General features: G+C 49.1%; 50 protein-coding genes, 1 rRNA gene and 2 riboswitches. Of the genes, 34 read left to right on the forward strand and 17 right to left on the reverse strand.

Annotation, left to right across the window (positions count from 1 at the left end; translation table 11 throughout):
- From M3630_RS24305 to M3630_RS24335, 7 genes are all read left to right on the forward strand, one after another.
- Positions 1-89: ribosomal RNA gene (locus M3630_RS24305) — 23S ribosomal RNA — on the forward strand; the annotation flags it as partial.
- A 260-nt stretch (positions 90-349) separates the two neighbouring features.
- Entirely contained in the window at positions 350-1,024 is a 675-nt protein-coding gene (locus M3630_RS24310; protein ID WP_173611803.1) for a response regulator transcription factor, read from the forward strand.
- Positions 1,021-2,316: a sensor histidine kinase gene (locus M3630_RS24315; protein ID WP_173611804.1), complete on the forward strand. Its 1,296-nt coding sequence runs from the start codon at positions 1,021-1,023 to the stop codon at positions 2,314-2,316. The genes M3630_RS24310 and M3630_RS24315 overlap by 4 nt, the downstream gene beginning before the upstream one ends.
- 141 nt (positions 2,317-2,457) lie before the next feature.
- A complete protein-coding gene (locus tag M3630_RS24320; protein WP_087345803.1) occupies positions 2,458-2,745 on the forward strand; it encodes a HesB/YadR/YfhF family protein in 288 nt (95 codons plus the stop codon).
- Positions 2,746-3,240: 495 nt separating this feature from the next.
- Positions 3,241-4,206 carry a peptidyl-prolyl cis-trans isomerase gene (locus M3630_RS24325; protein WP_251253818.1) on the forward strand — a complete coding sequence of 322 codons (966 nt, stop codon included), beginning with the start codon at positions 3,241-3,243 and terminating at the stop codon, positions 4,204-4,206.
- 40 nt (positions 4,207-4,246) lie between these two features.
- A complete protein-coding gene (locus tag M3630_RS24330) occupies positions 4,247-4,981 on the forward strand; it encodes an N-acetylmuramoyl-L-alanine amidase family protein (RefSeq protein WP_251253819.1) in 735 nt (244 codons plus the stop codon).
- Positions 4,982-5,244: 263 nt separating this feature from the next.
- Complete coding sequence (locus M3630_RS24335) at positions 5,245-6,156, forward strand: hypothetical protein (protein ID WP_251253820.1); 912 nt, start codon at positions 5,245-5,247, stop codon at positions 6,154-6,156.
- A 75-nt stretch (positions 6,157-6,231) separates the two neighbouring features.
- On the opposite strand, the gene menC is transcribed toward M3630_RS24335, so the two are convergent.
- The 4 genes from menC to M3630_RS24355 form a co-directional block, all read right to left on the reverse strand.
- Complete coding sequence (menC, locus tag M3630_RS24340) at positions 6,232-7,380, reverse strand: o-succinylbenzoate synthase (protein ID WP_251253821.1); 1,149 nt, start codon at positions 7,378-7,380, stop codon at positions 6,232-6,234.
- 20 nt (positions 7,381-7,400) lie between these two features.
- Positions 7,401-8,540 carry a M20 peptidase aminoacylase family protein gene (locus M3630_RS24345; RefSeq protein WP_251253822.1) on the reverse strand — a complete coding sequence of 380 codons (1,140 nt, stop codon included), beginning with the start codon at positions 8,538-8,540 and terminating at the stop codon, positions 7,401-7,403.
- Between the two features lie 95 nt (positions 8,541-8,635).
- Positions 8,636-10,045 carry a YfcC family protein gene (locus tag M3630_RS24350; protein ID WP_173611810.1) on the reverse strand — a complete coding sequence of 470 codons (1,410 nt, stop codon included), beginning with the start codon at positions 10,043-10,045 and terminating at the stop codon, positions 8,636-8,638.
- Between the two features lie 179 nt (positions 10,046-10,224).
- A complete protein-coding gene (locus M3630_RS24355) occupies positions 10,225-12,249 on the reverse strand; it encodes a sigma 54-interacting transcriptional regulator (RefSeq protein ID WP_251253823.1) in 2,025 nt (674 codons plus the stop codon).
- Positions 12,250-12,442: 193 nt separating this feature from the next.
- On the opposite strand from M3630_RS24355, the gene M3630_RS24360 reads away from it, so the two are divergent.
- Entirely contained in the window at positions 12,443-13,114 is a 672-nt protein-coding gene (locus tag M3630_RS24360; protein ID WP_173611812.1) for a LytTR family DNA-binding domain-containing protein, read from the forward strand.
- A 141-nt stretch (positions 13,115-13,255) separates the two neighbouring features.
- Complete coding sequence (locus M3630_RS24365) at positions 13,256-14,767, forward strand: succinyl-CoA:acetate CoA-transferase ScpC (protein ID WP_251253888.1); 1,512 nt, start codon at positions 13,256-13,258, stop codon at positions 14,765-14,767.
- 86 nt (positions 14,768-14,853) lie between these two features.
- On the opposite strand, the gene M3630_RS24370 is transcribed toward M3630_RS24365, so the two are convergent.
- Complete coding sequence (locus tag M3630_RS24370) at positions 14,854-16,020, reverse strand: MFS transporter (protein ID WP_251253824.1); 1,167 nt, start codon at positions 16,018-16,020, stop codon at positions 14,854-14,856.
- 157 nt (positions 16,021-16,177) lie between these two features.
- Here M3630_RS24370 and M3630_RS24375 point away from each other — a divergent pair, with 157 nt between their 5' ends.
- Entirely contained in the window at positions 16,178-16,618 is a 441-nt protein-coding gene (locus M3630_RS24375) for an Lrp/AsnC family transcriptional regulator (protein WP_483298474.1), read from the forward strand.
- A 79-nt stretch (positions 16,619-16,697) separates the two neighbouring features.
- Here the strand turns inward: M3630_RS24375 and M3630_RS24380 are convergent, their stop codons facing one another.
- The 6 genes from M3630_RS24380 to M3630_RS24405 form a co-directional block, all read right to left on the reverse strand.
- Complete coding sequence (locus M3630_RS24380) at positions 16,698-17,729, reverse strand: cytochrome d ubiquinol oxidase subunit II (protein WP_251253825.1); 1,032 nt, start codon at positions 17,727-17,729, stop codon at positions 16,698-16,700.
- Positions 17,726-19,060, reverse strand: a complete 1,335-nt coding sequence (locus M3630_RS24385; protein ID WP_285862199.1) for a cytochrome ubiquinol oxidase subunit I — start codon at positions 19,058-19,060, stop codon at positions 17,726-17,728. The genes M3630_RS24380 and M3630_RS24385 overlap by 4 nt, the downstream gene beginning before the upstream one ends.
- 163 nt (positions 19,061-19,223) lie before the next feature.
- Complete coding sequence (locus M3630_RS24390) at positions 19,224-19,997, reverse strand: pirin family protein (protein WP_237899829.1); 774 nt, start codon at positions 19,995-19,997, stop codon at positions 19,224-19,226.
- A 54-nt stretch (positions 19,998-20,051) separates the two neighbouring features.
- The gene (locus M3630_RS24395; protein ID WP_221866690.1) at positions 20,052-20,438 is read right to left on the reverse strand and encodes a DoxX family protein; all 387 of its coding nucleotides are present in this window, start codon (positions 20,436-20,438) and stop codon (positions 20,052-20,054) included.
- Positions 20,439-20,513: 75 nt separating this feature from the next.
- The gene (locus tag M3630_RS24400; RefSeq protein WP_173606188.1) at positions 20,514-21,140 is read right to left on the reverse strand and encodes an FMN-dependent NADH-azoreductase; all 627 of its coding nucleotides are present in this window, start codon (positions 21,138-21,140) and stop codon (positions 20,514-20,516) included.
- A 134-nt stretch (positions 21,141-21,274) separates the two neighbouring features.
- Positions 21,275-21,721, reverse strand: coding sequence for a MarR family winged helix-turn-helix transcriptional regulator (locus M3630_RS24405; RefSeq protein WP_012684120.1), 447 nt, complete (start codon positions 21,719-21,721; stop codon positions 21,275-21,277).
- A gap of 188 nt (positions 21,722-21,909) precedes the next feature.
- Here M3630_RS24405 and M3630_RS24410 point away from each other — a divergent pair, with 188 nt between their 5' ends.
- Entirely contained in the window at positions 21,910-23,010 is a 1,101-nt protein-coding gene (locus M3630_RS24410) for a carbohydrate kinase (RefSeq protein ID WP_064203385.1), read from the forward strand.
- A gap of 3 nt (positions 23,011-23,013) precedes the next feature.
- A complete protein-coding gene (locus tag M3630_RS24415) occupies positions 23,014-23,940 on the forward strand; it encodes a pseudouridine-5'-phosphate glycosidase (RefSeq protein WP_251253827.1) in 927 nt (308 codons plus the stop codon).
- Positions 23,941-24,017: 77 nt separating this feature from the next.
- Here M3630_RS24415 and M3630_RS24420 read toward each other — a convergent pair whose 3' ends face one another.
- On the reverse strand, positions 24,018-24,929 hold the full coding sequence (locus tag M3630_RS24420) for a VanZ family protein (protein ID WP_251253828.1): 912 nt from the start codon (positions 24,927-24,929) through the stop codon (positions 24,018-24,020).
- Positions 24,930-25,177: 248 nt separating this feature from the next.
- Here M3630_RS24420 and M3630_RS24425 point away from each other — a divergent pair, with 248 nt between their 5' ends.
- The 6 genes from M3630_RS24425 (at position 25,178) to M3630_RS24450 (ending at position 32,568) form a co-directional block, all read left to right on the forward strand.
- On the forward strand, positions 25,178-27,598 hold the full coding sequence (locus M3630_RS24425; RefSeq protein WP_251253829.1) for a heavy metal translocating P-type ATPase: 2,421 nt from the start codon (positions 25,178-25,180) through the stop codon (positions 27,596-27,598).
- A 64-nt stretch (positions 27,599-27,662) separates the two neighbouring features.
- Positions 27,663-27,863: a copper ion binding protein gene (locus tag M3630_RS24430; RefSeq protein WP_251253830.1), complete on the forward strand. Its 201-nt coding sequence runs from the start codon at positions 27,663-27,665 to the stop codon at positions 27,861-27,863.
- A 753-nt stretch (positions 27,864-28,616) separates the two neighbouring features.
- Positions 28,617-28,763: riboswitch (cyclic di-AMP (ydaO/yuaA leader) on the forward strand.
- Between the two features lie 393 nt (positions 28,764-29,156).
- Positions 29,157-30,383, forward strand: coding sequence for a quaternary amine ABC transporter ATP-binding protein (locus tag M3630_RS24435; protein ID WP_251253831.1), 1,227 nt, complete (start codon positions 29,157-29,159; stop codon positions 30,381-30,383).
- Positions 30,367-31,206 (forward strand): ABC transporter permease, encoded by an 840-nt coding sequence (locus M3630_RS24440; RefSeq protein WP_251253832.1) that lies wholly within the window; start codon positions 30,367-30,369, stop codon positions 31,204-31,206. The genes M3630_RS24435 and M3630_RS24440 overlap by 17 nt, the downstream gene beginning before the upstream one ends.
- Positions 31,203-32,138: a glycine betaine ABC transporter substrate-binding protein gene (locus M3630_RS24445; RefSeq protein WP_251253833.1), complete on the forward strand. Its 936-nt coding sequence runs from the start codon at positions 31,203-31,205 to the stop codon at positions 32,136-32,138. Before M3630_RS24440 ends, M3630_RS24445 begins: the two co-directional genes overlap by 4 nt.
- Before the next feature lie 19 nt (positions 32,139-32,157).
- The gene (locus M3630_RS24450; protein WP_251253834.1) at positions 32,158-32,568 is read left to right on the forward strand and encodes a hypothetical protein; all 411 of its coding nucleotides are present in this window, start codon (positions 32,158-32,160) and stop codon (positions 32,566-32,568) included.
- 58 nt (positions 32,569-32,626) lie between these two features.
- Here the strand turns inward: M3630_RS24450 and M3630_RS24455 are convergent, their stop codons facing one another.
- Positions 32,627-32,995 (reverse strand): Na-translocating system protein MpsC family protein, encoded by a 369-nt coding sequence (locus tag M3630_RS24455; RefSeq protein WP_064202541.1) that lies wholly within the window; start codon positions 32,993-32,995, stop codon positions 32,627-32,629.
- A 240-nt stretch (positions 32,996-33,235) separates the two neighbouring features.
- Positions 33,236-33,382: riboswitch (cyclic di-AMP (ydaO/yuaA leader) on the forward strand.
- Positions 33,383-34,268: 886 nt separating this feature from the next.
- Here M3630_RS24455 and kdpA point away from each other — a divergent pair.
- From kdpA to M3630_RS24505, 10 genes are all read left to right on the forward strand, one after another.
- Positions 34,269-35,942: a potassium-transporting ATPase subunit KdpA gene (kdpA, locus tag M3630_RS24460; protein WP_221866678.1), complete on the forward strand. Its 1,674-nt coding sequence runs from the start codon at positions 34,269-34,271 to the stop codon at positions 35,940-35,942.
- A 75-nt stretch (positions 35,943-36,017) separates the two neighbouring features.
- Positions 36,018-38,057, forward strand: a complete 2,040-nt coding sequence (gene kdpB / locus M3630_RS24465) for a potassium-transporting ATPase subunit KdpB (RefSeq protein ID WP_251253835.1) — start codon at positions 36,018-36,020, stop codon at positions 38,055-38,057.
- 35 nt (positions 38,058-38,092) lie between these two features.
- A complete protein-coding gene (gene kdpC, locus M3630_RS24470; RefSeq protein WP_251253836.1) occupies positions 38,093-38,656 on the forward strand; it encodes a potassium-transporting ATPase subunit KdpC in 564 nt (187 codons plus the stop codon).
- A 21-nt stretch (positions 38,657-38,677) separates the two neighbouring features.
- Positions 38,678-41,008 carry a histidine kinase gene (locus M3630_RS24475; RefSeq protein WP_251253837.1) on the forward strand — a complete coding sequence of 777 codons (2,331 nt, stop codon included), beginning with the start codon at positions 38,678-38,680 and terminating at the stop codon, positions 41,006-41,008.
- 12 nt (positions 41,009-41,020) lie between these two features.
- Positions 41,021-41,746, forward strand: a complete 726-nt coding sequence (locus tag M3630_RS24480; protein WP_353057263.1) for a hypothetical protein — start codon at positions 41,021-41,023, stop codon at positions 41,744-41,746.
- 61 nt (positions 41,747-41,807) lie between these two features.
- A complete protein-coding gene (locus M3630_RS24485) occupies positions 41,808-42,650 on the forward strand; it encodes an arginase family protein (RefSeq protein WP_251253839.1) in 843 nt (280 codons plus the stop codon).
- A 524-nt stretch (positions 42,651-43,174) separates the two neighbouring features.
- Positions 43,175-43,741, forward strand: coding sequence for an RNA polymerase sigma factor (locus tag M3630_RS24490; RefSeq protein WP_106834885.1), 567 nt, complete (start codon positions 43,175-43,177; stop codon positions 43,739-43,741).
- Entirely contained in the window at positions 43,722-45,374 is a 1,653-nt protein-coding gene (locus M3630_RS24495) for a DUF4179 domain-containing protein (RefSeq protein WP_251253840.1), read from the forward strand. The genes M3630_RS24490 and M3630_RS24495 overlap by 20 nt, the downstream gene beginning before the upstream one ends.
- A 189-nt stretch (positions 45,375-45,563) precedes the next feature.
- Positions 45,564-46,130 carry an RNA polymerase sigma factor gene (locus tag M3630_RS24500; RefSeq protein ID WP_173611836.1) on the forward strand — a complete coding sequence of 189 codons (567 nt, stop codon included), beginning with the start codon at positions 45,564-45,566 and terminating at the stop codon, positions 46,128-46,130.
- The gene (locus M3630_RS24505) at positions 46,111-47,775 is read left to right on the forward strand and encodes a DUF4179 domain-containing protein (protein WP_251253841.1); all 1,665 of its coding nucleotides are present in this window, start codon (positions 46,111-46,113) and stop codon (positions 47,773-47,775) included. Before M3630_RS24500 ends, M3630_RS24505 begins: the two co-directional genes overlap by 20 nt.
- 59 nt (positions 47,776-47,834) lie before the next feature.
- Here M3630_RS24505 and M3630_RS24510 read toward each other — a convergent pair whose 3' ends face one another.
- Both M3630_RS24510 and M3630_RS24515 read right to left on the reverse strand, forming a co-directional pair.
- Entirely contained in the window at positions 47,835-48,464 is a 630-nt protein-coding gene (locus tag M3630_RS24510) for an HXXEE domain-containing protein (RefSeq protein ID WP_251253842.1), read from the reverse strand.
- A 12-nt stretch (positions 48,465-48,476) separates the two neighbouring features.
- Positions 48,477-49,067 carry a TetR/AcrR family transcriptional regulator gene (locus M3630_RS24515; RefSeq protein WP_173611839.1) on the reverse strand — a complete coding sequence of 197 codons (591 nt, stop codon included), beginning with the start codon at positions 49,065-49,067 and terminating at the stop codon, positions 48,477-48,479.
- A gap of 199 nt (positions 49,068-49,266) precedes the next feature.
- Between M3630_RS24515 and ytaF the strand changes: the two genes are divergently transcribed.
- The 4 genes from ytaF (at position 49,267) to M3630_RS24535 (ending at position 54,690) form a co-directional block, all read left to right on the forward strand.
- A complete protein-coding gene (ytaF, locus tag M3630_RS24520) occupies positions 49,267-49,944 on the forward strand; it encodes a sporulation membrane protein YtaF (RefSeq protein ID WP_251253843.1) in 678 nt (225 codons plus the stop codon).
- Positions 49,945-50,051: 107 nt separating this feature from the next.
- Positions 50,052-52,856 (forward strand): calcium-translocating P-type ATPase, SERCA-type, encoded by a 2,805-nt coding sequence (locus M3630_RS24525; RefSeq protein WP_251253844.1) that lies wholly within the window; start codon positions 50,052-50,054, stop codon positions 52,854-52,856.
- Positions 52,857-52,886: 30 nt separating this feature from the next.
- Entirely contained in the window at positions 52,887-53,588 is a 702-nt protein-coding gene (yunB, locus tag M3630_RS24530) for a sporulation protein YunB (RefSeq protein WP_173611842.1), read from the forward strand.
- A gap of 127 nt (positions 53,589-53,715) precedes the next feature.
- Positions 53,716-54,690, forward strand: coding sequence for a copper amine oxidase N-terminal domain-containing protein (locus M3630_RS24535; RefSeq protein WP_237899843.1), 975 nt, complete (start codon positions 53,716-53,718; stop codon positions 54,688-54,690).
- Positions 54,691-54,731: 41 nt separating this feature from the next.
- On the opposite strand, the gene M3630_RS24540 is transcribed toward M3630_RS24535, so the two are convergent.
- The gene (locus M3630_RS24540; RefSeq protein ID WP_251253845.1) at positions 54,732-55,253 is read right to left on the reverse strand and encodes a GNAT family N-acetyltransferase; all 522 of its coding nucleotides are present in this window, start codon (positions 55,251-55,253) and stop codon (positions 54,732-54,734) included.
- A 159-nt stretch (positions 55,254-55,412) separates the two neighbouring features.
- On the opposite strand from M3630_RS24540, the gene M3630_RS24545 reads away from it, so the two are divergent.
- Both M3630_RS24545 and M3630_RS24550 read left to right on the forward strand, forming a co-directional pair.
- Positions 55,413-56,483, forward strand: coding sequence for a PAS domain-containing sensor histidine kinase (locus M3630_RS24545; RefSeq protein ID WP_229087904.1), 1,071 nt, complete (start codon positions 55,413-55,415; stop codon positions 56,481-56,483).
- Positions 56,458-57,114 (forward strand): response regulator transcription factor, encoded by a 657-nt coding sequence (locus M3630_RS24550; RefSeq protein ID WP_285862150.1) that lies wholly within the window; start codon positions 56,458-56,460, stop codon positions 57,112-57,114. The genes M3630_RS24545 and M3630_RS24550 overlap by 26 nt, the downstream gene beginning before the upstream one ends.
- Positions 57,115-57,298: 184 nt before the next feature.
- On the opposite strand, the gene M3630_RS24555 is transcribed toward M3630_RS24550, so the two are convergent.
- Positions 57,299-57,418: a putative holin-like toxin gene (locus M3630_RS24555; protein ID WP_228088406.1), complete on the reverse strand. Its 120-nt coding sequence runs from the start codon at positions 57,416-57,418 to the stop codon at positions 57,299-57,301.
- Positions 57,419-57,671: the final 253 nt, after the last annotated feature.

Consider the following 57,671-nt stretch of genomic DNA (forward strand, 5'->3'; position numbering starts at 1 on the left):
CCTCATAGACGATGAGGTTGATAGGTTCGGTGTGGAAGCGCGGTAACGCGTGGAGCTGACGAATACTAATCGGTCGAGGACTTATCCACACACTCTTAGCAATCATGCGTATTCAGTTTTGAAGGAATGAGATGAAAAGCTGTATTCCCGATTACTTGTAAAAGTAATGGAGAATGCAGCTTTTTTTGTATTTCCGCCAGCACCTACAAATCTGATTCAAAAAAATACGTGCTCTAATAAAAGGAGCGTGTGCACAGCCAAGATCGGCGAGCGTGGTCATTATTGTGATTCCAGTCGATTATGCTATGCTGGATGACATACAGCTTTTTCAAATGAAAGAGGGATCAATATGCTTATTCTTGCAGTGGAGGATGAAAAAGCGCTGCTTCAGACAATTGCAGGAGTCCTGAGTGATGAAGGATATCAGGTGGATACGGCAGACCGTGGAGATGATGGTTTATTATTGGCGGAACGCGGCATCTACGATTTGTTGGTCCTGGACATTATGATGCCAGGAATGGATGGTCTTTCATTGGTGAGAACGCTGCGTGCAAAAGGTATAATGACGCCGGTTTTATTTTTAACGGCAAAAGATAGTGTAGAGTCAAGAGTCGAGGGATTGGATGCCGGAGCAGATGATTATTTGGTCAAGCCTTTTGCAGCCGAAGAACTGACGGCGAGAGTGAGAGCTCTCTTGCGCCGACAAGGGAAACAGAACACAGAAGGAGAGCTGGCGTATGGTCCTCTGTCGCTGAAGATAAATGAATATGACGGCTTTGTTGATGATGAGCCGATGAAGCTCACCACGAAGGAGTACGAGCTGCTTAAGTACTTCCTGCAAAATCGGGAGCAAATTTTGACGCGCCAACAAATTTTTGACCGCGTATGGGGAATTGATTCAGAAGCAAATTACGGAGTAGTCGATTTGTATGTCCATTACCTGCGCAAGAAGCTGGGTGCTTACGAAGGCTTCATCCGAACGATCCGTAATGTGGGCTACATTTTGAAAAAGGAAGACAAATGATGTTTCGAAAAACGAGGATTCGGCTCGTCACGTTGAACGTAGTAGTGGTGCTTCTCTTGTTGAACGGGCTGGGGAGTGCAGTCTACTACACGATGAAGTACCGTCTCTATTCGCAGGTGGACAGAGAAATGACCAAAGTCAGTCAAAGGCTGGCAGTTGATGCTTTGCCTCGACTCCACCGAATTGAAGACGATCCTTTTCCATACAACCGTCAGGAGAGGAAAAAGTTTAATGATCTGGATCGCCGATATGTTTTGCTCGTTTGGGATAGCTTTGGTCGTGTCATCGGGACTGCATTTGGTGACAGGCTAGAGCCAGAGGAGTATGCAAAATTCCAGCATAACGGAAAAGCAGACGGTATTGAAACGGAAACAGTGAATGGACAAGTCTACCGCGTGCAGACAGTTACTGTTCCGAAAAAAGTTGTTGTAGGCAATCGTATACAGACCGCTTACCAGTTTCAACTGATTTACAATCTGGCACCTGAGCAAAACATGCTGGACAGCTTGCTGTACGTTGTCGTGATCGGCGACATTATCAGTATTGTCATTGCGATCGTGGCTGGGTGGTTTTTGGCGAGAAGGGCACTAATCCCGATCCAAGTCTCGTGGGAGAAACAGCAGCAGTTTATTGCTGATGCTTCCCATGAGCTGAGGACGCCGCTCACGGCCATCATGGTCAATCTGGAGAGGCTTTTCAGACACCCGGATCATACAATTGAGCAGGAAAGCGAAAAAATCATGATTGGGATGCAGGAGGCCAAGCGCTTGAGCAGGCTCGTGTCGGATTTGCTCACACTGGCTCGCAGTGATTCGAACGAGTTGCAGATCATGAATCAGACGTTGCGCTTAGACGAAGTAGCGATCAAATGCACCCAGGTTTTTGCGCAACTTGCCATCGCACGGGAAATTCGTCTCGAAACAGACATCCAGCAACCCATTGAGATGGTGGGGGACCAAGAACGTCTGCATCAGCTCATGGTCATCTTGCTGGATAATGCCTTGAAGTATACCAACGAAGATGGCCAGATTTATGTTTCTTGCAAAAAGGAAGGCGGCCGCGTTTCGATTCTCGTAAAAGACAGTGGGGTCGGGATTTCCAAAGAGGATATTCCGTATTTGTTTGATCGCTTCTTTCGAGTGGATAAAATGCGCTCTCGAGCGACAGAAGGAACCGGCTTGGGACTTTCCATTGCCAAATGGATCGTGGATGCGCATCACGGAAAAATTCAGGTCAGCAGTGAGGTAGGTATCGGAACGAGTTTTTTGGTTACACTTCCAATAAAGCCGTAAAAAGATGGAAAGGACCGTTTTCCTAAGCGTAGGGAATCGGTTCTTTTTTCAAATAGTGGAGCAATTCCATTTAACATACTTTTATGTTTCAAATATCTCTAAATTAAGGTAAACTATAAGCAGAGAGGAGTGGTTGTACGAATGAACATGACGATCACTAAAGCAGCGGTAGCATGGTTTCGCGAAGAATGGGGATGCAAAGAAGGAGACAGCATTCGTTTTTTTGTCCGATACGGAGGCGTTAGTACGGTTCAGGATTCATTCTCGATGGGGATTGCCAAAGAGTTGCCGAATGAAATCGGCATTTCGACAGTAGAGGATGGCATCACTTTTTATATGGAAAAAGATGAGCTGTGGTATATGAATGGAAGAGGATTGATTGTTGATTATCGGCCGGAGACTGACGAAGTAGATTTTAAGCTGGATTGAGCAAAGAAAATGGTAGAACATATCCCGTAGGCCAGATGGGGCCATAATAAGGGTGCTGCTTCGAGAATTTAGAATGGCTCACAAAAAGGGGCTGTCTCATAAGTCGATTTTTCGGCTTAGAGACGCCCCTTTTCCCATTTCACAAACGTTGATATATCCATGTTCCTGATGTTGAAATTTCAGCGGATTTGCCCTTTTGGGACAGCCCCCTCTTATTTGGCTGGCTAACCATTGTTCACTCCGCCAAAGGTATCGTTGTCCTCTTGGATGACTGCGGCTTGTGGTGTGAAAGGACCATCGTTGTTGACAACAATCGACGAAAATCACTTCCTAAGACCTAAGGAAAAATCAGGGAAAATAGCACTAAAACATGTAGATATATTTATATTTTGGAAATATATTCAATATAGTAATATTATCTTCCAAAGTATCTAGTAAATTCTGGCTGGATATCTACTTTGCCTCATCTGGTTTATGAGAGGATGGCTTGATCACATGAAAAAACGAAGAACATGGCTTTATTTATTTGTACCGATTGGTTTCCTGGGAGTCATTTCTCTGTATGCGGCTTTGATGTACCAGCCCCTTCTTTTTGTTTTCGGCGATCAATTTTTCCGCAGAGACGATTGGGAAAGAATAAAGCCCAAGTATTTCCAAGGGGTAGCGTACTCAGCGGACGAGGAGGTAAGGCTGCTGGAACAACTGAGCTTGGAAGAATTGATCCTTGATATTGGAAAACAGATGGGGGTGAAGACGGATGAGCGTCTGATTGAAGAACAATTAAAACAATTGGGCAGCACGAAAGCGGAGCGTGAAGAAACGTTGCGCCAGATGAACATGACGGAAGAGGACAGCATTCAAAACATAAGACGGGCGATGATTGGTTTTGAAGTGAAAAAGATCGTGACTCGGGATGTTGTGGTGACACAAGAAGAAGTAGAAAGATTTTACCGGGAACAAATCGAGTCTTTTCGCATTCCCGAACTGCGCACCATTTATTATGTACGGGCTAAAAATGGCGACAAGCTCTTGTTGGACAAGCTGAAAGCCGCATCAGCGGAACGTTTTCAGTCCCTGCTGAAGCAATATGGCGAAGATCCCGAGGGGCGTGCCGGATTGCATGAACTGGTCGCTCAGTCCCAAGTGTCAGAGAATTATAACGAGATGATTGCGAAGGCCGTGTTTCACTCTCCCGTAATGCGGATTGTTGGCCCTTTTGAGAGCCAGCAGTGGACCTATTGGTTTTTCCCTGCTGAAGTCATGCCGCCAAGAACACAGACCCTCCCGGAAGTAAGCCAAAAGATACAGCAAATCATTTATCAAGAGAAAGAATCCGTGGTGTACCGCAAGTGGCTCGAGTCACAGAAGAAATCTAACAATTACCTATTTTTGCCTGAAAATTTGCAAAGGAATAAATTTTTGGCGTTTTGGAGTGACTTACGCCTTCTTTTCAATTCGTAAGTCGTTTCGAATAAATAAAAATGATAAAGGAGAAATTACCATGAAAGTAGGAAAACTGTTGTTGACTGCACTCATTTGCTGTAGCTTAACGGGGATGGCCGCTCCCGCATTTGCGGAGAATGAAATTGCCGACGAGCCTATGTGGGACAGCGCGCCCGCACCAAAAAATTACAGCCCGGAAAAGAAGAAAGCAGCCGAAGAGATGGTTATTAACCAAAAATCTTTCACTCTTGCCGCGAATCCAATCATCGTGATCGACCCTGGACACGGTGGAGATGATCCAGGAGCATTGGGCAACGGTTTGAAAGAAAAAGACCTGACTTTGGACATAGGCCTTCGATCCAAAAATTACATCGTTGCCAACTATCCGGCTACGGTTTACATGACGCGAAGCTCTGATACAACGGTTGCTCTGTCTACCCGAGCCTCTTATGCCAATTCCAAGAACGCCAATTTTTTTGTCTCCATACATATCAATTCCGCATCCCTTTCCTCGGCCAATGGAGTAGAAACTTACAATTACCCCGGATCAACAACCAGCTTGCGATTGGCAACGGAAACGTACAACCAATTAAGAAATTCGTTTGCAAATGACAGGGGAGTCAAAGCAGCAGAGTTTTACGTATTAAAATACACAAACATGCCGGCATCTTTAGGAGAGACCGGATTTATTACGAATGCGAGTGACGCATCCCAGCTTGCGCAAAGTTCCTTCCGTCAAACGCTTGCCACCCAATACGCTACCGGGATGCACCGTTACTGGTGGGGATTCTAAACAAATGATTACAGCCAACCATGCCTTGAAACGGGATCCAGCCGTTTAAGGCATAAACCATTCGATTACGAAGAGGGGCTGTCTCATAAGTCGATTTTTCGGCTTAGAGACGCCCCTTTTGCATTTCTCTCATCTGGAACAGCAATTTGGAACGGCCGCATTCGATAAAAAGAAGTTCTGGGATATTTTTCAATTTATACTTAACAAACAAAAATGTTTGTTATATTATGAATACATACCAAATCGAAAAAGGAGGAAGTTACATGCGTTTACTTGAGTCTTACTTGGAGCTTGGCATTACGGGAATGGCACGTGCAGCTGTAGCAGGATGGTTCGACGGTCATTATGGGGCAGCTTTATTGGCAGGGTACTTCATGGATCGTGAGCACGATCTCCCTGAACATGTAAAAGAGGGCATTGAACGGACATGCGAATCCTTCCGCAAGCAAAAGCCTGAATGGTTTGTTCCACTAGATCAAGACGAGCAAGCTGACCCCTCCTTGTTACAGCACGTCATCGATGGCCTCCAGCAAAATGTGAAGCAGCTTCGGACCTCAGGCCATGGACTAGCACTAGGTGTGTTGGCATTAAAAGCACTGCGCGAACGCCCTGATATGATCACTCCGACTGTGGTGGATGGCCTGGTCAGAATTCTCCAAGCGACGACAGAAGACAGGAAAGACCGTTATTGGGGCATCGAGAATTACCATGGCATGACGATTGATGATGTCAAAGACGACGAAGTTGCGCCTTACCATACAACGGCAGAGATGGCAGAGCGGGCGTTTGACGAGCTACGTTTGGTTATACCGCCACGTGATATTAACGGGGTACGCTATCATTTGGCGAGCGAGGTCGTCCATAACATCACACAGGCTCATGCGTTAACAGATCTGGAGCGATTCGGTTATGAGGATATTGTGAAGCCGGGTATCGTAAACCATCGTCTTCAAATCTATTTGAATCGCCATGTCCCTGAGTTTACTTTGGAAGATGAGGTGAAGGAGCCAGCGTTCGAGGAAATTTTCTCACCGTTGTACTGGGAAAGAACATACAGCGATCCGCATGCATTGAAGCTTCCATATGCTGCACTGGATCTGCTAAAGCGGTTTCCACCAGAGAAGAGAGCTCATGCAGAGCGAAATTTGTGCAAGCTTTTGACGATTACGGATTAATAAAATCGCACAAATAAAAAGAACAGGGAGGCCAATGGGCACTCTCTGTTCTTTTTCACTTCGAATGAGTGTCGTCTACCAGGTAGGAATGACAGTCGTAGTAGATTCTCGATTTGCATAGTAGCTCTTATGCTCGATCAGGGCATTGCGAATGGCAGACTCATTGATGTCAAGACCGATCCCTGGGGTTGTCGGTACAGCCAGCATACCAGGTGCTGCAAAATCGATGACAGGTGTCACGATATCTTCCGCAAAGTAGCGATGGGAAGGGGATGTATCGCCGGCAATCGTGAAGTTGCTAAGCGAGGCCATCGCGATGTTGTGCGCGCGTCCAATTCCTGCCTCCAGCATTCCTCCGCACCATACAGGTACGCCGCGTGTCGCACACAGGTCATGAATCTTCTTGGCGTCGGTCAGACCACCTACGCGACCGATCTTGATGTTGATAATCCGGCAACTGCCGAGCTCGAGTGCTTTGCGGGCATCTTCCACCGTATGGATACTTTCGTCGAGGCAGATCGGTGTTTTCAGCTCTCTTTGCAAGGTGGCATGGTCGATGATGTCATCATGAGCCAACGGTTGTTCAATCATGATCAAACCAAAGCCATCCAAAGCCTTCAGCATCTCCATGTCTGCCAGCGTATACGCAGAGTTTGCGTCCGCCATCAGTGGAACGTCTGGTCCAAATGTGTTGCGGATCGCACGCATTGGCTCGACATCAAAGCCTGGCTTGATTTTCACTTTGATCTTTTTGTAACCGTCACGGATGAAGCCCTCTACCCGTTGCAGCAGTTTTTCGATGGTCGGTTCAATTCCGATACTCACACCGACGTCAATCGTCGTGCGAGTTCCGCCCAATGCTTGGGAGAGGGAGAGGCCGTTCATTTTGGCGTACAAGTCCCAGACGGCACCTTCCAAAGCGGCTTTGGCCATGTGGTTGCGGCGCATCCAGGAGAAGAGGCGGGATACGTCTTCAGGATGCTCGATCTCCCGTGAAAACAGCTGCGGGATCAAATACTTTTCTAGCATGTACCAGACCGTATCGACATCTTCCTCGTTGTAGACGGGGACGTCCATCGCGACGCTTTCGCCGAAGCCGACATGGGCACCGCTGTATGCACGCACGAGAATGCATTCCTTGTGGGTTTCAACTCCCATGCTCGTTTCAAAAGGGGAATTCAACGGAATTTTGATTCGTTGCAGGTCCACGCGTTCGATTTTCATGTTCATCTCTCCTCAACCGTTCATATGGATTGTCGCTCAAACGTTTTCAGTACCGTTCTGGCCAAAATCTCGATGCCGTCTAGCAGTGCTTCTTTTTCAAAAGTCATCTGCGGATGATGAAGTCCTGGTGTCAGGCCACAGCCTAAACCAAGCATGGTCGCGCGAAGCTGTGGACGTTCTTTTGTGTAATAGTGGAAGTCTTCCGCGCCTGGTGTCTGGATCGGCGGTTCGAGCTTCTCTGTCCCCAAGGTTTGGGTAATGGCATCGGCCATGATCAGTCTCGCTTCTTCGTTCACTTCCGCCGCATAGACGCGTTCGGTGATCTCGTAAGACAGCTCAACTTCATAAAGATGGGAAACGTGCTGCAAAATGTGCTCGACACGGGCAAAGAGGGCGTGAATGACTTCATTCGTCTGTGCACGCAGGTCCAAGTGGAACTGTGCCGAGCCCGGAATGATATTGCTGCTTTTGCTGCCGGCAGAAAGCTGCGTCATTTTGACAGAATAAGGGACGAGCGGGTCGAGATGAATGCCTTTTAACTGCTCGACAATCGCAGCGGCTACCTCGATAGCGTTGACTCCGAGGTGAGGCCGTGCACCATGAGCATCGGCACCCTTGATTTGCCCGAATACTGTACCCGCCGCCCCGTGCAGGATAGCAGAAGCAGCTGTGCCGCACGGGATTTCCTGGATGGGACGAAGGTGGACGCCGTACAGAAAATCAATATCGTCCACTACTTTCTTGTTCACCATCGCGAGTGCGCCATTTCCGCTTTCTTCTGCTGGTTGGAAAATGAGCTTCAGGCGCCCAGGGAGCTGGACGTCCATTGCTTGAAGCACCATCAGGACGCCTAATGCCATGGTCATATGCGCATCGTGTCCGCAGGAATGGTTCGCAGTAAAGACGCCGTTTACTTCTTGCCAGAGTGCGTCCATGTCTGCCCGTACGCCTACAGTGAATTTTCCCGGCGTCAGATCGCCCCATTCGCCAACAACACCCGTCACGTCGTCAAAGGTAGTGACGCGGCAATTGTGTTTTTTCAAGAAGTCAGCGATAAACGAGGTGGTTTGGACTTCCTCCCAGCTAATCTCTGGATGCTGGTGTAAATGCTCGTATAGAGAAAAAATGGCGGGCTGCAATTGTTTGATCGTTGTGCGCATGGTTCCTCCATCGGTTTGTTCGTGAGTAGTCGATAAGTGAAGCGAAGGCTACGCCAATTCACTTGACGCAGCCAATTTTGTGAAAAGCTTATTTGTTACGAAACGCCGATTGTCACTGCTACAATGAGTGCGATCGAAGCGATTATGGCCCAACCAGCTAGCAGCTTCCAAATGAATTTGACCCATTTCTCATACGGAATGCCTGCAACAGCCAGATAACCCATCAACGCAGAAGAAGTCGGGATAATGGAGTTGGTTACCGCATCGCCGTATTGGAAGGCAAGAACCGCTATCTGACGTTGGATGCCGAGCAGATCCGCAATCGGCACCATGATCGGCATGGTTGTCGCTGCCTGTCCACTACCGGAAGAGATAAAGAGATTGAGAAAGGCTTGAATCACAAACATGGCCAGGACGTTAACGGCATCTGGCAAATGACCAATCGCCGAAGTCAGACTGTTAATCATCGTATCAATAATTTTTCCGTCTTCCAGGACGACCGTGATCGCGCGGGCAAAACCTACGATCAGCGCGCCAAACGTAACGGCTCTCGCACCAGCAACGAAGGAATCAAACAGCGTATTGACCGACAAACCTCCGACGAGACCAGCAACCAGGCCCATGATCAGGAAGGAAGCGGTAAGCTCTGTCAGGAACCATTCGTACTTGAATACACCGTATACATTGAAGGCGAGGCCACAGACCATTACCAGGAACACGAGCTTGTGGCGTGCATTCAGATCTGGAATGTCTACTGCTGCCTGTTCTTGACTTGCGTGATTCTCCACGCCATAAAGCACACTCTTGGTCGGGTCTGCTTTGACACGATACGCATAGCGCATGACGTACCAGATGGCAAAAGCGAGCACGAAGACATACACAACAGCGCGGAAGGTAAGACCAGAGAAGAGCGGCAATTGCGCGAGGGACTGCGCCACCCCAACCGTAAATGGATTGATCATCCCGCCCATGAAGCCGGCTGCAGCTCCCATGGTGATCATGGCTGTCCCTGTTACGGCATCAAAGCCCATCGCACGAGCCAGCGCGATACCGATTGGAACGAAGATGATGCTTTCTTCTGCCATTCCCATCGTGAAGCCACCGATGGAGAAGAGGAACATGGAAGCAGGAATGAGCAGCTTTTCCCGACCCTCCAAGTGTCGGACACCTTTATTGATCCCGGCCTCAATCGCTCCGGTCTGGCGGATGATTCCGAATACACCGCTTACAATAAAGATGTAGAAAATGATTTGCGCTCCTTTTTGCATCCCTTCTGGAATCGCTTTGAACATGTCAAAGAACGAGACCGGATCACTTTCTACAGGATGGTAGCTGCCGTTGACGACGATGGTTTTGCCTGAGGCAGCGTCCTTGACGCGATCGAACTCACCAGCCGGGAGCACGTAGGAAGCCAGGGCTGCCAAAATGATGATGATAAAGAGGATGGCATAGGTATGCGGCACAGAAAAACGTTTCTTTGCAGGTTTCAATGGATGTGTAGACATGAGGTCACCTCGCTTTTTTTTGCTTATGACAAGCAAGGGTCGTGCCAAGTGTCGAAATTTCCCGAATATAAGCGTTTTCAGTGGATTTTCAACGGCAAGGGAAGGGAAGAAAATGAGCTTTAGGAATGTTTATTAGGTTTTATGCAGCCTAATACAACCTATTATTCAATGGGCGGATGCTAAATCCGCCCGTGTTTTCGCAACAATTCGATACCCGCGGGGGTGATGGAGGTTCCTTGTCGGGTTGTGCCTGAACGCACCAAACCTTGCTGCTCTAACAGTTTCAGCTTGTGCCGCAGTGCGCTCTCCGTCCAGCCTACGGATTGTAGCTCAGGGGAGTGCGCTAATTGATAACGACCGACTGGTTTGTTGGATACGTAATAATGATGCAAGCAATACAAAATATCCAGGTCGCGGTTGTCGTCCAATTTAGGGATAGAAGCTGTTTGCTGCTTTTGAAACAGGCTATCCGTCAATCGTTTGGGGAGATCCTGAATGCCGATGACAGGATGCTCGCTTACTGTAATGGCATAGTCGACGACATTTTTCAGTTCGCGAATGTTCCCCCGCCAGTCATGGCGATTGAATAGCTCCATGACTTCTGGCGACCATGTTTTGCGAATGCCTTGCTGCTCCAGATGCTCATCGATGAGAAGGGGAATATCGCTGATTCGCTCACGCAAAGCGGGAATTTGGATCGGCAGGACAGCTAGACGATAGAACAGGTCCTCACGAAAGCTTCCTTGGGTAACAGCGTCTTCCAAATTGCGATTGGTAGCTGCGATGATGCGGCAATCCACAGAGAGAATGCCTGTACCGCCCACGCGGATGACCTGCTTTTCTTGCAGCACGCGAAGTAGCTTGACCTGAATGGCCCCAGAGATGTCCCCGACCTCATCGAGAAAAATCGTCCCGCCATCCGCTTGCTCAAACAGGCCGGGCTTTCCGCCTTTTCGTGCTCCTGTAAAGGCACCGTCTTCGTAGCCAAACAACTCGCTCTCCAGCAGGTTTTCCGGCAAGGAGGCACAGTTGATTGCGACAAAGGGGCCGTTTTTGCGTAGCGAGTGCTGATGAATGGCATGGGCGAACAGCTCTTTTCCCGTTCCGTTTTCGCCTGTCAGCAGGATCGTTTGATTGTTTTTTGCCATTTTTTTGCCGAGCTCGATGGCTTGGAGCAGTGGTTGGCTTTGTCCTTTGATATCGGAAAAGGAATAGGTGGCTGTATGGCCGCGCAAGGTGAGCGTGGTTCGCAACCGTTGGATTTCGGTCACGTCTTTTAGCGTACAAACGAAGCCTAAATGCTCATGCCTGCGGCGTATACTTTGACTGCTGACGATAAATTGTTTGTGATCAATGGTTACGAGAGCGTCCTCCAGATCTTCCTGCTCAAAAAAGGGCTGCAGCAAGCTGTGCTCCTTCAACACCGTGTACGGTTGTCCAACAATTGAGGATGCCTGTGGACAAAACAGCTCAACGGCGACGTCGTTAATAAACGTAATCAGACCTTGTTCGTTGCAAGCGATCACGGGGTCTTTGACTGCCTGAAAGGTAGATTGCAGCTGGCTGTTGAGCTTCTGTACCTCGGCGTAGGAGGTGCCGAGCATTTTCGCGAGCTCAGACATTTCTACGATGAAGGCAGACAAGTACTCGCGCTCCCATTCACTGGGCACGCCTACCTTGCGACCGGTATCAATCAGGTCATGAATGCTGATTTTGCGAAAACCGAGATCAATTACCTCTACGTGAGGAGGAAGAGGTACATCAGGAACGCTCATAATGATGGCGTATTGAAATTCGAGATCATCAAATGTACAGCCAGGGTGAAAGGGGACGTAATTCAAATGATCGACGTTCGCCTCCAATAGGTTTTGGATGACCTCCTGTGCGGAAACTGGCGAATTGTTCATGACAGGGACGGTCGTCCCTGGAGGAATCTGCATCAGCGCTTTCATTTTGCGCAGCTCGAAAAAACGATTTAAAACCGTGATGGGTACGGAGTCAGCAACAGCTTGACGGGCAACGGTGTACAGCTCTGGGGATTTGGTTGTGATAAAGACATGATCGACTCCGCTCAAATCGGGAATGTGCTCATGGCTGGCATAGCCGATGACTTTGCAATACGGCTCGAAATAAGCCCTTAGTTCTTTTAACAAAAATTCGAGAGTGTCCGTTCCTTTTGCTATCAAGACAATGGTGTGGTCCATGCTGCACCGCCTTTGCTCAAACAATCGTGAATGTTTTGTAATCTCATGATAGCACAATGCCTGGCTGTAATCGGATGGATTCGCTTGTATAGAGAGGAAAGACAAGGATTGATTTGCGGGTGGGGAAATGTGTTTTAATAGAAATTAGAAGTAAGAACATAGGAAAGCAATAACAGGAGCAGGAGGAATCAGCATGGAGGACAGATTGGTTCCAGAGGTGCTGCAAATGATTGGGGAAGTCTTGCCGGACGGGGTATCGATTGCAATCTCGGACGGCTCACAATACTTGTACTATCAACCGAGTTCCAATATTGACTTGAAAATTACGCCAGGGGATCTCGTTCCCATTGGCTCGGCTACACATCAAGCGCTCATGGAAATGGGAAAAGTGGGGCATCAGGTGGAGAGTCGTATTTTTGGCGTGCCGTACTACGGACTCTCGCTTCCATTAGTGCGAAATGGTCAGGTCATGGGCTGTATTACCGCCATCTATCCACCTCAAAACGTTCCGCTCACAAATCCGGAGCCGCGTCTATCGTTTTTGATCGGAAAAGGGGAGGACGGCTGGCTGCCCATTCCATTAACGGAGATCGTCTATATCAGCTCTCATGAAGGAAAAACGCTTCTGCATACGGCTAGCGGATCATATGCGAACAAATACAACATGGCTGAACTCGAGTACATGCTCCCGAAAGAGCGATTTGTGCGCTGTCATCGGTCGTATTTCGTCAATATGGAATCGATCGGCTTTATTCACCCGCATTTTCATTCGACGTTTTTATTGGAGATGAAGGACAAGCAAAAGACGAGAGTTCCTGTGAGTCAGTCGTACGCCAGCTCGTTTCGGCAATTGCTCGGCTTCTGAAATATCTGACAAATGAGAATGGTTCGCTGCCGTTTTTTCTTGATAGCCGCGTAAAAATTCTGTTTTGTTGAAAATCGAGTGCCCGCTCAGAATCCATGTGCTAGTGTAAAGGCAATAAAGATGGCATGGGAGGTCACAATGATGTGGGAGCGCTTACGCGATAAACGACTGGCAGATAAAATCGTGACGGCTGAGGTAGCAGCAGGATGGATTGAGGATGGCATGACGATCGGGTTAAGTGGTTTCACGCGTGCTGGTGATGCCAAAGTCGTGCCGCTCGCATTGGCTGAGTTGGCGAAAAAAGAGAACAAGCCTTTTGGCGTAAACGTATATACAGGAGCATCACTCGGCTCTGATGTAGATGCCGTTATGGCGGAAGCGGGGATCATCAACAAGCGATTGCCTTTTCAAGCAGATCCGGTCATGCGCAAAAAAATCAACGATGGTAGCATGATGTTCGTTGACCAGCATTTGTCGCATACAGCGGAAGCAATTCGTCAGGGAGCGATTGACGCAATCGATTACGCGATTGTGGAAGCGGTTGCAATTACAGAAGAGGGTATGATCATTCCGGCTACGTCCGTGGGGAACTCCAATATTTTCGTGGAAAATGCCAAGCATGTCATCATTGAGTTGAATATGGCTCAATCGGTGGAATTGGAAGGCATTCATGATATTTATACACCCGCAAAACAAGGAGAGCGTGAACCGATTCCGCTCACGTCTGTGGATCAGCGCATAGGCACAGCAGGGATCCCGGTTGATCCGAATAAAGTAAAAGGGATTGTCCTGACGAATCAGTTGGATTCTCCGTCGACAATTGTGGAGCCGGACGAAGAAACGGCGCAGATTGCGGCACATCTGATCGAGTTTTTGCGTCAGGAGGTAAAAGACGGGCGCTTGCCGAACAATCTCGCGCCATTGCAATCAGGAATCGGATCGGTAGCGAATGCGGTTTTCAACGGATTTTTGGATTCGGAATTCACGGATCTGACAGTCTTCTCGGAAGTGTTGCAGGATGCGGTGTTTGATTTGCTTGATGCAGGTAAAATTTCGTTTGCCTCAGGCTGTTCGATTACATTAACGGCTGACAAGATGAAGCATGTCACCGAAAATTTTGCCCAATACCGTGACAAGCTGCTGTTGCGTCCGCAAGAAATCACGAACCATCCGGAGCTGATTCGCCGCCTCGGTCTGATTGCGATCAATACAGCGATTGAAGCGGACATCTACGGCAACGTCAACTCGACCAACGTGTCGGGTACACGAATGATGAACGGCATCGGCGGCTCTGGTGATTTTGCTCGCAACGCACGTCTGGGCATCTTCGTAACCAAGTCGATTGCCAAAGGTGGAAACATTTCGAGCATCGTTCCGTTTGCCTCCCATGTGGATCATACCGAGCACGATGTCGATATTATCGTCACTGAGCAAGGCTTGGCTGACTTGAGAGGCTTGGCTCCGCGTCAAAGAGCCATCAAAATTATCGAGAATTGTGCGCATCCGATGTACCGCGATCAATTGATGGCATACTACGAGGAAGCACTCACACGTGGCGGGCACACCCCGCATGTACTGGAAAAGGCATTCTCCTGGCATGTACGTTACGCGCAGGAAGGCACGATGCTTGCGAAAAAGCCAGCGTTGGTTTAGTCGATGGAATGATGAAAAAAGTAAACCCGCTCGGGCGTTAAAGCCTTGGCGGGTTTTTCTCGTCTCCAATGCAAATGTTTACGTTTTTACGCTTGCAAGCTTTCCTGCCTTTTTTCCTGAGCAAATGAAGCCCATGCAAAGCCAAAGCCGACGAGGACGAGCAGACCGCCGACCCAGCTGATGTGAGCAATACCTACATGGTCTACGATCCCCCCACCGAGACCTGCACCTAGCGCCAGCCCAAGCTGAAAAACCGAGGTGTTCATGCTGAGGGCCACCTGCGAAGAGTGAGGGGACAGCGTGATCAAATAATACTGCTGGGCTGGAACGGTGGTCTGCACGGCAGCGACCCAGAACATAACGGTGATGATTGCCCCCATGAACAGTTGCGAAGACAGCGGCAGCATCAGCAGGATGACTGCGTGAAGAAGCAAGCTGACATACAGCGTAGGGAGAATCCCCCATTTGTCGGTGGAGACGCCTCCGATCCGCGAGCCAGCCACACTAGCGAGGCCTGCCAAGAAAAGCGTGGTGCTTACCCAAGCAGTCGTCATGGCGGAAGTGCTCTGTAGAAGCGGAGTAATGTAGGTATAGACGGTGGAATACCCTGTGACAAAGAACAAAGAGATAAATAGAGCATGAATCACCCGTTTGTTGCGGAGTGCGGCCAACTGTTTACGTAGCGGGACAGCCTCTTCCCCCTGCTGCTTCGGCAAATAGGCCAAGATAGCGAAGAAGGGAACGAGTGTCAGGACGGCAATGAGCGCGAAAACAGGGCGCCATCCCCAGATGTCTCCCAGCATGGTGCCAAGTGGAACCCCAAGCACGAGCGAGAGGCTGAAGCCCATGAGGATGATCGCGATGGAGCTGCCTTTTTTCTCTGGGGAGGCCATATTGGCTGCTTGCGAGAGAGCTACCACGGTGTAGATGCCTCCACAAAGCCCCAGCAGAATGCGGGATACCATCAACAGTGAGAAGCTCGGGCTTATGGATGCGAGCAGGTTTGCGGCTATGAATGAAAACAGCGTCCAAAGGATGAGTTTTTTGCGTTCTACTCCGGCGGTGAGCGCGATCAAGACCGGAGCTCCAAAGGCAAAGGCAAGGGAAAAGGCGGTCACTAACTGACCAGCGAGAGAGAGGGAGACATGGGTGTCATCTGCGATCATGCCGATGATTCCGGTTACGATTGATTCAGCTGTGCCAATCATGAATTCTCCCAAGGCCAGCAATAGGATTAAAAATTTTTTAGGCAAGGTGGTTCACTCCTCGAGCTAACAAAATTGACGTAGTGACATTTTACGAAACGATTTCTATAATTTACATACATGAACCAAGGTGTTTATGATGAATGGCTTTCTATATACAAGTTATTTGGCAGGAAACGCTTGTGGATTTGAAAGGATGATCTGCGTGGACCAAATCGATTACAAAATCATGAGCTTGTTGCACGAAAATTCGCGGATACCATTCGCGGAGCTGGGGAGAATCATCGGGATGACGCAGCCTGCCGTGAAGGAGCGGGTCCGTCGTCTCGAGGAGCAGGGAATCATTACGGGCTACCGCGCGTCGATCTCTCAGGAAAAACTCGGTAAGAACACGACTGCTTTTGTCATGTTCCGCACCAAGCAATGTGCGGCGTTCATCGATTTCTGCAAGCAATCGCCGGAAGTGACAGACATGTACCGGATCAGTGGGGAGTATAACTACATGCTGAAAGTGGTAACAAGGTCGACGGAGGAATTGGTTGCCTTCTCGGAACGCACTGGGGATTTCGGCTTCTCCTATACATTGATCGTGCTAACGGCGCCGTTTGAACAAAAAATGATGCTGGAGGAAGAGAAAATCTTCTGATCGTGCTTCTGACTGAACAAAAAAAGAGGCTCCACCGTATCAGGGCGAAGCCTCTTTCCTTTTGCGTATCGCGAAAATGCTATTTTTGCCGTACATACTGCTCGTCCCTCATAAACAGACGCCAGAAATAAATAAAACCGGGTACGAGAATCGCAAAGCCGACCAAGTAACAAATGAACAGAGCGTGGAACGTATCCGGGTGTGTAAAGCTGGACTCAATCGTCACATGGGGATAGACGATGTAGGGGAGGCGTGCTGCACCGTACGCATAGCTGGCGAGCAGATATTGCGTTGTGGCGACAATGACCGCAATCCGCGGAAGATGGATGCCGAAGTATCGACGGTCTTGAGGCAGCAAAAGAGCGATATAACTAATGAAAAAACAGACCGCCGATGCAATAAGCCACGGCAAATAGTCGAGAATGCGATCATATAGCCATTTTGCCTCTATCTGCATCGTCAGCACGGTAACCAATGCCGCTAGCAGCGTAATCGGCCCCAGAAGCACCGCATCCCGGCAGTAGACGGCGAAGGCTTGCTTTTCACCTGCGACGAAGGAGTAGTCCGCGAGAAGCAGCGACGAGAGGTAGAGTGTGCTGCTGACGGCAAGACCAATAAAAGAATAGACATGCGGGCTGGTCAAAAAGAGTCCCCAATCGAGAGACTCCACACCATTGACCGTTCGAGACAACCCGCCCTGTGTCACAGGAAGTACGCTAATCAACAGAGCTGGCACCAATATCCCGGTAACGCCTGAGACGATGCTGAGCATCTTGTCATACCTGTAAATCAGATGAGAAAACACCATGAACGTACTGCGAATCAACATCAATAACACCACGAGACATCCGGGAACAAGCAGCAGGCTTGCCAATGTGTAGGTCGCGCCAGGGAAAAAGGTAACGAGCGCGACTACAATTAACACGATAAAGACATTCACGACCTCCCAGGAGGGCGAGAGGTAGCGATTGGCGATTTGGGTGGCTTTGGTTTTTTCCCGATTCAAATAGATCATCGACCAAAAACCAGCACCGAAGTCGAAGGAGGCTGCGACGGAATAGATGACGACGAAAATCCAGAGCAGCGTAATGGCAATAATCGTGTCGGTCATGCCGTTCCTCCGTCCACTTTCGGCTGTTCTGGCGGATCGAGCTGTAAGGGATGGCGGCCAAAATAGCTGCGGAATACGAGCAGGGTGACGATCGCAAAAAATACGTACACCGAGAGGAAAATCCAAAATAGAGTAGAGATGCCTGCTGCTTGGGTAGCAGCGTCAACTGTTTTCATCACGCGATACACCACCCATGGCTGGCGTCCTGTGCAGGCAAAAATCCAGCCGAATTCGATGCCTAGCAAGGCGAGCGGTCCACTCGCGACAAAGATCCAGAGAACCCAACGGGGAAACTGAGATCGTTTTAGGAGCTTCTTCCAAGCGAAGCCGATGAAACCTACAAAGATCAACAAGCTACCGATGATGACCATCCCGTTAAATAACGTATGGATGTAGAGTGGAGGCCACAGCTCCTTTGGAAAGTCGTCCAGACCGACCACGACCTCGTCAAAGCGATTGGCTGCAAGGAAGCTGAGCGCCCATGGAATCTCGATGGCGTATTTGACTTCTTTTGTCTCGGGATCGGTAAAGCCGCCAATCGCGAGTGGGGCATATGCTTGTGTTTCAAACAGTCCTTCCGCAGCGGCCAGCTTTTCCGGCTGGTATTTATGCAAAAGCTGCGCGGATTCATGCCCGTTCAAGGCAGTTAATAGGGAAAAGGTGCCTCCCACGATTAAACCGGCCAAGAGTGCTTTTTGATGATACAAATAAACTCGACTGCCTTTTTCAGCGCGCAGCATTTTCCACGCTGCTACACCAGCGACGATGAATGCCCCCGTCATATAAGCAGAGACAGTTACATGACCTGCCGTCACGAAAAAGCTGGGATTAAAAAAAGCCTTCCAAGGGTCTACGTCGACGATTTGCCCATCGACCATCCGAAAGCCAGTTGGCGTGCCTTCAAAGGCGTGGACATTCGTAATCAGGATCGCGGACGCCGTCGCACCAAGCAAAACCATGAACAAGCTCAACAAACGCATGTTGCGGGATAAGCGGTGAGCCGCGTAGACGTAGATGGACATAAATAAGGCTTCCACGAAGAAAGCGAATATTTCGATCTGAAAAGGTAGCGAGATCACCTTGCCGACAATCTCCATGAATCCAGGCCATAATAGGGAAAGCTGGACTCCAGCAATCGTACCAGAGGGGATCGCGACACCTAATAAGATCGCCTGGGCTTTTGTCCAGCGTTTGGCCATTATCTCGTAATCTCGGTCACGCGTCCGCCAAAAGAGGAGCTCCACCAGCAAGATCATGAGCGGGAGACCAACACCCATGGTCGCAAAAATAATGTGAAAGGCCATAGTCGTCCCGAATATGGCTCTGGTCATCACGATATCTTCCACGTTCAACTTCCTTTCTGATCGGCACCAAAAATTGTTAACGATTTCCTCGTTAATGTCCCATGAGGAGGCGGAGTTTATACGAAAAAGACCGTCACAAAAATGTGACGGTCGGGCTTGATGATAGGATAAGGACGTTTAGAAGAGTAGATTATTTACGATAGAGTGGATAATCAACCTCAGTTGGTACTTGAATCAACACCAGGCGGAGTGGAGCATCCGTTGATGCCGTGTAGATGGCTGTGCTGCTTTCCTCGGAGGAGAGAACGACAAAGTCACCTTTGGTTGCCGGGGTGTGGTTCTCGCTGACAGTTGCTTTCTCTGCAACGCTTCCGTTCCCTTCCACTATGACGACTGCGTGAGCATAACCAGCCGGGAGTTCTTTTTCATACGACTTTCCAGCGGGAATCGTGATATCGCTCATCAAGGAATCCGTGACCAACTGAATGGGAGCAGACGATCCGATGATGTGTTTTACTTGGACACCATCGACATCCTCAGACGGAAACTCCTCATGATCATACTGATTGTAAGTAGGCGGTTGCTTCGTTGTCTGCGCAAGATGCGGTTCAAACCAGATTTGAAACATTTCTGTATCCTTGCCGAGCTCTTCTGCATGGTACGCTCCTGAACCGGTTTGCATGATCTGCGCGCCGCCTGTCGACACCTCTTGAAGATTTCCGAGCGTGTCCCGATGTCCGACTGTCCCTGTGAGGACATACGACAAAATTTCAAAGCCGGAGTGAGGGTGCAGCGGAATTTCAAATGTCTTCAGCGATTTTGCCCAAGCCCAGTAAAAAAGCGGTCCTACCCGTTTGACAACGGAGCCTTCATGAGGGAAGCCAATTGGTTTATTCTCTACGATTTCACCGTCGCCAAAATGTCCTTTTGCTTGCTCGTTCTGTGTGTAGACGCGGATTTCCATCTGATGTTCCTCCCTTAGTACGATTGCTGGCTTACGGGGTGTGAGGAGTTGCCATTAAAACAAAACGTATGCGCCTGGACCGATCAACGCTACACCAATAACAACTGCGATTAATGTCAGGTTGTATTCGAATCCGTTTTGTGTGACCCAATATCCATTTTGACCGTGTACCTTCAGAATGGCAACCAGCATTGTGAAAGCAAGCAGAATAGCACTTGGCCAGATACCTACGCCTGTGGCAAACATGAGACCGCCAACGAGTTCAGACAATCCAGCGACGAAAGCCATTGCTACGCCAGGTTTCACTCCGATAGACTCCAGCCAGCCGCCTGTTCCTTTCAAACCATAACCGCCAAACCAGCCAAACAGCTTCTGTGCACCATGACCTGCAAACGTCAAACCAATGACCAAACGAATCAACAACAACCCAGTATCCAACACTTTTCATCTCTCCTTAATTACTTTTAATTAGTATATCTTTATTTTAAGATATTTGTCCGAAAAGGCTGGCGGGCCTTAGAAGGATTCCGCCAGTTTTACTGCTTTTTCTACACCAGCTGCAACGAGCTCAGCTGCTTTGTCTTGGAATTGGTTGTGACCTTCTACGATCACTTCGGTTACATTGCTAACGCCCCAGAAGCCGAGGATCGTGCGAACGTATTTGTTTGCCATTTCCATCTGAGCCATAGGCCCTTCGGAATAAACACCACCGCGTGCGCTCAACAGAGCTACTTTTTTGTCGCCCATCAGACCAACTGGACCTTCAGCTGTGTACTTGAATGTTTTACCTGCTTGGGAGAGGTAATCCATGTACGAGTGCAGAACAGCAGGAACAGTGAAGTTCCACATTGGGAAAGCAAATACGATTTTGTCTGCTGCTGTAAACTGGTTCAGGTATTTGTTAACCAAGTCAGCACGTTTTTGCTCATCAGCAGACAGCTCGATGCCGTTTCCTGCTTTCCACATAGCAGTCAGCATGTCGTTACCGTAATAAGGGAGGTTTTCAGCAAACAGATCCAACTCAACGATTTCGTCGTTTGGGTGTGTTTCTTTGTATGCTTTCGTGAAAGCTTCGTACAGCTTTACACTTGTAGCCTGCTCAACTGGGCGATCGTTTGCTTTAATAAAAAGTACTTTACTCATGAAAATTTCATTCCCCTTCCATTTAGTAAGTCGCTAACTTTTAATGTGTAAATCTTGATTTTAAGATTATTACGTATCAGATCTTTTGTCAACACTTTTTTAAAACGATTGTGGTGAAGAGAGGGGCTGCTCATCTAATAAGTAGCTTGAGCAGTGCGTCCCAATTTTTTTAGCAGTTCGATTGCTTGACGTTGTTCTTCTGGTGTGAGACCTTCCATCGCTTTCTCAATAGCGAGTTGATGAGGAGGGAAGATTTCAGACAAAAATTGATGCCCTTTTTCAGTGAGTTCCGCAAAAATGACGCGGCGGTCTGCTGAACAGGGCTTGCGAATGAGCAGTTGTTTCTTTTCGAGTTTGTCCACAACGTATGTGATGTTTCCGCTGGAGATCAATATTTTTTCGCCAATTTGCTGCAATGGTTGAGGACCTTTATGAAATAATACCTCTAGTACGCCGAATTCAGTTGGATTAAGTCCATGCTCGCGAATGTGACGATTGGAGTGAGCGGTAACCCAGTTGTATGACCTTGATAAAACGACAAAAAGATCGAGGGGATCATTTCGAAGTGGTTTGTCAGACATAATGGACCCTCCTTTACATCGAAATTTCGATATCTTTAATTTAAGATAATCCTACATGATCGTGTTCCTGTTTGTCAAATTAAGATAAAAATAAAATGAAAAACATGTCTGTACAAACAGTTGTCTTAATGATAAACTTTTGTTTGTAAACGAGCTGTGAAAGCGTAACAAAAGAAAGGAGGATGACCGTGGAAAAAGACATGCAGATCCTTCATCATATCCGGCAAAATCCTTTTATCACGCAGCAGGAGCTGGCTGATCTGATTGGAATCTCACGTTCAGCGGTAGCTGGCTACATCGCACAGTTGACCAAACGCGGGGAAATCAAGGGACGGGCTTATGTACTTCGTGATGAAGGAATGATTGCTTGTATCGGTGGGGCCAACCTGGACCGCAAAGCACGCGGCAAGCAACAGGTGCGTCTACATTCATCCAATCCCGTAACGATTATGGAATCGTGTGGAGGGGTGGCACGGAATATCGCGGAGAACCTCGGTCGTCTTGGCTGCAATACGTCCCTCATTACGAGCGTTGGTGAGGACAAAGAAGGCGAATGGCTCTTGCAGGAGACGAAAAAGCACGGGGTGCACATCAGCCAGGTGTGGAGACTTCCTACACAGCGGACGGGAACGTATACGGCGCTTCTCGATATTGATGGCGAGATGGTTGTTTCCCTGGCGAACATGGATATTTACGATGCTCTCACACCGGAGATGTTTGCGGAGAAATGGTCGCATATTGCAGCAGCCCACGTGGTTTTCATCGATACAAACATTCCGGCGGACTGCTTGGCCTACATCATCGAACGCTGCCGGGAGGAAAACATCCTGCTCTTCGTTGACCCGGTCTCATCCATTAAAGCAAAGAAGCTCCCACAGCAATTGGACGGAGTAGAAGCGATTTTACCGAATCGCGAAGAAGCCGAGCTGATGGCTGGCATGAAGATCACGACGATCGAAGAATGCGCCGAGGCTTGCCGCAAGATCAGGGAACGAGGCGTCAAGCACGTCATTGTGACCTTGGGCGAAGAAGGCATTTACTATCAATCTGAGGACGTTGAGGAGCATATGCTTCCATATCCAACAGAAGTAGTAGATGTAACGGGTGCGGGAGATGCGTTCGCGTCGGGACTCTTGTATGGCATTGTAAACGGAGAGTCTTTCCAGAGAGCGTGCCGTCTTGGATTGGCAGCATCCGCTCTGACATTGCAAACAGAGCAGTCCGTATCTCCTCTATTAAAAGCAGAACAATTGGAACTGGCCGTAGAACAATTCGAAAAGGAGCGATAAGAGATGAAACAATATTTGACCTTTACTGAGGAAGTACGCCACGCATTGGAGAACAACCTGCCGGTAGTTGCACTGGAGACGACGATTATTTCGCACGGTATGCCATATCCGCAAAACATCGAAATGGCAAAAGAAGTAGAGCAAATTATTCGCGACAACGGTGCTGTACCAGCTACGATCGGGATCATGGACGGCAAAATCAAGATCGGTTTGTCTGACAGCGAGCTGGAGGAGTTTGCAACGAATAAAAACGTAGCAAAAGTAAGCCGCCGCGACTTCGCTTATATTTTGGCTAGCGGTAAAATCGGTGCGACTACAGTAGCTGCTACCATGATTGCAGCTGAGATGGCTGGCATCCACATGTTTGCAACTGGTGGTATCGGCGGGGTACACCGTGAAGGCGAAATCACTTGGGACGTATCTGCTGACCTGACTGAGCTGGCGCAAACAGATGTAGCTGTAGTATGCGCGGGTGCGAAATCGATCCTCGATATCGGCCGCACACTCGAATATTTGGAAACACAAGGTGTACCAGTTGTGGGCTACCGCACGGATGAATTCCCATCCTTCTTCGCTCGCGAAAGCGGATATGGTGTAGACATGCGTATCGATACACCAGAAGAAGTCGGTAAGATGATGAACACCAAATGGGATCTGGGACTCAAAGGCGGTATGATTATCGCAAACCCAGTACCAGAATCCGATGCACTCAACCACCAGGAAATCGAGGCTGTGATTCAAAAAGCACTCGCAGAAGCAAAAGAAAACAACATTGCAGGTAAACAGGTAACGCCATTCATGCTCGATAAAGTGAAAAAGCTGACAGAAGGCAAGAGCTTGGCAACAAACATCGCGCTGGTGAAACACAATGCTGAAGTAGCTGCAAAAATTGCGGTAGCTTATCAGAAAGAAGCGAATCAAGGTAAATAAGAGAGATTGAACAACAAAATAGTCAAAGAAAAACGAGCCGCTAGAATCGCTTCTAGGGCTCGTTTCGTTTATTTTACTCACTCCCACCAATGCTGCATTCCACGGACTCCAACATCCCACAGCTTAGCGTTTCCGGAAACGATAATGGTAATTTCGTTTACCTCGTTAAAAGGCAACTCCCTTAAAGCCTCTGCCCCTTGATAGGATTGTTCGTTTAACTGAGATATTTCTTGTCCATCTACGATGATTTTGGCTTCACCCGTTGAGTCTCCGTTGTCGGGAATGCCGAAATAGAAAGAAAGCCAGACATTTTCTTTGTTCCCCAGAATATAGGTGTATGTTTTGGTTGATTCACCTTCACTGCTATACACGTTCATTTTCGGTTCTATTCGCTCACCTGCTACGGTGAAGCTTGGGAGGTTCTCAGTCATAGGTGTAGTTCCTGTCATTTCTTTCATAACCGTTAATGATTGGACAGGGCCTTCTCTTTTTTTGAGGATTTCAGAGACTACCATGACTCCAAATATAAGTACAACAATCGTTAGAGCCGAAGCAATGAGCTTTTTATAAGAAATATTTGAAGAAAATCCTACTCGATAGGCAACATAGCCAATGGCTGCACCTAATGTATTGGATATCACATCATTGATATCAAAGCTGCCAAGATACGTTAAAGCCTGAATCGTTTCTAAAACGAGAATCGCTATGACAAACAAGGATATGAACTTCCCAAATCTGACACGATACAACAGGGGAAATAATATTCCAAAAGGGATAAAAGCAGCAACGTTTCCGAAATCAACAATCCAGGAATAAGTTAGTTCCGGAAATTTAAGTGGTACTCCTTCCGGGACAAGGATAAAGGTATATCCTTCTACACTAGTTGCACCGTCGAGCCTGTTAAACGCAAAGAACATAAAAAATAAAATTAAAATCGTATAGCAGATGGTGCCAACTAAGATGACTTTCCGTGATTTCGTTTCCATCATTTCAATCTCCTTAAAGCTATTTGTTTCTGAATGATTTAACTCTGAATAAATACGTAAGTGATTAGTTGTTAGTCACAGCCTTCATTTCTCCCTGTATTTTCAGCACGTAAAGCCCATTTAGAAAAAAATTGAAAAAAGCACTTGATATACCCTGAGGGGGTATTGTATAGTAAAGGTGTGATCAGGAAACAACGTTAGGGAAACGATACGATAAAATATACCCCATAAGGGTATTTGGAGGGATGATAATGAGTGCCAAAACAGCAGAGGCAACAGTCGCAATTTCAGGGATGACTTGCGCAGCTTGTGCACTGCGCATCGAAAAGGGCTTGGGAAAAATGGAGGGAGTGGAGACCGCCAACGTCAATCTGGCTTTGGAAAAATCCACAGTCGTCTTCGATCCAACGAAAACGAACATTGACGACATCCGCTCCAAAATCGAATCGCTCGGTTATGGCGTCGTCACTGACAAGGTGGAGCTAAACATCTCGGGAATGACATGTGCGGCTTGCTCCACACGGATCGAAAAAGGCTTGAACAAAACAGCTGGGGTTCTGAAGGCAAACGTGAACCTGGCTATGGAAACCGCCACTGTTGAGTACGATTCCTCACAGGTAAGTGTGACGGACATTATTCAAAAGGTAGAAAAGCTAGGGTATCAGGCCACTCGCAAGGAAGAAGGAAAAGAAGAAGAAAAAGTAGATCGTCGCCAGGAAGAAATCAAACGGCAGACCCGCAAGTTCTGGATTTCCGCGATTCTTTCGCTCCCGCTGCTCTGGTCGATGGTGAGCCACTTTTCCTTCACCTCGTTTATCTGGCTGCCTGAAATCTTGATGAATCCGTGGGTACAGCTCGCATTGGCAACACCCGTACAATTCATCATCGGAGCACAGTTTTACGTGGGAGCTTTCAAAGCCCTTCGCAACAAGAGTGCCAACATGGATGTGCTGGTGGCTCTCGGTACCTCGGCTGCTTATTTCTACAGTTTATGGGTCGCGATCAACTCCATCGGTGCTCATGGTGGCCACATGCTGGAGCTGTACTTTGAGACCAGTGCGGTACTGATCACGTTGATCGTTTTGGGTAAACTGTTTGAGATGAAAGCAAAGGGACGCTCTTCGGAAGCGATCCGCAAACTGATGGGCTTGCAAGCAAAAACAGCCGTAGTCGTACGGGATGGCGCCGAAATGACCATTCCTGTAGAAGAAGTAAGACTGGGCGACGTCGTTCACGTGAAGCCGGGCGACAAAGTACCTGTAGATGGCATCGTCATGGAAGGACAGTCCGCAGTTGATGAGTCCATGCTGACTGGTGAAAGTATTCCGGTGGATAAAGCCGCAGGCGATACCGTCATCGGCGCTACCTTGAACAAAAACGGTTTCTTGAAGGTCCAGGCAACCAAAGTCGGAAAAGAAACGGCACTGGCGCAAATCATTAAAGTAGTGGAAGAAGCACAAGGAACAAAAGCACCGATTCAGCGTGTAGCTGACAGCATCTCCGGGATTTTTGTCCCAATCGTAGTAGGGATTGCTATTCTTACTTTCTTGATCTGGTACTTCTTCGTTATACCTGGCAACTTCGGTGAGGCTTTGGAAAAAGCAATTGCCGTACTCGTAATCGCTTGCCCATGCGCCCTCGGTTTGGCAACACCGACCTCGATTATGGCGGGCTCTGGACGCGCAGCTGAGCTGGGCATCCTGTTCAAAGGCGGGGAGCATCTGGAGACGGCTCACCACCTGGATACGATCGTCCTCGATAAAACAGGGACCGTAACCAAAGGAGAGCCAGAACTGACAGACGTCATCGCCATTGATATCGAAGAGCAAGAGCTGCTCTCTTTGGTTGGTGCCGCTGAGAAAAACTCTGAGCACCCATTGGCTCAAGCTATCGTTCGTGGTATTGCGGATAAAGGAATCACTCTGTCGGATACAGGTTCATTTGAAGCTATTCCTGGTTTTGGTATCCGGGCAACCGTCGCTGGCAAAGAAGTACTCGTCGGTACCCGCCGCTTACTGGAAAAACATCAAATCTCGTACCATGCAGTGTCTGATACCATGCTGGCACTGGAGCGCTCCGGTAAAACGGCGATGCTCGCAGTCGTTGAAGGCAAGCTCGCTGGCCTGATTGCCGTAGCGGATACAATCAAGCCAACCTCCAAGCAAGCTGTTCAACGCATGAAAGCAATGGGATTGACTGTGATTATGATGACTGGTGACAACCGTCAAACTGCCGAGGCCATTGCCCGCGAAGCAGGAATCGATCACGTCATCGCAGAAGTCCTGCCTGAAGGCAAAGCCGCAGAAGTGAAAAAACTGCAAGAACAAGGCAAAAAAGTCGCGATGGTCGGCGATGGTATCAATGATGCTCCTGCACTTGCTACCGCTGACGTCGGTATGGCAATCGGTACAGGTACAGATGTGGCTATGGAAGCAGCAGATATTACCTTGATGCGCGGCGAACTGTCCAGTGTCGCAGACGCTATCGAGATGAGCAAACTCACCATTCGCAACATCAAGCAAAACCTGTTCTGGGCATTGGCCTACAACACCTTGGGCATCCCGATTGCCGCAATCGGCTTACTCGCTCCATGGCTTGCCGGTGCCGCAATGGCCTTCAGCTCCGTATCCGTCGTACTCAACGCACTGAGACTGCAACGAGTGAAGCTGTAACAACAGTAATAAGCGGCTTTGTCCGCCTTACCTATATCACCTAAAATGTAAGGAGAGATTAATCATGACAAATATCACATTGAACGTAGAAGGTATGTCTTGCAACAAATGCGTAGCGCGCATCGAGAACACATTGAAAGAGTTGGGTGCAGAAGGCAAAGTACACCTGGCTGAAAAAAAGGTTGAGGTTTCCTACAACGAGAGCAACTTGACTCTCGATGCAGTGAAAGAAGCTATTGAAGACCAAGGCTACGACGTCGTTTAAGCATCGTGTCTCTGAAAAGCAAAGCTCCTGCCTGAATCAATGAGGCAGGAGCTTTTTGGTGTTGAGGTAAAAGTGGCTGTAGTGGAGGGGAAGAAGCCCATTTCCAGTCTACGCTTCGGCCTACGCCCCGCGAGGGGGTTAGACTGTCCGCTCCGGAATGAATGTCGGGAGCGCTTCAAAAGTAGAGTTTCGAAGATGTATTCGCAGAGGTTGAAGCTGACAACCCCCGCCATTCATTTCAAAGCTAGGTAGGGCTCCAGAGGCGCTAGGACTGGAAAGGGGCTTCTTCCCAAGCGGCTATTGTTTACATCTTGAAAGCAACTTTCATGAGGTCTTCCTCTGTTAAAAGCATGTAAAAACCTCATCAGCTCGTAGAGGAAACAGGAGAAATAAGCGAAGATCTTTGGACACACCTACCGAGGCGCAGTGAAAAAAAGAGAAACTGCTTTTAGCGTCCACCTCTGAGCCACATCCTGATGGACTACTTTGGACGCGGTTTCGCTTTTTTTCACGGAGCCGGGCGCCCCATGCTCCCGTGCAGGGGTTCCAAGAATCTGAGCGTTTTCTCCTGTTTCCTCCCCACCACAACAGCGAGTATAGCGCACTAATCCTTCAATCGAATAAGCAACGAACAGCTAATCCAATCCGACTCATAAAGAAAAACAGAATCCGGTTAAAACCGTGCTAAACGAACGTTCACAATAACTGGAAGCGAGCGTATAATTCAAATCACAATCACCATTAAATAAGAGGCAACACATACGGCCTAGTTCCGATATTCTCGGAAGCGGGGGAACCAATCTTTTGGGGTTAATCCTGAGTGATCAGGAGGGATGAGGAAATGTCTTCTCTGCCATCCTACCCGTCAGCTAACCTCGTCGGCCAAAGCAGGGAAGGTCATGAATGGATAAAGTCTAGGCATATAATGCGCAACAAGGGGATTCCTTGCGGGCGTGTGATAGGCCGATACAGGCTTTTTCTTTGGGACCTTTGTTCTGGAGAAAAAGAATGGATCGGCCTATTTTTTATGGAAATACCGATGAGCAGCTTACGCCGATACAACGAGAAGGGAATGGTGTGGATCGCTGAGAGGCAGTCGGTACGACATAAACCGCTGACAATCGAAATCAGGAAGACAGAGTACAGGGAGTCCTGAAAATGGACGCCAGGTATTACGTAAGCCTGTGGATTTTCAACACGAGTAAAAATCAAGCGTACCTGCTTGGTTTTGCTGGAGTGTCGAAACTTCGCGGGCTTTTTCCATTTACGAAAAAACGAAGGATGAGGGATATCATGTCCAAAATGAAAGTCCATCAACTCACAAAAGTGTTCGGCAAGCAGCCCGAGCTGGCCTTGAAGCTGCTGGCGGAAGGACGTACAAAAGAACAAATTTACAAGCAAACCGGCCAGTCCATCGGTGTCAATCAGGTCAGCTTTGAAGTCGAGGAAGGTGAAATCTTCGTCATTATGGGCCTGTCAGGCAGCGGCAAGTCCACCTTAATCCGACTGTGTAATCGACTGATTGACCCAACGAGCGGAAGCATCGAGATCGATGGGGAAGAGATCGTGGACATGAAGGCAGCAGCTTTGCGTGAGGTGCGGAGGAAGAAGCTCGGGATGGTTTTTCAAAATTTCGCCCTGTTTCCGCAGCGGTCGGTACGAGAAAATGTGGAGTTTGGTTTGGAGATACAGCAAGTACCGCCAGGACTCCGGCAAGAAAAAGCACGGGAAGCACTCGCGCTCGTTGGATTAACCGAGTGGGAAAATGCGCACCCGGATCAATTGAGCGGAGGGATGCGCCAGCGGGTCGGATTGGCTCGGGCGTTGGCTAATAATCCAGATATTCTCTTGATGGACGAAGCGTTCAGTGCACTGGACCCGCTCATTCGAAAAGATATGCAGGATGAGCTGCTGGAGCTCCAGATGACGATGAAAAAGACGATCCTGTTCATTACACATGACTTGCATGAGGCATTGCGGCTGGGTGATCGGATTGCCTTTATGAAAGACGGGCAGATCATTCAGATCGGCCGCCCGGAAGAAATTATGGCAGACCCAGCGGATGAATTCGTGCGGAAGTTCGTGGAGGATGCCGACCTGTCCAGGGTGCTCGTTGCTGAAAATGTGATGAAACGTGCAGAAGCAATCACGCCTGACAAAGGGGCCCGAGTGGCGCTGCAACTCATGATGGATAATGGCGTGTCCAGCTTGTACGTCGTAGACAAAAAGCGCACACTGCTTGGATTGATTACGGCTTATGACGTATCACTCGCGATCAGTACGGGAGATTCGCTGGAGGCAATCATGAAAACCGACCTCCCTACCGTTTCGCCTGACGCACGTCTGCACAGCTTGTTCCCGATGATGGCAGACCTGCACGTCCCGATTGCGGTAGTGGGCGACCAGCAGCGATTATTGGGTGTCATCGTAAAAGGAGCGGTGCTAGGCGGGCTGGTAGGCAAAGTCAATGTACAAGAGCATCAGAGAGCAGAGGTGATGAGTGATGGACGTCGTGCCTAAGCTACCGATTGGCAGTTGGATGGAAGGGTTCGTGGAGGTGCTGGGCCAGTACAAAGGGGTATTGTTTGAACCGGTGGCTATCGTCATTTCCACGATGGTGACCTACTGTTCTACGGTTTTGGCAGAGATACCTTCGCTGATTCTCATCTTGCTGCTGGGGGTCGCTGCGTGGGTTTTTGCAGGGAGAGCGTCCATGGTCTTCACGGTTGTTGGACTTTCTCTCATCCACAACTTGGGGTACTGGGATGAAACGATGGAGACATTGGGACTCGTCCTCACTGCTACCATGATTTCGATCGTCATCGGGATTCCGGTGGGCATTCTTTGCGCGAGACACGATACGTTTCGCAATCTGGTTACGCCAGTACTGGATTTGATGCAGACGATGCCAGCGTTCGTTTATTTGATTCCCGCGATCTTTTTCTTCGGTTTGGGCGAGGTGCCGGGAGTTATTGCCTCCGTTATTTTTGCTTTGCCGCCAATCGTGCGTCTCACGAACTTAGGCATACGTCAGGTCCCAGCGGAAATGGAGGAAGCGGCGGACGCCTTTGGCGCAACTGGGTGGCAAAAGCTCGTGAAAGTACAACTGCCATATGCGAAATCGACGATCTTGGCGGGAGTCAATCAGTGCATCATGCTCGCCCTGTCGATGGTGGTCATAGCGGCTATGATCGGGGCGAAGGGCTTGGGTGCAGACGTATATCGCGCCGTATCGCAAGTGGATATAGGAAGAGGATTCGAGGCGGGGCTATCTATCGTGATCATCGCTATCGTCTTGGATCGACTTACCCAACATGCAGGAAAAAAGGAGAGAAATACATGATGAACAAAATGATTCCAGCTATATTGGCAGTCATGATGGGAGCGACAGCTTGGCTCGCAGGCTGCTCTAGTCAAAACACAAACACACAAATACCGACAGCAACGGTGGTCGGTCCGATTCCTTCTGAGACGTCGGACAACGCGCTAGGAGAAAAGCTCGACTACAAAATCATCGGAATCGACGCAGGAGCAGGCTCGATGGTAAAGACAGAGGAAGTCATGAACCTGTATGGCTTGGATAAATGGCAGCTTGTCGAAGGCTCAGATGCCGCTATGACAGCAGCTTTGATCAAGGCGTACGAAGCGAAGGAACCAATTATCATAACGGGCTGGACGCCGCACTGGATGTTTAAAAAGATGGATTTGAAATACTTGGCCGACCCAAAGAACGGCTTTGGCGGAGCGGAACAAATCCATACCATCGTGCGCAAAGGGCTGAAAGAGGATCAGCCTGCTGCCTATCAATTTCTGGATAAGTTCTGGTGGGAGCCAGCCGATATGGAGTCGGTCATGGTTCAAATGATTGACGGAAAAGATCCGGAAGTGGCCGCTGCGGAATGGGTAAAAAACAATGAAGCCAAAGTAGCGAAATGGGTGGAGGGCATACAGCCTGTCCAAAAAGAGAAGCTGACTCTCGCTTATGTAGCATGGGATTCCGAGATTGCCAGCTCGCACGTCGTAGAGTATGTGCTTGAGCAGAAGCTGGGGTATGAAGTCGAGTTGAGTCAGGTGCAGACTGGACCGATGTGGGCAGGTGTGGCCATTGGGGATGTAGATGGGATGGTTGCAGCGTGGCTGCCGTCTACAGATACGAGCTATTTGAAAAAATTCGGTGGGCAAATCGAGGATTTGGGTCCGAATCTCGACGGAACCAAAATCGGACTCGTGGTTCCTTCGTACATGAACATCTCGTCCATTGAGGATCTCCAATAAGGGAAGGGGAGGTGCTGCTATGAAGCATTATCTCGTAATAGGCAAGGGGGAAGCTTTCACTTCTTTTGTCCAGACACTATGCTGCGACAGTTTGCCTGCGTTTTGGGGAAGGAATCCAGGTGCCTTTTCATTGAGAGCGGGGCCTGGAGATAAGACGATTCAGCGTTTTTTGCCCATCTCATTTGACGAGTGCTACCGCGATCAGGAATCCTTGCTGATATACCAATCCGTCTACATCTTTCCTGATGAGTGGGCGGAGGGGCGCGACTTCGTTACACTGTTCAAGCAGCTGGGCACCTGCCGGATTTTTGTGATGACGCAAGAGCATCGGAACGCGATGTTATACAAGGCGCTCGGGGCGAATCACGTCATCGTGAGTCAGCCCGGGTATAGAGGCTACGGCTGGTTGGCTGAACAGATGAGTGGCTAAGAGAGAAATAGAAGAGGCTCCGCCTGCAAATGAGGCGGAGCCTTGTTTTCGTGAAAATTTAGCCCAACATTTTTTCGAGGTCCTTGTCCAATACATAAACCTCGATCCGTTCACCCATTTTCGTGCTGATGTCGCTATGACTCGATAGTACTTTGCAGGTTGTAAGCTTTTCTACGATTTCTTCCGATTCTTCACTGTACATTTCACGGAGAACCTCGCGCATTTCTTTGACGATGCGGCGACCTTTATCGTGACTGGACAGATGCTTTTCTTCGACGGTAAGAACACCCTTGAACCTGGCGATGACCATATCACCGACGATGTAGGTCTTGGCTTCCTGCGGACCTCGTCCAATTAGTTCGCGTTGAAATTTTATGAATGCTTCGCTGATTTCAGCTTCCAGCTTTTTTTTGTTAGAGATGGCCAAACGCCATACCTCCCATAATTATCATTGTGCCTAATATTACTCAGCTGTCCAGAGGCTGTCAAACAAATAGGCTGATAATGTGAAAACGGAAGAGAAACGATGAAATATCATGATCGGATGAGGCCTGATAGGTTTAAATCGCTTACACGGATAAAGAATGCAGAAATCGTGTGAAAAAGACAGAAATAGGACATTAACATCCGATTATGCCAGACGTATAATGAGATTCGTAACCAACAATTGCAAATATGGCCAAATCCCGAGGCACTCGGGAACGGAGGACCCAATCAGTAGGGGTTAATCCCACGAATGAATCGTGGGAGGGATGAGATACTCTTTCGCCATCCTACCCGTCAGCTAACTTCGTCGGCTAAAGCGAGGGAGGTCTAAAGACCGCCTATTTGAGGAGGCCTTTTTGTTATCCGTACGGGACGACAAAGGTTGACTCGAAACGTAATGCAGGTCTTTTCGTTTTGCTCAAAAACGGCCAATGACCGTTTTTACTTACAAGTAAATAGCTGTTTTTTTGAAAAAGGAAACGGGAGACAAAACGCAAAGAAGGCAACTTCAAGTCGGCTGGGCGTTAGGTAGACCAATGAGTACTTTTTCTCCGATACAAAGGATCATTTTTATTTGCCGCGAAATGGCGGGCGACTTGTTTCGTCTGTTTATTTTTCGCTCGGTCAAATGTGGCGATCTTTCGGGGGAATTGTAAGCATTGGTCTATTTTTTTATTCCAAATGGCAGGTTTTCTTCAAAAAAATGTGTGTTCAAAAAAGTGGCTTTTCAGCACCGAGAAAGTGGCGAGAACCTGAAGAAGGAGGAGCGGAGTGTAGGGGACCTACATGAGCACCGGACTTTGAAGGTGAACGACACTTTCGACGTCGCATAAGCCCTCAGGACTACTACGTGATCAAAAGACAACTTTTTGAACTACCTTTACAAGAAAGCTCGTACAGGGGATAGCGAGAGAGACGATTTCAGCCAGACTTCACGGAATAATTCGTACGGAAAAAAGGAGGGACATGGCATGGATGTGGTTTCCATACTGCTCTTGGCGCTTTCATTCGGTGTATTTTTTGCACTCATCAAGTTTTGTGACGCCGTGGTAAGAGAACAGGGAGGGAAAGAGAAATGATCTGGTTGCTTTTGATTATGGCAGGGCTTGCGATGTACCTGTGCCACGCATTGATTTACCCGGAAAAATACTAGGGGTTACCCGAAGCATTCGATTATTTGGAGCCACTTTTTAGAGGGAGTAGGAGGAACTGTCGTGGACTTTATACAAATAGCGTTGGTTTTGGTGGTGCTTTTCGTGCTCGCCATACCGATGGGAAAATATTTGGCACGCTCCTTTTCGCTGGAGACGACCCGTCTGGACCGTGTTTTTGGCGGGGTGGAAAAAGCGATATACAAGCTGTCTGGTATCCGCGTAGCAGATATGACCTGGAAGCAGTACGCAATGGCTGTTCTGGTTAGCAACATTTCAATGGTAGCGATTGCGTATCTCTTGCTTCGTTTGCAAGGGATGCTGCCTGGAAACCCGAGTGGAATTGCGGCGATGGAGCCGTTGCTTTCCTTTAACACAGCCGTCAGCTTTTTGACGAATACGAATCTTCAGCATTACAGCGGGGAGAGCGGATTGTCGTATCTATCGCAGATGCTGGTCATTATTTACCTGATGTTTACGACACCAGCGACAGGGATCGCGGTCGTAATGGCTTTCATGCGCGGGCTGACAGGGCAGCGTAGCATCGGTAACTACTACGTTGACCTGGTGCGTGCTCATACACGGGTGTTGATTCCACTGGCAATTGTTGTGACACTGCTCTTGGTGTCCCAAGGCGTACCGCAGACGATGGAGCCGACAGCGACAGCAACAACGATTAGCGGAACGGAGCAACAAATCGCTCGCGGTCCCGTTGCTTCACTGGTATCGATTAAGCATTTGGGAACAAACGGGGGAGGATTCTTCGGGGTAAACTCTTCGCATCCGTTTGAAAACCCGACACCGCTAACAAACGTGATCGAAATTTTGTCGATGTTCTTGATCCCGGCGGCACTGCCATTCGCATTCGGCTTCATGGCGAAGAGCCGCAAGCAAGGCTGGGTTATTTTTGGAGCGATGTTCGTGATGTTCCTGGCGTTTCTGATTACGGCGTATGCCAATGAAGGAAACGGCAACCCGGCGCTGGAGCGGGCTGGCCTGTCACAAGAAATGGGCAGCATGGAAGGAAAAGAAGTCCGTTTTGGCATCGCACAAAGCGCCTTGTTCACCGCCGTGACAACAGCGGCAACGACAGGAACTGTGAACAACATGCATGATACATTGACACCACTTGGCGGCTTGGTTCCGCTCGGTGAAATGATGCTCAACTGCGTATTCGGCGGAGATGGCGTCGGAACGATTAACATTTTGATGTATGCGATTTTGGCTGTATTCTTGGCGGGCTTGATGGTAGGGCGTACGCCTGAATTCCTTGGCCGCAAGATCGAAGGGAAAGAGATGAAGCTGATCGCCATCGCGATTCTCGTTCATCCCCTGATTATTTTGGCGCCAACCGCTATTGCATTGGCAACTGAAATGGGATCGTCCGCAGTGTCGAACCCAGGCTTCCATGGTATTTCACAAGTGTTGTACGAGTACACTTCTTCGGCAGCCAACAACGGTTCCGGTTTTGAAGGATTGGGCGACAACACGCCATTCTGGAACATTTCTACCGGACTCGTCATGCTGTTCGGTCGATACGTCTCGATCATTACGATGCTGGCGGTAGCAGGCTCCTTGCTCGCAAAAACGCCGGTACCGGAAACGATGGGTACGCTGCGCACAGACAATAGTGTATTCACGGTGATTTTGATTGCGACTGTAGTGATCGTAGGCGCACTGACATTCCTGCCTGTGCTTGCTCTTGGCCCAATCGCCGAGTGGCTCACAATCCGATGATAAGGGGAAGTTCAAAAGCTGACTTTTTGAACATTGATTTGAACATGAATACTAGAGGCAAAGGAGTAATTTTCCATGAGTAGAACGCGCACGGTTGCGCTTCCTAAAGATTTGTACCAGCGGGCCTTTGTCGAGTCTTTCAAAAAACTGGACCCGCGTGTGATGATGAAAAATCCAGTCATGTTCGTGGTAGAGATCGGGTTCTTCATTACGCTTCTCTTGACGTTTGTGCCCAATTTGTTTGGGGGAGCTTCGGACCCGTTTTACAACGGTGTCGTCAGCTTGATCCTGTTCGTGACGATTCTGTTCGCCAACTTCGCAGAAGCCTTGGCAGAAGGTCGCGGCAAAGCACAGGCAGAGAGCTTGAAAAAAACGAAGCAGGACACGCAAGCAAAAAGAGTGGGGAAAGATGGTCGCATTCAAGTCGTCAGTTCCACAGAACTGCGAAAAGGCGATCTGGTGATAGTGGAAGCAGGCGAGCTGATTCCATCCGACGGGGAAATCGTCGAGGGTGTCGCCTCTGTGGACGAATCAGCAATTACGGGTGAATCTGCTCCGGTCATTAAAGAAGCAGGTGGCGATTTCAGCTCTGTCACGGGAGGCACACGTGTAGTCAGTGACCGCATCCGTGTCCGTGTGACGACTGATCCCGGCGAATCGTTTTTGGACCGCATGATTTCGTTGGTAGAGGGCGCGAAGAGACAGAAGACTCCGAATGAAATCGCGTTGAATACTCTATTGGTCAGCTTGACGTTGATTTTCCTGATCGTCTGCACGACCTTGCTGCCTATTGCCAACTATGTAAATGCAGCCATTCCGGTTGCGACACTGATTGCTTTGCTCGTTTGCTTGATTCCGACTACGATTGGCGGACTCTTGTCAGCGATTGGGATTGCGGGTATGGACCGGGTCACGCAGTTTAACGTCATCGCTATGTCTGGTAAAGCCGTAGAGGCATCCGGTGACATCAACACCATTATTTTGGATAAAACGGGAACGATCACACATGGTAACCGGATGGCTGCCGAGTTTGTCACCGTAGGCAACAGCAAAAGCACGGAATTGAACCGAGTAGCTGCACAAAGCTCGGTCCATGACGAAACACCGGAAGGACGCTCTGTTGTAGAGCTGGCGAAAAAACAAGGTCTGGCAGCCGCTGAACTGGAATTGCCTGGTTCCGAAGGCGTGGAGTTCCGCGCTGAAACAAGAATGAGCGGGACGAATTTTGCAAGCGGCGTCCTCATCCGCAAAGGGGCCGTCGACGCCATCAAAAAATACGTGGTAGAGCAAGGGGGCAACATCCCTGCTGATTTGGATGAAAAAGCAAACCGGATTGCAACGGCGGGCGGCACGCCATTGGCTGTAGCAGAAGGCAATGCGATTCTCGGGTTGATTTACCTGAAAGATACCGTAAAGCCAGGGATGCGCGAACGCTTTGAAGAGCTGCGCCGCATGGGTATTCGTACGGTCATGTGCACGGGAGATAACCCGCTGACAGCCGCGACGATTGCCCGCGAAGCAGGTGTGGACGATTTCGTAGCGGAAGCCAAGCCGGAAGACAAGATTGCGCTGATCCGCAAAGAACAAGCGGCAGGCAAGCTGGTCGCCATGACAGGTGATGGTACGAATGACGCGCCAGCTCTCGCACAAGCCGATGTCGGTTTGGCGATGAATACGGGTACGGTAGCGGCGAAAGAAGCAGCGAACATGGTCGATTTGGATTCTGACCCGACCAAAATTATCGAGGTCGTTGCGATTGGCAAGCAGCTTTTGATGACGCGCGGTGCATTGACGACGTTCAGTATCGCCAATGACGTAGCGAAATACTTCGCGATCATTCCAGCGATGTTCATGCTGGCGATTCCACAAATGAGTGCGCTCAACATCATGGGTCTGGCTACACCGGAAAGTGCGATTTTGTCCGCGTTGATCTTCAATGCGATTATTATCCCGATCCTGATTCCGCTGGCGATGAAAGGTGTGAAATACACACCAATGAGCGCGACGAAGCTACTCAGCCGCAATCTGGTGATCTATGGCTTGGGAGGAATTATCGTCCCGTTCGTGGGCATCAAGCTGATTGACTTGATTTTGGTAGGATTGAATCTGGTGTAACTAATATTGAAAAAAGAAAGCTCAGGTGAACCGATATGATATGGAAAAATTTGCGTCTCAGCCTCGTTTTGCTGCTGATTTGCGGCGTTGCCTACCCGCTGGCGATGACAGGGGTTGCACAGGTTGTCATGCCTGCACAAGCAAGTGGCAGTCTCATCACCGATGCGAGCGGCAAGGTAGTCGGCTCCGAGCTGATTGGGCAGACCTTCACCGATCCGAAGTACTTCTGGGGACGCATTTCTTCTATTGATAACAATGCGTCAGGATCTGGCTCGAACAACTACGCGCCATCGAACCCGGCCCTGATCGAGCGTACACAAAAAGATATCGCCGCATTTCTGGCAGCGAATCCTGGCGTGAAGCAGGAAGACATCCCGGCTGATTTGTTGACGAACTCTGCTTCTGGTCTGGATCCGCATATCTCGCCAAAAGCTGCTCAGATACAAGTGGAGCGTGTAGCCAAGGCGCGCAATCTCGAAACGGTACAACTACAGGCTCTGATTGAAGCGAATACAGAGGCAAGAAGCTTGGGGGTATTCGGAGAGCCGCGTGTCAATGTAGTGAAGCTGAATATAGCTTTGGATGAATTGGATAAGTAAAGAATGAAGGAGGGCTGTGAGATGGTAGAGCAGTTTCGGCGAAAGTCCCCGGAGGAAATCTTGCAGTCCATCTCCAGAATGCACCGGGGCAGGCTGAAAATCATTCTGGGGGCAGTCAGTGGTTCAGGTAAAACCTATCACCTGCTAATGGAAGGGCAGTCGCTTAAGAAAAAAGGGATTGATGTGGTCGTAGCTGGCTCAGGCGAGGCCACTCATCCCAAGCTGGCGCAAAAGCGGGAGGGCTTGGAGCAAATCCAGCCAATCATCTGGTATTCCCTCGGGGAAGCGAGACATGATCTGGACGTTGCAGCCATTATCGAGCGTGATCCGGAAGTGGTTCTCGTAGACGGTTTGGCTCATCGCAATCGTCCAGATGCCCAGCGTGTAACCCGACTCGACGATGTTCAGTATTTGTTGAATCACAATATTAGTGTGATTGCGACGGTCAACATTTACGAATTGGCCGGGATGAAAGAAATGGCGGAGCGACTGACGAAGGCAGAAGTGCGTATCGACCAGTGTGTACCTGAGGATATGCTTGCCATGGCTGACGAGGTGAAATTGCTCGACGTCACGCCAGAAGCCATTCTGAAAAGGCTGCAAGAAGATGATCGCAACCCGACTCGAACCAAGCATCCGTTGTTTCGCAGAGACAATCTGCATATGCTGCGAGAACTCGCTCTTCGGTTCGTAGCTACAGGCGTAAACGAGGATTTGGAGGATTATCGAGAGAAGCACGGTATGGTAGGGGCTTCCGGAGCCACAGAGAAGGTGTTGGTTTCTGCCCAGTATCATTGGAACGGGTCGATATTGGTTCGGCGAGGACAACAGGTTGCCAAGCGGCTCGGCGGAGAGCTCTTGGTCGTCTGTTTTCTCCCTTTATCCAAGAAACTGACGAAGGAAGAAGCGACTTTTAAGAGATCCATCGGAAAGCTCGTGGACAAAGTCGGAGGGACCTTTGAAGAGCAGATGCTTACACATGAAAAGGGCGTAGCAAACGAGCTCGTCGCTTATGCGATGGAGAATAATGTGACCCGAATCGTCATGGGGCAGTCCAAGCGTACGCGCTGGGAAGAGATATGGTATGGCTCCATCGTCCATAAGATTCTTCGGCAAACGAAAAATATTGATATCCTAATCGTAGCGGACCGTTCTGAGCGGGACGGTGAGCGTGTTATGCCGACCAAGCGTGAACAAGCGGTAACGCCCAATCCGTACCGCCGACTCTCTGATGAGGAGATGCAGCAGAAAATCGGGAAAATCAAGCGCGGTACGCTAAAAGTATATGTGGGAGCCGCACCTGGTGTCGGCAAGACGTACACGATGCTCCGAGAAGGCAACGAGCTCGCCGAAAATGGCATCGACGTGGTGATTGGGCTTTTAGAAACGCATGGACGAAAAGAAACCATTGAGCAGGTAGGGGGACTTCCTCTTATCCCGCGCAAGCGTATTCCGTACAAAAACGTGACGTTGGAAGAAATGGATACGGACGAAATCATCCGGCGAAATCCGGAGGTCGTACTGGTGGATGAGCTGGCACATACGAATGTGCCGGGGAGTGCCTATGAGAAGCGATACCACGATGTCGAGAAGATTTTGGCTGCGGGTATTTCCGTCATATCCACGATGAACATTCAGCACCTGGAGAGCTTAAACGACAGCGTCGAACAAATCACGGGAATTCGCGTGCGAGAGACGGTACCGGATCATATTTTGCATCAGGCAGATGAGGTCGAGCTGATCGATATTTCACCCAAAGCACTGCGTCAGCGGATGCGGGAGGGCAATATTTACGCGATGGAAAAGGTAGAGCAGTCGCTGACCAACTTTTTCAAAACAGGGAATTTGATCGCGCTACGGGAGTTGGCCTTGCGTGAAGTGGCGGACGACGTCGACGAACGCTTGGAGGCGTGGGAGCGACGAACGCTTCGCGGGCCTTGGCGGCAGCAGGAAGTCATTTTTGTCTGTGTGAATCTGCGCGCAGACAGTGAACGATTGATTCGCCGAGGATTCCGAATTGCCTATCGGCTGAAGGCGTCCTGGCATGTAGCTTACGTGCAGGATCATTCGTCGCTGACAGAAGAGGAAGAGACGCAGCTGGCGAAGCTGAAGGCACTAACAGAGCGGCTCGGAGGTCGCTTCGAACAATACGAAGCCCCTTCTCGGCGCAAGGTTTTCACCAAGCTGGTTTGGCATATGAACGAAAAAGGAACGACGCAGGTCGTCATCGGGCAGTCGGCGCGGACCCGCTGGAAGGAAATTCTCGAGGGTTCGGTCATTCAGCGATTATTGAGGGAGGTCCGACACATGGATGTGCTGGTCGTGGCCGATCACGCATCCGAAATGATGTGAGGGAGGGTAATGATGGGCACAGAAAAAGAAGGGCAATGGGACCAAAGCGTGGCAGACGCCTATAGCCGTTTGGAGTGCCTGATACTAGAGCCAACTACGGAGGCAGATTTGTTTTCCAGGCTGATACGGGTCTACCTGGAGGAAGAAGAAGTGCGCATACGGCAAAAGCTAAAGCGCAAATCCTCGCAGCGAATCTCTCGCGTCATGCATGAACGGGTGGGTGAGTTTTTGTCTGGGCAGTTGACCGGGCTTTCGTTTCAAGTGATTGACGGTCTCTTGTTTATAAAGAGGCAAGAGCAGCTAGTCGGGGCACTCAAATGCATCCCAGATCTCGGCAGCTACGATACTCCGTCCTGGAATGCAACACTTGCCCGTTTTGCCAAGCAGTATCAGAAGCGGTTCCAGCTGGCGCCAGAGAAGCTGTTGTTCGTTGTTTGCTCTCTCGCCAAAAGCTTGGATGCTGCACATGCCAAGGAGTTGACCGGAATTGATGTCTGGTGTGGCGCGGCATTAACAACCCCCGCCTATCGGGATGCACTGCAAACGTATGTCAGCAAATGTGTGGAGGTCATGGACGCACTCCCGCAGCCTGTACACCAAGTGTATTTTTTAAGTGCGGATGTCCATCCGAATGCGCTTGCTTGCCAATTGCTGCGCGGGGAAAAAGCATCCATGCCAGATCGTTGGTTGCGACCGTCCGTCGGTGATCTCATCCAATTACTGCAAGAGAAGCTATGATATACTTTTAAGGACACTCATACCACGAATTCCTTGGGAGGGACTGTATATAAAAGTAAAAGTGGCTGGTATCCCGCATTTCACAGGAGCATATGTCTCTGGCACAGAATTAGCTCCGGATGCGCTTCGTACAGCAGGATTGATCGAGCAGTTGCAGCAGCACGGCTTGGAAGTGCAGGATGTAGGAAATCTGCATCTTCCCGATGATCTGCCTCGCCATAATATTCCGCCAGTTCGTAATTGGCCGGCTCCGCGTATGTTTTGGGATTTGCTGCAAAAGGACGCGCAAGAGTGGCTTGATACAGACGACTTTGTCTTGATGCTCGGCGGCGATTGCAGCTTGGTCGTTGCAACGGCACAGGCTCATCAGGCTCAGTATCAGGAAAAAGCGTATCTGCTCGTGCTTGACGGTCATCTCGATGCAGTAGTGCCATCCGCTTCTCGCTGTATTGGGGCGGCAGGGATGGGATTGTGGTTTTTGCTTCAGGATCGTGGACAATGGATCGAGCCAAGTGGCTGGGATGCAGAGCGAATCCGCCTCATCGGCTGCCAGCAGATGCCTGTAGAGACTTTCGGCGTTGACGTCATGACCTTGGCTCAGCTCACAGAGGGAAGCATCGTGGAACGAGTTTCTCATAAGCTCCAATCGATCCCGCCTGATGCCAAAATCCTCGTTCATTTCGACGTAGATATCATGCACAAAGACGCGATGCCAGCGGCCTATTCCCCAAGCGAGACAGGATTGTCGCTATCCGAAGCGGAGGCATTATTGGCAACTGTTTTGCGAGATTCGCGCGTGACCAGTATGGAAGTGACGGAATTCTCAGGGGCAAGGGATACCACTGGCGAGTATGCGCAGAGGCTGGTAGAGTTGCTCGCCCGGGCACTAGCTGCACGTGTTTAAAGTACTCCCATTCGAAAAAGAATAGATTTGTTAGCAAGTGAGCTCGGCAGTCCTGATTTGTTCAGGCTGTCGAGCTCTTTTTTGGGCGATCTTCCTAAGTTTTTAAAGGTACCGATTAGCCAAGAAAGCTGGTGAAAAGAAAAAGCACAGGGCTCGCAGACCTTGACAACGCCTACCCAGTCGGAACTTTAAAAAGAGAACCACGCTTGTCGAACACTTCTTCCCTGAGAAACGTCCGCCTGTAGGGTGGCTTTGGCTCGACGGTCCTCTTTTTAAAGTGGAGACGGGCAGTCAATCCCCCACGCTGGCGTGTCAGAGTTGAAGAGACCTGTGCTTTTTCTTCTCCTCCACTATGTTGACTCAAACAAATAGCTGTGAAGCCCTCTTATGACAGGAAAATAAATTTTTTAAAAATAAGGAGAAAGGATTTTCCCGCTCATTCGTATTAGTGTTGAATCAACCAAAACGGAAGCTGCGCAGCATTCCCCAAAGGCTGATCGGTGATAGATGGAGGAGTAGTAGAAATGCCGGACGATCGGGAATTGATCGAGCAAATCCTGGCTGGCAATCACCAGCTGTACAGTCAGATTATCGACAGGTACAAGGGCAAGATCGTGACCTACTTGTACAAAATGATCGGCAACATGCCAGACGCACAGGATTTGGCTCAAGACGTGTTTACCAAAACCTTTTACCTATTGAAAGACTATCGGCCTGAGCACAAGTTTTCTTCATGGCTGTATCGAATCGCGAGCAATCATTGTCTCGATGAAATACGAAGACGCAAAAGGACGGAGCAGACCGCAATTGTGGAGGAACAGATCGTTGATCCAGAGACACCAGAGACCGCCCTGTTAAAAAAGGAGCGAGACGCCCAGCTAGAACGCAGTATCATGCTGCTGGATGAGGAGTATCGCGAGGTGTTCGTCCTACATTACTTGAAGCGTCTGTCTTATCGGGAAATCAGCGAGAGACTGTCTCTTACGGAGAGCGCTGTTCAAATGCGCTTGTTCCGTGCTCGTAAAGAGATGAAGAAAAGCCTGACGAAAACAATGGGAGGGGGAGATGTTTATGACATGCTTCATGTTTAATCAATGGAAGCTCTATGCAAATGGCGAGCTCCCCCCTGCCGAAAGCAAAGGACTGGAGCAGCATGCGGTAGAATGCCCACAATGTCAAATCAAGCTGCAAGAGTGGGTAGATCACATGCTGGAAGAGGAATTCGCCGCCTATCCGGAAGTTCCTGTACCCGATACGTTTACGGATGAGGTCATGAGTAAACTGTTCGAAGCGGTTCCCGAACGTACGGCAAGGAAGCACTCCTCCCGAACCAGAAGACAAAGGGGTTGGGATATTGTGAAGAAGACAGGATTGGTAGTAGCAGGACTTACGGCGTTAGTAGTGACAGGAACCGTTGTATCGCCGACGTTTGCGAATTATGTGAACAGCTTGTTCAAGATTGAAAAGGATGCGGATAGGGGGATGAAAAATGCCGTGAATAAAGGCCTTGTCCAAAAGCTGGAGCAGAAGGTAACCGATCAAGGGATTACTTTCGAAGCAAAAGAGTTGATGGCTGACTCGATGAGGATTGCTATTATCTTTGATATGTACGACCAGAATGGTAAGCAAATAGAAGACCACTCTATGAAGCTTCAGTTAATTGATTCGAACGGAAAAGATTGGTTGGCGGAGGATGGAAGAGAGGAGTCTGGGAGTAATCATGGACAGTTTTTCATCACTGAGGTGAGCTTGAACGATATTTTCGAATCGGCGGAGGCTACTCCTGAACAACTGATCTTGAAAATCGTACCAACAGACATCGAAGGCAAGACAGGGAAGTGGGACTTGGAAATTCCGGTCGATATGAAGAAAGCGAAAGAAGCGACCAAGACGGTTGCGTTCAAAGACGCCGTGTATCAATCACCACAAGGGCTTGAGCTTAAACTGAAACAAATCGAATTCTCCCCAAGTGCGACACGGGTTATGCTTGATTCAACGGTTCCAAAATCAGCTTATGTGGAGTTTGAACGGGCAGTGCTCATGTATGATAAGGATCATCCGGGTGGAGTCCACATCACAAACAAAAAAGTCGAACCTACTTTATCAGGAGGTGATATCGCGTACGAAATTACCAACGAGAAAGGTGAGGTCGTGGCAGCTCGGGATATGTTTGTATTAGATGAAGGAATCGCGATAAAGAAGAATGTTCTTTACGTCTCTGGACTGTCCAGTAAACAAGAAGGCGATATCATGAAGTGGTGGCATACATTTGGCCCACTACAGGGTGAACAAAAGTTAAAGTTTCAGCTCCAAAAAGTTTATGAGAACAAACTGGCTTCTCCCAAATTCGACCTCATTCCAGAAGACTTAAACAAGAAGGCAGCGACTTTCAAGGATGAGACAGGCAGTTCGTTTACATTCTCCTCTTTTTCGTGGACACCTGCTAGCGGGGAGGAAAAAGGCAAGGCTGTGATAACTGTAGAGGGTATACTAGGAAAAGATGTGGTCTCCATCAAATATTGGTATGTAAAGGATGAAAACGGGAAGATTTACTATGCGACATTGAGACCAGAAAGCACTAGAGATAAAGATGGACGGGTACTGGTCAAAGGAGAGCTGGTCATTCCGAAATTGGAGCAAGTACCGAAAAGACTTACTATTTGCTATCCCGAATATACGGTGGAACACGACGTGAAGTGGGAAGTGCCGATTGAAATCAAGTAGATGAATGACAGACAGGGGAAGAGGCTGACAGAGGCCTCTTCTTTTTTATTTGGATAACTGATTATAGAATTTTTTAAAAGTGGAGAAAGGTTTTTCCAGCAAATCCGTAATAGCTTATGAATCAACCAAAACGGAAGCTGCGCAGCATTCCCCGCTGGCTTGATCTGTGATAGATGGAGGAGTAGCAAAATGCCGGACGATCAGGAACTAATCGAGCAAATCCTGGCTGGCGATCATGAGCAGTACAGACAAATTGTCGACAGATACAAGGGCAAGATGGTCGGTTATTTGTACAGGATGATCGGCAACATGCCAGACGCACAGGATTTGGCTCAAGACGTGTTTATCAAAACCTTTTATCGTTTACACGACTATCGGCCTGAGTACAGGTTTTCGTCGTGGCTGTATCGAATTGCGAGTAATCATTGTTTCGATGAAATGCGAAAACGCAAACGGACAGAGCAGGTAGAAATCGATGAGGAGCAGCTGATCGACCCAGACACGCCTGAAACAACTTTGTTGAAAAAGGAACGGGACGCAGCGCTGGAACGCAGCATTATGCTGCTGGATGAGGAGTATCGCGAGGTATTCGTCCTGTTTTACCTACAGCGACTGTCGTATCGGGAGATCAGCGAGCGACTTTCTCTATCGGAGAGCTCCGTTCAGATGCGATTATTCCGCGCCCGCAAAAAGATGAAGGACAGCCTAGAGAAAACGATGGGAGGGGGAGCTATTTATGAAATGCTTCATGTTTAATCAATTGAAGCTATACGTAAACGATGAGCTGGCCCCTGCCGAGAGCAAAGGATTGGAGCAACATGTGGAAAATTGCCCACAATGCCAGAAGCACCTGCAAGAGTGGGGAGAAGGCATGCAAGAAGTGGATTTTTCCGACATTCCGGAGGCTCCTGTACCCGATACGTTTACAGATGAGGTCATGGATAAGCTGTCTGATGCAGTTCCTCCACGTTCTACGCGAAAGCACTCCTCCCGAACCAGAAGACAGAGGGGTTGGGATATTGTGAAGAAGACAGGATTGGTAGTAGCAGGACTTACGGCGTTGGTGGTGACCGGAACGGTTGTATCACCTACGTTTGCGAATTATGTGCATAGCTTGTTCCAAATGGAAAAAGATGCGGATAGCGGTATGAAAAATGCCGTCAATAAAGGCCTTGTTCAAAAGCTGGAGCAAAAGGCAACCGATCAAGGAATTACTGTCGAGTTAAAAGAGCTGTTGGCTGACTCGATGAGGATCGCAGTCATCTATGATGTGTACGACGAGAGCGGGAAGAAGATTGAAGATCATAATTTGAATGCGAAGCTGATTGATCAGAACGGTAAGGATTGGTTTGAGGATGATGGAGGAGATAATTGGGGAAGTCATGGAGAGTTTTTCATCACAGAGCGATATTTGAATGAAATCTTCAAATCACCTGATACGACTCCTGACCAACTAACCTTACATTTAGAACAGACAGAAATCGCAGGTAAGACAGGGAAATGGTCATTGGAAATTCCGATCGATATGAAGAAAGCCAAGGAAGCGACGAAAACGGTTGTCTTCCAGGATACGGTCTTTCAATCGCCACAAGGTCTAGGGATTGAGCTGAAAAATATCGAATTTTCTCCAAGTGCGACACGGGTCATGCTAGATACTATTTCCCCAAAATCAGCTTATTTGGAGGTTGAACGTACGTCGATCCTGTACGATCGGAAAAATCCGCGAGGCGGCCATATCACAGAAAAAGAACGTGATTCTGCTTTTTCGGGTGAGAATATGATGTACGAAATCACCAATGAAAAAGGGGAAGTAGTAGCAGCTTGGGATATGATATCATTGGATGATGAGCTTGATAACAAGGAGAATGTTCTTTTCACACCGAGAACAGAAGAAGAAGCGGAAGAAGGACCAAAAGGCGATGTCTTGAATTGGTGGCATACATTTGGCCCGATACAGGGAGAGCAAAAATTAAAGCTTGAGCTAAAGAAAATTTATGAGAAAAAGCTGGCTTCGCCTAAATTTGATCTGGTTCCAACAGAACTGGAGAAGAAAGCTGCGACTTTCAAGGATGAGACAACAGGCAGTACCTTTACATTCTCTTCTTTTGCATGGAAGCCAGGTAACGGTGAAGATCTAGGTGAGGTCGTAATGACCATAGAAGGTACATTAGGAAAAGGCATAGTTGATAACCACGATTGGTTTGTAAAGGATGAAAATGGGAAGAATTACGCTGCGTCAGTGAGTACTGAAAGCACCAGAGACAAGGACGGACGGGTACAGATCAAAGGTGAGATCTCGATTCCGCTCTTGAAGCAAGAACCGAAAAAGCTCACGGTATCCTACGCAACCTATATGGTGGAACATGACGTGAAGTGGGAAGTACCTTTTGAAGTCAAATAGTTCAAAGAAAAAGAAGAGGCCGACAGTGGCCTCTTCTTTTTCATCACAGGAGCTGGTTTTTATGATTTGTGTACGTAAGGCCCCAACTGTTGACGAGTAAAGGTATAACGGCAATTTTCGTTCTTTAGCCACATATTCCCCTTCACAATGAGAATGTACACCGCAACGATGAAGTAGCTCGTCCCAATGATCCAGTCTGATATCATTACCATGCCAGTGGAGATGATATGCCGGATATACCATACCCCGATCGGGATGTGGAAAAGGATAACGGCGAACAAGCCCGGATTGTAGAGCGTTTTCGCTTTCAGATTCGCAAAAATTCCATGCCAGATAAACTGGAAGAAGCCCATGAGAATCGGTGCCAAACCGAGCCAGACGACCGTCGGGAACAAGAGGGGGACCAGATAAAAGACATAGGCAATGACGAGGTTGATGATCATCGCAGACTGTGGATTCAGCGGGTATCGCTCCGGATGGCTGCTCTTGAAAATCAAACCGTTAAACAGGCCGGCAAAATATCCGGGCCAACGATACTCTTCATACTGATGAACAAGGATGGCGATGAAGCTCAGCCACAACAGCCGCTCAATAGCAGGAATGGTGCCCCATTGCAGCATGACATGCAGACTAACACCTACTGCCACCAACAACCCGAGGTCAGGCCAATATTTTCGCAAAAAGCCCATTTGTCTCTCCCCCTATTTTTCATGAAAATAGCGTGCGAATAACAAATCAATCTGTTGGTCTACCGAAGCGACCTCGATGCCAGCGCCTGTAGACAATATCGATTTGAGCAAAGCAGGAAGAAATATCGCGCCAAACAACTGCATGATCATCATCATGAGAACCTCATGGTTTTCTTCGTGGGTAATTTCCTTCAAAACTCCCGCAATCTTCACAAACCCGATGCTTTTGAGAAATTGACCGTATTCATATTGAGAGGTAAATACAGCGCCACCAAGTGAGAAGATTCGGGAAACCAGCTCGGGATATTGCTGGATGATCTGCACGTAGCTCATTAAAAACTGCTTGAGTCGTTCTTGGGGAAGCAGTGAGGTGTTATCCAAGATATCAAATGTAGGTGTAAAGCTTCCTAGAAAGGCACTGAGGGCTTCATTGATGAGCCTATCCTTGGAACCGAAATAGTAGTTAACCAAAGCTACGTTTGTACCGGAATCCGCTGCGATTTTCCGCACTGTCACACTCTCGAAGCCTTCCATCTTGATTAAATCAAGTGTCGATTGCAAAATTTTCGCTTTCGTTTCGCTGTTTTTATCTGCCTGTGACATGACCAACCTCCTTTTTATTGAAAGTAAGAGCGTTTTGTTAAACGACGTTTTAAACGTTGTTTAATTTAATGGTAACAGTTCCTAAGTGGTATGGCAATATTCGTTTTCAACATTCGTAGTCAAACCTTATTCGTTTCTTGGCACATCAGCGGAGCTTTTCGCGTATACCTAATAGGCAATGGGAAAGAGGTGACCACATATGAGCGGATGGCTCGCACTCCTGCTCGTTTCCCTGGCCATCAGCATGGACAGTGTCAGTGTAGGATTGACGTATGGTTTACGGAACATGAGAATGCCCTTTTTGTCGCTCGTTGTCGTTTCCGGTTGTTCGTTTGCTGTTGTATATGGTGTCATGCTCGTAGGCTCATCCCTCACCGAATGGTTAACACCCGAGATTGGCCAGTATATTGGAGCCGCGGTCTTGATCCTCATGGGTTTGTTTACTCTGTGGCGGCTCATTGCGACACGGTCGGGGACAGAGGCTCAGGAGTCTACTGCTGTTGTAGCCGCAGAAAAACAGGAAGAGCAGGAGCCCATCGTATTATTGTCGCAGTTCCGCATTTTTGGTGTCATGATTCAGATTTTAAAAGATCCATCCAAAGCCGATGCTGACCGTTCTGGGCATATTATGGGCTGGGAGGCCGTCATGTTGGGGCTGGCCCTGTCATTGGATGCTTTCGGCGCAGGCATTAGCCTTACGTTTTTGGGATACTCACCACTGCTCGTCGCTCTCTGTATTGCGGTGATGAGTGCCTTGCTTCTTGTGATAGGAATTGGCCTCGGCAGGCGCGCCGGAAAAGCCAGATGGCTGACGCGACTCACCTGGCTGCCGCCGATTTTGTTGATTTGCATTGGTGTAGCCAAAAGTTTGAAATAACCGACAAACTAACGCGGACCCGTCCAGATAAATGGACGGGTTGTTTTATTTTCGAGCTCGTCTGCATACACATGAAAATGAGTGAGATGTGGATGGAGGAGATGTAGGTGGATACACAGCCAATTCGAAAATGGTACACGCTGGCGGCAGCCGACGTGACCGAAGCCCTTCATAGTGATGCTGCGCAAGGGTTGACTCAGCAGGAGGCGGAGCGGCGACTGGCTAAACAAGGTGCCAACCAGTTGGCTGAACAAAAGCGAAAGCCTCTCTACTCGGTCTTTGTTGATCAGTTCAAGGATTTTATGGTACTCATCCTGTTCATCGCAACACTGATCTCGTACTTCCTCGGAGAGTACTTGGATGCGATTGCGATCATCGCGATCATCCTCATTAACGGCATCCTTGGTTTTATTCAGGAGGCCAAGGCTGAGCGATCCTTGCAAGCGCTAAAGGAGCTGGCATCCCCGATGGCGCGGGTCATCCGGGGTGGGAACATTTCCATGATACCGGCTTCGCGGCTGGTACCTGGTGACCTGGTCCAATTGGAGGCCGGGGATCGTGTTCCCGCAGATTTGCGCTTGCTTTCGGCCAATCGGCTAGAGGTAGAGGAGTCTGCGTTGACAGGGGAGTCTGTCCCCGTCGGAAAAAACGTGAAAAGACTGGAGACAGCCCAGGCCTCCACTGTACCGCTTGGCGACCAAAAAAATCTCGCGTTCATGGGCACGATGGTAACGGGAGGAACAGGGAGCGGTATCGTTGTCGCGACAGGGATGAGCACGGAAATCGGGAAAATCGCGCACTTGATGAATACAGCGGAAGAAGCAGAAAGCCCTTTGCAGCTGCGATTGGAGCAAATGGGCAAAATTCTCGTGGTCGTCGCACTGCTGTTGACGATTGTGGTCATTGCTGCTGGTGTCTGGCATGGTCATGAGCTGTTTACGATGTTCCTCGCCGGGGTGAGTCTCGCAGTGGCGGCGATCCCGGAAGGCTTGCCGGCGATTGTGACTGTCGCGTTAGCGCTTGGCGTCCAGCGGATGATCCGCCGCAATGCGATCGTACGCAAGCTCCCATCAGTCGAGACGTTGGGCTGCGCCTCTGTTATTTGCTCCGATAAAACAGGGACCCTGACTCAAAATAAAATGACCGTTACCCAAGTGTGGCACAGCGATTCCACGTATGAGGTGAGCGGTAGCGGCTACGCACCTGAGGGAGCCTTTCACTACCTGGGGAAAATGGTATCTCCCGCCCGTGACGGAGCGCTCTCGCAAATCATCCGAATCGCAGACAGATGCAACAATGCCCGTTTGACATGCGAGGAGCAAAGCACGCGCAATCTGCTTGGGATGGGCAAGGCGTCACGTTTTTGGCAAGTTGTAGGCGACCCGACCGAAGGTGCTCTCAAGGTGCTTGCCGCGAAAGCATTGGGTGGCGATACAGAGCGTAGCAACCAAAAGAATCAGGGACAGCGTGTGGAGGAGCTACCCTTTGATTCTGACCGCAAAATGATGTCGGTCGTCGAAAAGGGGACGGACGGTGTGTATTCCCTGCTGACCAAAGGCGCGGCGGAGGCATTGCTGGCGAGATCGACACACATTTTGTGGAAGGGAGAGCTCATGCCACTCTCCGCGACGCTTCGCCACCAAGTACTGGAGCAAACGGAACGGATGGCAGGCAAAGCGTTGCGCGTATTGGGCTTCGCCTATAAGACACTGCAAGGCTATCGTCCGGGACAGCCGATCGGCTCTCTGGAAAACAATCTCGTCTTTGTCGGATTGGCCGGGATGATCGATCCGCCGCGTGAAGAGGTCCGTCCAGCTATCAATCTTTGCCATCAAGCAGGAATCAAGACGGTCATGATTACAGGCGACCACAAGGTGACAGCAGAAGCAATCGCCCGGCAGATTGGTTTGATGCGTGGCTACGGAGAAGTATTGGAGGGGCGGGAGCTGGATGGCATGTCAGATGAGCAGCTCGCAGAGTATGCGGAGCGAGTCACTGTCTATGCCCGTGTGTCTCCTGAGCACAAGCTGCGGATCGTCCGTGCTCTGCAAAGCCAAGGCCATGTTGTCGCCATGACTGGAGACGGTGTCAATGACGCGCCTGCGATTAAGACCTCAGACATTGGGATCGCGATGGGGATTACCGGTACGGATGTGACGAAGGAAGCCGCCGATCTCGTGCTGCGCGACGATAACTTCGCCACGATTGTCGCCGCAGTAGAGGAAGGGCGCAACATCTATGACAACATTCGAAAATTCATCCGTTATTTGCTGGCGTCCAACGTAGGTGAGATTCTCGTCATGTTTTTTGCAATGCTCCTCGGGCTTCCCTTGCCTTTGGTGCCGATACAGATCTTATGGGTCAATCTCGTGACGGATGGCTTACCAGCCATGGCGCTGGGCATCGATCAGGCGGAAAAAGATACGATGTATCAGAAGCCGCGCAACAAGGCAGAGAACATATTCAGCCGAGGGTTAGGCTGGAAAATTATTAGCCGCGGCTTTCTCATCGGGGCGATGACGCTCTTGGCGTTCTGGCTGACACTCAAAGAGAATCCGAATGACTTGGTGCACGCCCAGACTGTCGCTTTCGTCACATTGGTTATGGCGCAGTTGATTCATGTTTTCGATTGCCGGAGTCAATACAGCGTCTTTCACCGCAATGTATTTGAAAATAAATACCTCGTTTGGGCGGTACTTTCGTCGATTGTGCTCGTGATCGGTGTCGTGTACATGGAGGCGCTCCAGCCGATCTTTAAAACAACGGATCTCAATCTGCGCGATTGGGCATTAATTTTGGTCGCGGCGGGAGTTCCTACGTTTGTCGCGGGAATCGGCGGGGTGCTTACCGGCAGCAGACAGCGCACAAGCAAAGAAAAACGCCCAGCTATGCGTACGGTTCGTCCTGACTAACCGAGCCGCAAAAGGGGAGAGGGAGATATCGTGCGCTTGAGAAGGGGAGGATGGAAAAGACGTAGACGGAGAATTTTCGCGGGGTTCCTGCTGATTATTGTGGTATTGATCGTTTTGTTTATCGTTGTGGAACGCAGGGTAGAGCCGACGCTAATGTTGATTGCCCAGGCCAAGGCAGAGCAGGTTGCCAAGCTCGCCATTACCGATGCAGTCACCAAACGCATGACCCAGCAGGGTGTCGACGTCAACGAAGTTGTCATCATGGAGAAAGACGAGAATGGCAGCATCAAAGCGGTGAATTTTAACTTCAAAGAGTACTCCCGGATTGTGGGGGAAACGACAGCCCGTATTCAAAATCGCTTGAAGGAATTCGAGCAGGAGCACGTCCAGACAACCATACCACTAGGCTTGGCTACGAAAAACGTCTTTCTGGAGCACTTTGGGCCTGATATTCCGGTATCGTTCGTTCCGATTGGAGCCGTCAAAACGAAGTTGGAAACAGGCCTGAAGCAAGCCGGGATCAACATGGTGCTGGTGACTGTCTACATTCATGTCGAGGTCGATTTGCGGGTCATTATCCCGTTCGCGACTAAACAACAGACGGTCACCACACAAATCCCGGTCTCCGAAGCCCTGATTGTCGGCAAGGTACCGACTTATTTGTACGACAACCAGTCAGGCAAGCCCGATGTGCCGATGCCACAAAACAGCCAAATCCCAAGCCAGCCGTGATGTTTTTCGCTTTTACGCGAACGATTTACACATCTATGAAAATTAATTTGAAACGTTTCTGAAAGGGTGCCGTCCAATGAATAGAGACACACAAAAAACAAGCAAGCACATTGGAGGCATAAACAATATGAAAACATTCCGTACAGGTATGATGACAATCGCGGCACTGGCCGTTTTGGGAACTAGCGTGGCATCTGCAACCTCCGAACCCGTAAAAGAACTTTCTGTTAACATTAACGGTCAATCAATCGCACAAGATGCGATCTTCGATAAAGGTCAACAAACCGTACTGGTTCCACTTCGTCCTGTTGCTGAAGCCCTTGGTTTCAAAGTAAGCTGGAACGACAAGGAAAAAGCAGCAGAAGTGCAAAGAGGCGCGATCACCAGCTACGCAAAAGAAGGAGAGGATCGCTATCCTTTCGCAAAAATGTACAAAACGCTGGGAGCAGAGCCTCGCGTACTGAATGGCAGCACCTATGTGCCAGTTAAATTCGTAGACGAAATCCTGCAAGCAGACGTGAATGTAACCGATGATACAGTGACAGTAGTGGAGGACGAAATCGCTCCTATGCGCACAGGTACCATTACGAACATCAACAAATCCGATAAAGGCTACTCGGTTACACTGAACATCTATGAGTCTGGCATCATCCTGCACCTGACAGAAGACACCAAAATTACGGATGAAGCTGGTAAAGTGCTGAAGCCAGAAGACTTGAAGCTGGGTATGGCCGTAGATGCTACGACCGAAAAATTCATGGCGATGAGCTTGCCGCCACAAACGAGCGCGCTCAGCATTACGGTAAAAGGTGGACTGGAGACTCAGGACGTCCTGGGGACAGCGGGAAAAGTAGCGAGCATCTCTGCTGACAAAGACGGCAACTACAAAATGCTCGTAGAAGGTCGCGGTATTACTGCCACCTCCCAAGAAAAAATCAACCTGAACATTACCGAAAAAACGGTGATCATCAATGCGCGAGACAACAAAGTACTCTCGCCAGCTGAGCTGAAAGAGGATATGCAAGTAGTGGCCTTTTACGGCCCAATGATGACAAAGAGCCTACCGCCTATCGGTACTGCTGAGAAAATCGTAGTAGAGTAAGAGAAAGAACGGGATGGCATTTGCTGTCCCGTTTTTTACGTTCATGACTGGATCGAGTATTTCATACAGATGACGCGACCGAGCTTTTCCGTCTCTCTTTCCTCGTAGACAGCAAAACCGTATCTCTCGTAAAAAGGCACGACCCGGCTATTCTTCTCCAAAACGGCCAGATGCAGAGAGGTGTAGCCGTTTTCCCGGTACCAGGCAGTTAATGTATCGAGGAATTCTCTAGCGTAGCCGTGACTCTGGTAGGCGCTGTGCAGCATGATGAGGCCGAGCCAAGGCTGGCCATCCCGCGGATTACGCAAAATGAACTGGGCGATCCCGATGATTTCGGTACCGTGTACTTTTCTTATCGAAAAGCTGTAGGAGTCCGCAAAAGCCAGATTATCTTGATGGTCATCTTCTACTGTTTGCAAAGTGACGACTCGTTTTCCGAAGGCAAACTCCATATAATCGGGGTTTGAATTGTACACCGTCAGCAGTTCGGGGAAATCGTGTTCCGTGACGGGCTGAAAAACCAATCGAGCGCTATAGGCTGGGAAGGGAGTAGTGCTAGGCATGTCAAAAGCTCCTTTCAGAGAATTTGTCATTAATCTAATTAGATGATATTCTAATTTAATAAAAAGTCAATCCGATGATGTTCAGGGAATTCCCTGATACACTTTCTTTTATGGAAACTTTACAATAACGTTAGGATGATTGTCTCAAAAGGAGGAGCCATGGGTACGTCGAGTGAAGTGCTTTCCCTGATGCAGTCCATTTTTGCCAACGTCAGCGATGCGATCCTGGTGATTGATCAGGAGGGACGAATCGTAAAGGCCAATGCTGCGTTTGAGCAGATGACGGGCTGGACAGAAGAAGAGCTGATTCGAGATAAACATATTTGCGAGCTGTGTCTCGGAATGGCAACGTGTATGGAAGAAACGAGCTGCACGGATTGCTTTTTTAAGCGCGTGCAAATGCCTTCATTCGAAATGAGGCTCCGAACGAAATCGGGTGTGGATTACCCTGTCGCTGCCAGCTCTGCGAGACTAGAGGATGAATCGCAGGGGAAGCTGGTCATGATTTTGCGTGATATGTCTGCGCAACAGCGAGTGGAAAAAGAGCGCTATCAGTACAAGCTGACGAATTTTGCGATCCAGGCACAAGAAGAAGAAAGAAAGCGCATCGCCCGAGAGCTGCATGATGGCGTAGGGCAGGCGCTTTATAGTATTTTAGTGGGACTAAACGTAGTCAGACAACGAGAATTGAGCGAGCCAGTTATGCAGCATGTCACGGAATTGGTGAATATGACTTCGAAGGCGATGGAGGAAGTGAAGCGCATGGCGCTGGAGCTGCGTCCGTCTGCACTGGATGATCTCGGTTTACTGCCTGCATTACGTTCGTTGATGAAACGGGTAGAAAAGACGTTTCATATCCAGGTGGAGCTGCATGTTCAGGGGGAGAAACGCAGATACTCCGCTGCGATGGAAACAGCGTTATACCGGATTGTACAGGAAGCCATGACCAATACGGCAAAATACGCAAAGGCGAGCCATCTGGGAATCATGTTCGAGAATCGGGAGAAGGAAATTGTCGTCACGATTGTGGATGACGGCGTAGGGTTTGAAGTAGAGAAAACATTGAACATCGGCAAAGGTCTCGGTGTGTTTGGCATGAAGGAGCGTGCCCAGCTGCTTGGCGGTACCGTTGATATTCGCTCCGCACCCGAGGAAGGAACGACGGTGATCGTCCGAATTCCGGTGCCGAAGGAGGGGGTAGAGGATGAGCATTCGCGTCTTGATCGCTGATGATCATGCGATTGTACGCTCTGGGCTGGGGATGCTGATCAACGCCCAGGAGGACATGGAAGTCGTCGGTTATGCAGCTGACGGAAAAGAGGCATGTGAAAAAGCATGGGAAGTCCGTCCCAACGTCGTTCTGATGGATTTGAGCATGCCGCCTGGGGAAAACGGCTTGACGGCAACAGCCAGACTGAAGGAAACGGCACCAGACATTCAGGTGCTTGTACTTACGATGCATGATGACGAGGAATACTTGTTTCGGGTACTGCAAGCCGGTGCTGCCGGCTATATTTTAAAAAGCGCCCCAGACCTCGATTTGATCACGGCGATTCGCTCGGTCAATCATGGCATGGCCTATTTGTATCCATCTGCGACGAAATCGCTGATCGAGGAATTCCTGCAGATGGTCAAGAATGGTGAGGAGCAGGCCAAGTACGACATCCTGACAGATCGGGAAAAAGAAGTGCTGGTCTTGATCGCAAAGGGCTTCAGCAATAAGGAAATTGCGGAGCAGCTCACTGTTTCCGTCAAGACGGTAGAATCACATAAAGCGCATATTATGGAAAAGCTCCACCTGCGCACGCGGCCTGATTTGGTGCGGTATGCGATTAAGAAGGGCTGGCTGGATTTTGAGTAGCGTACCATCTGTTGTATATAGTCAACGGTCAAACCATATGTTATGATAAAGCTAAGAATTTAAGGCTAAAATAAATAGACCAGAGTGCTGGAACACTCTGATCTATCGTACAGTAGACGGTACCCTGTAAGGGGGATCGGCTCAGCAGAATTTAAAACGGGGATGACCGCTCAGGCCTGCTAGCTCAAGAGCGGTCATTTTTTTTGGTCAGGGCAACAACGATTGCTACAATAAGTCCAAGAAGGGCAACGATGAAGCTGCCAAATTGGAGCATGAGTGTAAACATTTCGCTAGTAATTGCCATAATCTCACCCCCCTTCCGTTTCCGACATGGGAGATGAGCCGACCACCCTTGAGAGCCGTGTCTATGTACTTGTCTTAATTTTACTACTGTTCTGTGAAAGGTACTAGCTTTTATAGAAGATATTTTTAAGTGGACGATCCCCATACGGGGTCGTCTTTTTTTGTGTCGAACCTGTGACCAAAAATGGTCATAAAACGGTCGAAATCAGGGGTTTCCCGGAACATTTTAGGGGATTTCCCCGAATTACTTCCAA

This window comes from Brevibacillus sp. MER 51 (genome assembly GCF_023714195.1).
Classification (GTDB): Bacteria; Bacillota; Bacilli; order Brevibacillales; family Brevibacillaceae; genus Brevibacillus.

Coding starts and splice junctions, on each gene's coding strand:
- M3630_RS24310 (WP_173611803.1), top strand. CDS start 350: ATGCTTATTCTTGCAGTGGAGGATGAAAAAGCGCTGCTTCAGACAATT.
- M3630_RS24315 (WP_173611804.1), top strand. CDS start 1,021: ATGATGTTTCGAAAAACGAGGATTCGGCTCGTCACGTTGAACGTAGTA.
- M3630_RS24320 (WP_087345803.1), top strand. CDS start 2,458: ATGAACATGACGATCACTAAAGCAGCGGTAGCATGGTTTCGCGAAGAA.
- M3630_RS24325 (WP_251253818.1), top strand. CDS start 3,241: ATGAAAAAACGAAGAACATGGCTTTATTTATTTGTACCGATTGGTTTC.
- M3630_RS24330 (WP_251253819.1), top strand. CDS start 4,247: ATGAAAGTAGGAAAACTGTTGTTGACTGCACTCATTTGCTGTAGCTTA.
- M3630_RS24335 (WP_251253820.1), top strand. CDS start 5,245: ATGCGTTTACTTGAGTCTTACTTGGAGCTTGGCATTACGGGAATGGCA.
- menC (WP_251253821.1), bottom strand. CDS start 7,380: ATGAAAATCGAACGCGTGGACCTGCAACGAATCAAAATTCCGTTGAAT.
- M3630_RS24345 (WP_251253822.1), bottom strand. CDS start 8,540: ATGCGCACAACGATCAAACAATTGCAGCCCGCCATTTTTTCTCTATAC.
- M3630_RS24350 (WP_173611810.1), bottom strand. CDS start 10,045: ATGTCTACACATCCATTGAAACCTGCAAAGAAACGTTTTTCTGTGCCG.
- M3630_RS24355 (WP_251253823.1), bottom strand. CDS start 12,249: ATGGACCACACCATTGTCTTGATAGCAAAAGGAACGGACACTCTCGAA.
- M3630_RS24360 (WP_173611812.1), top strand. CDS start 12,443: ATGGAGGACAGATTGGTTCCAGAGGTGCTGCAAATGATTGGGGAAGTC.
- M3630_RS24365 (WP_251253888.1), top strand. CDS start 13,256: ATGTGGGAGCGCTTACGCGATAAACGACTGGCAGATAAAATCGTGACG.
- M3630_RS24380 (WP_251253825.1), bottom strand. CDS start 17,729: ATGACCGACACGATTATTGCCATTACGCTGCTCTGGATTTTCGTCGTC.
- M3630_RS24385 (WP_285862199.1), bottom strand. CDS start 19,060: ATGACCAGAGCCATATTCGGGACGACTATGGCCTTTCACATTATTTTT.
- M3630_RS24390 (WP_237899829.1), bottom strand. CDS start 19,997: ATGGAAATCCGCGTCTACACACAGAACGAGCAAGCAAAAGGACATTTT.
- M3630_RS24400 (WP_173606188.1), bottom strand. CDS start 21,140: ATGAGTAAAGTACTTTTTATTAAAGCAAACGATCGCCCAGTTGAGCAG.
- M3630_RS24405 (WP_012684120.1), bottom strand. CDS start 21,721: ATGTCTGACAAACCACTTCGAAATGATCCCCTCGATCTTTTTGTCGTT.
- M3630_RS24415 (WP_251253827.1), top strand. CDS start 23,014: ATGAAACAATATTTGACCTTTACTGAGGAAGTACGCCACGCATTGGAG.
- M3630_RS24420 (WP_251253828.1), bottom strand. CDS start 24,929: ATGATGGAAACGAAATCACGGAAAGTCATCTTAGTTGGCACCATCTGC.
- M3630_RS24425 (WP_251253829.1), top strand. CDS start 25,178: ATGAGTGCCAAAACAGCAGAGGCAACAGTCGCAATTTCAGGGATGACT.
- M3630_RS24430 (WP_251253830.1), top strand. CDS start 27,663: ATGACAAATATCACATTGAACGTAGAAGGTATGTCTTGCAACAAATGC.
- M3630_RS24435 (WP_251253831.1), top strand. CDS start 29,157: ATGTCCAAAATGAAAGTCCATCAACTCACAAAAGTGTTCGGCAAGCAG.
- M3630_RS24440 (WP_251253832.1), top strand. CDS start 30,367: ATGGACGTCGTGCCTAAGCTACCGATTGGCAGTTGGATGGAAGGGTTC.
- M3630_RS24445 (WP_251253833.1), top strand. CDS start 31,203: ATGATGAACAAAATGATTCCAGCTATATTGGCAGTCATGATGGGAGCG.
- M3630_RS24450 (WP_251253834.1), top strand. CDS start 32,158: ATGAAGCATTATCTCGTAATAGGCAAGGGGGAAGCTTTCACTTCTTTT.
- kdpB (WP_251253835.1), top strand. CDS start 36,018: ATGAGTAGAACGCGCACGGTTGCGCTTCCTAAAGATTTGTACCAGCGG.
- kdpC (WP_251253836.1), top strand. CDS start 38,093: ATGATATGGAAAAATTTGCGTCTCAGCCTCGTTTTGCTGCTGATTTGC.
- M3630_RS24475 (WP_251253837.1), top strand. CDS start 38,678: ATGGTAGAGCAGTTTCGGCGAAAGTCCCCGGAGGAAATCTTGCAGTCC.
- M3630_RS24480 (WP_353057263.1), top strand. CDS start 41,021: ATGGGCACAGAAAAAGAAGGGCAATGGGACCAAAGCGTGGCAGACGCC.
- M3630_RS24490 (WP_106834885.1), top strand. CDS start 43,175: ATGCCGGACGATCGGGAATTGATCGAGCAAATCCTGGCTGGCAATCAC.
- M3630_RS24495 (WP_251253840.1), top strand. CDS start 43,722: ATGACATGCTTCATGTTTAATCAATGGAAGCTCTATGCAAATGGCGAG.
- M3630_RS24500 (WP_173611836.1), top strand. CDS start 45,564: ATGCCGGACGATCAGGAACTAATCGAGCAAATCCTGGCTGGCGATCAT.
- M3630_RS24505 (WP_251253841.1), top strand. CDS start 46,111: ATGAAATGCTTCATGTTTAATCAATTGAAGCTATACGTAAACGATGAG.
- M3630_RS24510 (WP_251253842.1), bottom strand. CDS start 48,464: ATGGGCTTTTTGCGAAAATATTGGCCTGACCTCGGGTTGTTGGTGGCA.
- M3630_RS24515 (WP_173611839.1), bottom strand. CDS start 49,067: ATGTCACAGGCAGATAAAAACAGCGAAACGAAAGCGAAAATTTTGCAA.
- ytaF (WP_251253843.1), top strand. CDS start 49,267: ATGAGCGGATGGCTCGCACTCCTGCTCGTTTCCCTGGCCATCAGCATG.
- M3630_RS24535 (WP_237899843.1), top strand. CDS start 53,716: ATGAAAACATTCCGTACAGGTATGATGACAATCGCGGCACTGGCCGTT.
- M3630_RS24540 (WP_251253845.1), bottom strand. CDS start 55,253: ATGCCTAGCACTACTCCCTTCCCAGCCTATAGCGCTCGATTGGTTTTT.
- M3630_RS24545 (WP_229087904.1), top strand. CDS start 55,413: ATGGGTACGTCGAGTGAAGTGCTTTCCCTGATGCAGTCCATTTTTGCC.
- M3630_RS24550 (WP_285862150.1), top strand. CDS start 56,458: ATGAGCATTCGCGTCTTGATCGCTGATGATCATGCGATTGTACGCTCT.
- M3630_RS24555 (WP_228088406.1), bottom strand. CDS start 57,418: ATGGCAATTACTAGCGAAATGTTTACACTCATGCTCCAATTTGGCAGC.